The sequence below is a fragment of the Granulosicoccus sp. 3-233 genome (assembly GCF_052681095.1).
Genome location: NZ_JBQYLE010000003.1, coordinates 62,754 through 111,527, shown reverse-complemented (window position 1 = coordinate 111,527; position 48,774 = coordinate 62,754). Strand labels below are relative to the sequence as shown.

At 58.0% G+C, this 48,774-nt stretch carries 36 protein-coding genes and 1 pseudogene; 28 read left to right on the top strand and 9 right to left on the bottom strand.

The annotated features are described in order from the left end of the window. Positions 1 to 1,325, top strand: a 1,325-nt coding sequence (locus tag ACUNV4_RS09940) for a hypothetical protein (protein WP_430878385.1), incomplete at its 5' end; no start/stop codon positions are given. Positions 1,326 to 1,426: 101 nt separating this feature from the next. Then, a complete protein-coding gene (locus tag ACUNV4_RS09935) occupies positions 1,427 to 1,867 on the top strand; it encodes a hypothetical protein (RefSeq protein WP_430878384.1) in 441 nt (146 codons plus the stop codon). 97 nt (positions 1,868 to 1,964) lie between these two features. Here ACUNV4_RS09935 and ACUNV4_RS09930 read toward each other — a convergent pair whose 3' ends face one another. Further along, positions 1,965 to 4,073, bottom strand: a complete 2,109-nt coding sequence (locus ACUNV4_RS09930; RefSeq protein ID WP_430878383.1) for a cation:proton antiporter — start codon at positions 4,071 to 4,073, stop codon at positions 1,965 to 1,967. Between the two features lie 96 nt (positions 4,074 to 4,169). Continuing rightward, the gene (eboE, locus tag ACUNV4_RS09925) at positions 4,170 to 5,465 is read right to left on the bottom strand and encodes a metabolite traffic protein EboE (RefSeq protein ID WP_430878382.1); all 1,296 of its coding nucleotides are present in this window, start codon (positions 5,463 to 5,465) and stop codon (positions 4,170 to 4,172) included. A gap of 242 nt (positions 5,466 to 5,707) precedes the next feature. Between eboE and ACUNV4_RS09920 the strand changes: the two genes are divergently transcribed. The 7 genes from ACUNV4_RS09920 (at position 5,708) to ACUNV4_RS09890 (ending at position 12,676) form a co-directional block, all read left to right on the top strand. After that, positions 5,708 to 7,009 (top strand): glycosyltransferase family 4 protein, encoded by a 1,302-nt coding sequence (locus ACUNV4_RS09920; RefSeq protein ID WP_430878381.1) that lies wholly within the window; start codon positions 5,708 to 5,710, stop codon positions 7,007 to 7,009. Continuing rightward, on the top strand, positions 7,006 to 8,193 hold the full coding sequence (locus tag ACUNV4_RS09915) for a glycosyltransferase (protein WP_430878380.1): 1,188 nt from the start codon (positions 7,006 to 7,008) through the stop codon (positions 8,191 to 8,193). Before ACUNV4_RS09920 ends, ACUNV4_RS09915 begins: the two co-directional genes overlap by 4 nt. 79 nt (positions 8,194 to 8,272) lie before the next feature. Beyond that, positions 8,273 to 9,088 (top strand): hypothetical protein, encoded by an 816-nt coding sequence (locus ACUNV4_RS09910; RefSeq protein WP_430878379.1) that lies wholly within the window; start codon positions 8,273 to 8,275, stop codon positions 9,086 to 9,088. Positions 9,089 to 9,187: 99 nt separating this feature from the next. Continuing rightward, entirely contained in the window at positions 9,188 to 9,652 is a 465-nt protein-coding gene (locus ACUNV4_RS09905) for an ATP-dependent zinc protease family protein (protein ID WP_430878775.1), read from the top strand. After that, on the top strand, positions 9,649 to 10,557 hold the full coding sequence (gene rimK, locus ACUNV4_RS09900) for a 30S ribosomal protein S6--L-glutamate ligase (RefSeq protein WP_430878378.1): 909 nt from the start codon (positions 9,649 to 9,651) through the stop codon (positions 10,555 to 10,557). Before ACUNV4_RS09905 ends, rimK begins: the two co-directional genes overlap by 4 nt. A gap of 113 nt (positions 10,558 to 10,670) precedes the next feature. After that, positions 10,671 to 11,684, top strand: coding sequence for a succinylglutamate desuccinylase/aspartoacylase family protein (locus ACUNV4_RS09895; protein ID WP_430878774.1), 1,014 nt, complete (start codon positions 10,671 to 10,673; stop codon positions 11,682 to 11,684). Then, positions 11,684 to 12,676 carry an aldo/keto reductase gene (locus ACUNV4_RS09890; protein WP_430878377.1) on the top strand — a complete coding sequence of 331 codons (993 nt, stop codon included), beginning with the start codon at positions 11,684 to 11,686 and terminating at the stop codon, positions 12,674 to 12,676. The genes ACUNV4_RS09895 and ACUNV4_RS09890 overlap by 1 nt, the downstream gene beginning before the upstream one ends. 173 nt (positions 12,677 to 12,849) lie before the next feature. On the opposite strand, the gene ACUNV4_RS09885 is transcribed toward ACUNV4_RS09890, so the two are convergent. Both ACUNV4_RS09885 and ACUNV4_RS09880 read right to left on the bottom strand, forming a co-directional pair. Next, the gene (locus tag ACUNV4_RS09885) at positions 12,850 to 13,944 is read right to left on the bottom strand and encodes a GDYXXLXY domain-containing protein (protein WP_430878376.1); all 1,095 of its coding nucleotides are present in this window, start codon (positions 13,942 to 13,944) and stop codon (positions 12,850 to 12,852) included. Further along, positions 13,937 to 15,259, bottom strand: a complete 1,323-nt coding sequence (locus ACUNV4_RS09880) for a DUF2157 domain-containing protein (protein ID WP_430878375.1) — start codon at positions 15,257 to 15,259, stop codon at positions 13,937 to 13,939. Before ACUNV4_RS09880 ends, ACUNV4_RS09885 begins: the two co-directional genes overlap by 8 nt. A gap of 720 nt (positions 15,260 to 15,979) precedes the next feature. Between ACUNV4_RS09880 and ACUNV4_RS09875 the strand changes: the two genes are divergently transcribed. Next, positions 15,980 to 18,256, top strand: coding sequence for an adenylate/guanylate cyclase domain-containing protein (locus ACUNV4_RS09875; RefSeq protein WP_430878374.1), 2,277 nt, complete (start codon positions 15,980 to 15,982; stop codon positions 18,254 to 18,256). A 308-nt stretch (positions 18,257 to 18,564) separates the two neighbouring features. Here the strand turns inward: ACUNV4_RS09875 and ACUNV4_RS09870 are convergent, their stop codons facing one another. Continuing rightward, complete coding sequence (locus ACUNV4_RS09870; RefSeq protein WP_430878373.1) at positions 18,565 to 21,876, bottom strand: error-prone DNA polymerase; 3,312 nt, start codon at positions 21,874 to 21,876, stop codon at positions 18,565 to 18,567. 587 nt (positions 21,877 to 22,463) lie between these two features. Between ACUNV4_RS09870 and ACUNV4_RS09865 the strand changes: the two genes are divergently transcribed. Beyond that, on the top strand, positions 22,464 to 23,084 hold the full coding sequence (locus ACUNV4_RS09865) for an HAD family hydrolase (protein WP_430878372.1): 621 nt from the start codon (positions 22,464 to 22,466) through the stop codon (positions 23,082 to 23,084). 130 nt (positions 23,085 to 23,214) lie between these two features. On the opposite strand, the gene ACUNV4_RS09860 is transcribed toward ACUNV4_RS09865, so the two are convergent. After that, positions 23,215 to 24,177, bottom strand: coding sequence for a D-2-hydroxyacid dehydrogenase family protein (locus tag ACUNV4_RS09860; protein ID WP_430878371.1), 963 nt, complete (start codon positions 24,175 to 24,177; stop codon positions 23,215 to 23,217). A 169-nt stretch (positions 24,178 to 24,346) separates the two neighbouring features. Between ACUNV4_RS09860 and ACUNV4_RS09855 the strand changes: the two genes are divergently transcribed. The 10 genes from ACUNV4_RS09855 (at position 24,347) to ACUNV4_RS09810 (ending at position 34,073) form a co-directional block, all read left to right on the top strand. Beyond that, on the top strand, positions 24,347 to 25,039 hold the full coding sequence (locus ACUNV4_RS09855) for an RraA family protein (protein ID WP_430878370.1): 693 nt from the start codon (positions 24,347 to 24,349) through the stop codon (positions 25,037 to 25,039). A gap of 160 nt (positions 25,040 to 25,199) precedes the next feature. Next, positions 25,200 to 25,895, top strand: coding sequence for a DUF599 domain-containing protein (locus ACUNV4_RS09850; protein ID WP_430878369.1), 696 nt, complete (start codon positions 25,200 to 25,202; stop codon positions 25,893 to 25,895). A gap of 45 nt (positions 25,896 to 25,940) precedes the next feature. Continuing rightward, complete coding sequence (locus ACUNV4_RS09845; RefSeq protein WP_430878368.1) at positions 25,941 to 26,327, top strand: MAPEG family protein; 387 nt, start codon at positions 25,941 to 25,943, stop codon at positions 26,325 to 26,327. A 146-nt stretch (positions 26,328 to 26,473) separates the two neighbouring features. Continuing rightward, positions 26,474 to 26,863 (top strand): hypothetical protein, encoded by a 390-nt coding sequence (locus ACUNV4_RS09840; protein ID WP_430878367.1) that lies wholly within the window; start codon positions 26,474 to 26,476, stop codon positions 26,861 to 26,863. A 76-nt stretch (positions 26,864 to 26,939) separates the two neighbouring features. Then, positions 26,940 to 27,872, top strand: a complete 933-nt coding sequence (locus tag ACUNV4_RS09835; protein WP_430878366.1) for a putative selenate ABC transporter substrate-binding protein — start codon at positions 26,940 to 26,942, stop codon at positions 27,870 to 27,872. A gap of 8 nt (positions 27,873 to 27,880) precedes the next feature. Next, entirely contained in the window at positions 27,881 to 28,645 is a 765-nt protein-coding gene (locus ACUNV4_RS09830; RefSeq protein WP_430878365.1) for a phosphonate ABC transporter ATP-binding protein, read from the top strand. After that, positions 28,623 to 30,389: a PhnE/PtxC family ABC transporter permease gene (locus ACUNV4_RS09825; RefSeq protein WP_430878364.1), complete on the top strand. Its 1,767-nt coding sequence runs from the start codon at positions 28,623 to 28,625 to the stop codon at positions 30,387 to 30,389. The genes ACUNV4_RS09830 and ACUNV4_RS09825 overlap by 23 nt, the downstream gene beginning before the upstream one ends. Before the next feature lie 140 nt (positions 30,390 to 30,529). After that, entirely contained in the window at positions 30,530 to 31,111 is a 582-nt protein-coding gene (locus ACUNV4_RS09820; protein WP_430878363.1) for a MarR family winged helix-turn-helix transcriptional regulator, read from the top strand. Further along, positions 31,108 to 32,436: an HlyD family efflux transporter periplasmic adaptor subunit gene (locus ACUNV4_RS09815; protein ID WP_430878362.1), complete on the top strand. Its 1,329-nt coding sequence runs from the start codon at positions 31,108 to 31,110 to the stop codon at positions 32,434 to 32,436. The genes ACUNV4_RS09820 and ACUNV4_RS09815 overlap by 4 nt, the downstream gene beginning before the upstream one ends. Before the next feature lie 74 nt (positions 32,437 to 32,510). Beyond that, entirely contained in the window at positions 32,511 to 34,073 is a 1,563-nt protein-coding gene (locus tag ACUNV4_RS09810) for a DHA2 family efflux MFS transporter permease subunit (RefSeq protein ID WP_430878361.1), read from the top strand. Between the two features lie 41 nt (positions 34,074 to 34,114). Here the strand turns inward: ACUNV4_RS09810 and ACUNV4_RS09805 are convergent, their stop codons facing one another. Further along, positions 34,115 to 34,516: a rhodanese-like domain-containing protein gene (locus ACUNV4_RS09805; RefSeq protein ID WP_430878360.1), complete on the bottom strand. Its 402-nt coding sequence runs from the start codon at positions 34,514 to 34,516 to the stop codon at positions 34,115 to 34,117. A gap of 198 nt (positions 34,517 to 34,714) precedes the next feature. Here ACUNV4_RS09805 and ACUNV4_RS09800 point away from each other — a divergent pair, with 198 nt between their 5' ends. After that, complete coding sequence (locus tag ACUNV4_RS09800) at positions 34,715 to 35,467, top strand: SDR family NAD(P)-dependent oxidoreductase (protein WP_430878359.1); 753 nt, start codon at positions 34,715 to 34,717, stop codon at positions 35,465 to 35,467. A 110-nt stretch (positions 35,468 to 35,577) separates the two neighbouring features. Further along, a complete protein-coding gene (locus ACUNV4_RS09795) occupies positions 35,578 to 37,875 on the top strand; it encodes a molybdopterin-dependent oxidoreductase (protein WP_430878358.1) in 2,298 nt (765 codons plus the stop codon). A 1-nt stretch (position 37,876) separates the two neighbouring features. Here the strand turns inward: ACUNV4_RS09795 and ACUNV4_RS09790 are convergent. Continuing rightward, positions 37,877 to 38,029: pseudogene (locus ACUNV4_RS09790) on the bottom strand (FCD domain-containing protein); the annotation flags it as partial. Positions 38,030 to 38,837: 808 nt separating this feature from the next. On the opposite strand from ACUNV4_RS09790, the gene ltrA reads away from it, so the two are divergent. From ltrA to ACUNV4_RS09770, 4 genes are all read left to right on the top strand, one after another. After that, a complete protein-coding gene (ltrA, locus tag ACUNV4_RS09785; protein ID WP_430878357.1) occupies positions 38,838 to 40,136 on the top strand; it encodes a group II intron reverse transcriptase/maturase in 1,299 nt (432 codons plus the stop codon). A gap of 182 nt (positions 40,137 to 40,318) precedes the next feature. After that, on the top strand, positions 40,319 to 41,761 hold the full coding sequence (gene hydA / locus ACUNV4_RS09780) for a dihydropyrimidinase (protein ID WP_430878356.1): 1,443 nt from the start codon (positions 40,319 to 40,321) through the stop codon (positions 41,759 to 41,761). A gap of 246 nt (positions 41,762 to 42,007) precedes the next feature. Beyond that, entirely contained in the window at positions 42,008 to 45,145 is a 3,138-nt protein-coding gene (locus tag ACUNV4_RS09775; RefSeq protein WP_430878355.1) for an amino acid adenylation domain-containing protein, read from the top strand. Position 45,146: 1 nt separating this feature from the next. Continuing rightward, a complete protein-coding gene (locus ACUNV4_RS09770; protein WP_430878354.1) occupies positions 45,147 to 45,914 on the top strand; it encodes an enoyl-CoA hydratase-related protein in 768 nt (255 codons plus the stop codon). A 79-nt stretch (positions 45,915 to 45,993) separates the two neighbouring features. Here ACUNV4_RS09770 and ACUNV4_RS09765 read toward each other — a convergent pair whose 3' ends face one another. Then, entirely contained in the window at positions 45,994 to 47,604 is a 1,611-nt protein-coding gene (locus tag ACUNV4_RS09765; protein WP_430878353.1) for an ABC-F family ATPase, read from the bottom strand. 352 nt (positions 47,605 to 47,956) lie between these two features. On the opposite strand from ACUNV4_RS09765, the gene ACUNV4_RS09760 reads away from it, so the two are divergent. Then, positions 47,957 to 48,751: a FadR/GntR family transcriptional regulator gene (locus tag ACUNV4_RS09760; RefSeq protein ID WP_430878352.1), complete on the top strand. Its 795-nt coding sequence runs from the start codon at positions 47,957 to 47,959 to the stop codon at positions 48,749 to 48,751. Positions 48,752 to 48,774: the final 23 nt, after the last annotated feature.

The window sequence follows — 48,774 nt, the reverse complement described above, 5'->3', positions numbered from 1 at the left end:
AGCAGGGAAGTCAGCAGGGAAGTCAGCAGGGAAGTCAGCAGGGAAGTCAGCAGGGAAGTCAGCAGGGAAGTCAGCAGGGAAGTCAGCAGGCCGGGGGCGGATCCGGGTCGGATTCGCAGAGTAGTGCCGATGCCAATGATGTACAGAATGCAGAAGGAGGCCAGGGTGAAGGCGACAACTCATCCGCCGCACAAAATGCAAGTCAGGCCTTGCAGGAAGCGCTTGAAGGTCTGGGAGAGCAGCGTTCCCGCGAACTGGCCGAGAGTCTTGAACAGGCCTATGCGTCAGCGGACTCGTTGCTGGAAGAGCAACGCGACGTCGAGGAAATTCTGCGCGAGGCCGTGGATCGCGCCATGCGCTCACGTGAAAGCGGTATCTTCAATCCGGGCCTGACACGCGAGGATATGGAGTCGCTCTCGCAACGCAAGAGGGAATTGCAGACGGAACTGGAAGCGACAAGAGACGTCGTCGAATCACTGGAACAACGCTATGGGGCACAAGCCCCGCGGACGGGGCGTGCGCTGGAACAGGCTCTGCAACGTCTTGATGAAGGCCGTGTTGTCGAGATGCTGGGTATTGCCGGTGATGCCATCGACAACGGTTCTCTGGTCACGGTGTTGCCGGGTGAGAGTCTGGTAACGAACTCCCTGCGAGAATGGCGAGATCGCCTGGGTGAGGCACGTGATGCCGCCGTCAGCGAAGAGCTGCAATCTCGCGATGACAATGATCTGCAGGTGGCTGATGCACTGGATCAACTGCAACAGTTGCGTGAACAGTTGCAGCAAGGACAGCAAGGACAGCAAGGACAGCAAGGACAGCAAGGACAGCAAGGTCAGCAAGGTCAGCAAGGTCAGCAAGGTCAGCAAGGTCAGCAAGGTCAGCAAGGTCAGCAGGGTCAGCAGGGTCAGCAGGGTGCTGGTGGTACGAGCCAGGGTCAGGCTGGTTCCGGCAGTGGCAGTACAGGGGTTGCAAACAGTGGTACTGCCGGTGCGAGCAGGGAGTCGCAACGTCAGCAGACAGCAGCCAGACTGGACGAACTGACGCCCGATCTTGATACCTTGGGTGTCAGCCGGGAAGACATCGAGGCCTTGCAGCAGAGCGCTCAACGGCTGCGTGATGCACAGGGGGCTGTCAATGCGGCGCGAGTCGAAGCCGAGTACCGTCAGATACTGAAACAGCTGGAAAAGCTGGAGATAGAGATCAGTAACAATGCAAGGCCGGTAGTCAGCGGAACCGAAAACCAGTTGCAGGCGAGCGAGACGACCGAGTCTGCGGCGGAGTATTATCGCCGTTTGAGTGAGCAGCCAGTCAGGTTGCAGCGTTAGTCGTAGCCGGCAGCGTATAACCACCCACAAGGCAACCTTGTTGGACGACAGGGTCAGTTTGCTTTAAACTGGTATTTTGGTCGACTACAGGTACTGCCTTTGTGAGTGTTTTCCTGCTTTATCTCAATACGGCACAGAAGGTTGATACCGTTGAGCATGGGATGATCCGTGGTCTGGCGACAGCCAACCCGGCATCATGCGAGACTCGTGCGCTGGCGCGTGACTATCTGACCATCGAAGCCGGAGACGAAGTCATCGGCTGCAATGGCGATGGCATTCGTTGGCAGGCTACCATTGACGAGGTCATCAATGCCACCCTTCAGGACGAAGAAGGCGAGGTCGGTGATCCGGTACGTATTCTCAAGGGTTCCCTGACAGCCAGAGGCGGCCGCTCGGTCGCTGCGGCGTGCAAGCGCATGAAGGACAATGGCATTGCATTGCCCGAAATCATCAACTCCCGTGGCAGTGGCTTCAAGCAGGGCGCCCTGGCCAAGAAACTGACGGACGAGCAGGCGGAAGAACTGGCATCCGGCCTCAGCTGAAGAACCGATCGGTTCGTCGCTGAATCTCTGGCAGCGCGTCTGCTGCCAGAGACCGTTCAGATCCCGGAAACCTGTCCGCCAGCCTTTGCCCGACCCGTCAGTCCTTCGGTGAAAGCACGATCAACTGCCAGCCGGCTTTCAGAGTGATTTTTTCACCAGCGCCGTAGACGTACAGTGTGTCGTCCTTGTCGATGGCAAAGAGCTTCAGGTCGTCTTCGCTGTACAGGGGATCGGTGGGCCTGGCCGTCTCGGGTTCCGAATCTGGCGCTTCCTCTTCTTCCTTGTTGCCTCCTTCGGTCAATCCATCCACTGCGGTTGACATGGCATCATCGACGGAATCGATGATTTTCGTACCGACGTCATCATCGTTGCCGTTGCCGTTGCCGTTGCCGTTGCCGTTGCCGTTGCCGTTGCCGTTGCCGTTCGGATCCGACTCGCCTACCGATGAGCCGTCAGCAGCATCGTCAGGCGATTGATCCGTATTTTCGGGGCTGTCGTCCGTAACCTCCGGATTCGTGTCCTGTGGCTCTGCCTTGTCGCTCACCGCCGGTGTCGTCACATCCTCGGCCTCTTCCGGGATGGTCAGATGGCGTATTTCTCCATTGCGCAGACGCTTGGACAGACCGCTGAAGGACAGGGAAGCGTCGAACAGCGGGTTGGCCCGATTTCTATTGGCTGTATCGAAGCGTTCATAAGCCTCTTCATTGGATGTGCCTTCCAGAGCGAAGACCGCACTGCTGCCAAAGTCCTGCCTGAAGTGCATGCCGGCCAGCGCATTGGTATCCCGGTTGGACGACACCGCAATCATCTTGCCGATACCTTGCAGGTCAAGGTTCTCCATGGCGTGCCCGGAAGTGGCATTGCCGTGGTAGGCCGGAAAACCCGCCTGGCGTGCCTGGCTGACATTACGCCAGGAGCTGTCAGCCAGCATGACCGAGATGGAATGCTCGCGCAGCGCGGTAGCCAGTTGAATGGCGATGTCATTGGCGCCGATGAACAGAACGCCGTTGGGTTCGGGGTTGCTGATGCCGAGTTTGTCGGCAACCAGTTTGGCACTCAGGCTCTGGAAGACCACCGTACCGATGATGACGCTGAAGGTCAGCGGCACCAGCAGCTCGCTCATGGGAATATCGGCTTCCTGCAGTCTCAGGACAAACACCGACGATACGGCGGCGGCGACGATTCCGCGTGGTGAAATCCAGCCGATGAAGGCTCGTTCGCCATGACTCAGCCCGGAGCCGATGGTGCACAACCAGGCATTCAGCGGCCGGATGATCAATTGTATGATCACCAGCAACAACAGTATCTGCCAGCCGTACTGAGGAATGAGACTGATGTCGACGCGCGATGCCAGCAGTATGAACAGGGAAGAGATCAGCAATACACTCAGATCTTCCTTGAAATGCAGGATTCTGTCGATGTGCAGCCCACGGGTATTGGCCAGCCACACCCCCATGATGGTGACTGCAAGCAGCCCGGATTCATGCTGCAGGGTCTCCGACAGGGTAAAGGCACAGACCACCACGACCAGCGTAAGCACATTGACCAGAAAGTCAGGAACCAGATACCGTCGCAGTACCAGTGCCGTCGCCGCCCCGGCTGCCAGACCGATACTGCCACCGATGGCGACCAGCTTGAGCAGCAGAATGGCCATGTAGCCGAAGCCCTTGTCGGGTGCATCCAGCATCACGAAGTTGAAGACGAGCAGGGCAAGAAATACCCCGATAGGGTCGATGAGAATCCCTTCCCAGTGCAGTATATGGCCGACCTTGTCAGAGGGGCGCACCGCCCTGAGCAACGGTTTTACAACCGTGGGTCCACTGACCACCGTGATGGAGCCGAATACGAAGGCCAGTGGCCAGGGCATCTCGAACAGATAATGAACGGCAACTGCTATCAGCAGTCCGGTCAGCAGGACTCCCACGGTGATGAGGCGTCTGACAACGACCCCATGACCGCGAATGTCCTTGAACTTGAGCGTCAACCCCCCTTCGAACAGAATGATGGCGACGAAGATCGAGACAATGGGGAACAGCAATTCGCCGAGCAGATCATCGGGATTGAGCAGTCCGAATATCGGGCCAGCCAGAATGCCGGCTACAAGCAGGAACAGGATGGATGGCAGTTTGAATCGCCATGCCAGCCACTGGCACAATCCGCCCAGCGCCCCTATGGCGGCGATGGCGATCATCGGGTTGTTCATCATGAAAACGTGCTCTGTTGACAGCAATGTCCACTGCTGCCAACGGCAGCCACCGCAATATTACATCGACTGTCGACAGGCAGCAGTGCAATAAAGAACTTACTCGCTGCCCAAGCGTTCGCCAACCCAGCTCAGTTCCCTGGCAATGGCCTGGCTCACGGGTTGTTGTCGATGTTCCTCGGGCAATACATCCCAGGTATAGGTCTCCACTTCCAGGTGGCTGCAGAAACCACTCTGTTTCTGCAACTGCAGTACCTGGGCCAACGAAGACTGCGTGGTCGAGAAGTGTTCCGTCTTGTCCACGAAGACCGGCACATGATAATGCACACGCCACTGCCTATCCGGTTCGCTGATCGGTGCAAACCGGGTTGTCGAGACGGGTGCACGCCCGCCATGAATAGCCATCTGCAGTGTCGGATCCAGAGTGGAGCGAGCTTCCAGGCGATGACGGCAGGCGACGGTTGCGGCGTGTACATCGTTGTATCTCGTGATGCGATCTCCGCACTTCTCGACAACCTGATGCAGGTAGACCGGTTCATCGAACCGTCCCAGGTGGCGAAGTGACGCTTCGTTGACCTGAGGTATTTCCAGCGCAGAGCTCAACTGCACCTTGATGATGGCGATGCCTGCCGACTGCAGACGGGCGATGACATGGGCCGGGTTTTCGAATTCCACCGCGGAATGGCAAACGTCGTAACAGACGCCGATATGCCGATGCATGGCGGCATCGGCAGCTGATCTGGACAGGCCAGTCATGTCGGCCAGCTTGTCGATGGCTTCGGTGCTGAACAGATGCTCCTTGAAGAATGACACCGTCTCGGCAACCGTTTCGAGCATGCAGCAGGGCTCCGGTTCCAGTGCCAGTGCAATGGTCACGCCGGTACGCTGTTCCAGCCCGACGCAATGCGCAACGGCTCGAATCAGGTTGTGGCTGATGCGTTGCTCACTACCCGGCATCATCCAGTCCTTGTAGGTGCCGGGCAGGGTGCTGAGCGAGCCAAGATCATCTGGTGGTGACAGTTCGCACAGCAGCGAAGCCAGGCGACAGGTGTACTCCAGTCGGGACGCTTCGGTCCAGTCCGGCTTGTAGACATCTTCCTTGACACGCTGACCGTGGAAGGCGCCATAGGGGAAGCCGTTCACCGTATAGATGTAGTGATCCTGATCGGCGAGCCAGCTCTTGAATGCCTCCAGCGCATCGGGCTTTTCCAGCGAGTCGAGGCTGTTGCGCGACAGTCGCAGACCGATTCCCATCGGACCGGTTTTTCCCAGACTCTCGCGTACTCGCGGCAGCTGGGTTTGCAGCTGAGGCAAGACATCACTCCAGGCATCGCCGGAATGGATGTTGGTGCAGTAACTCAGGTGCGTGGAGACGCCGGCACAGTCCAGAATCATTGGGCAAGACATTGACGTGGTCAGTAGAGACCTGCCTTCAATGATAGTTTCGTGCCAGATCAGTGCATATCCGGACAGAATCTGGCCGTTTCACGCCGTTGTGGACGAGTTGAGCGGTCTGTTTCGTGAACCTGTAGGCACGCTGCGGTCAAATTAACATGGCTGGCATGCGCAGGATATCGGGCAATAGCTGATAATGTCAGGTTCTCTTCGCAACAGATCGTAGCAGGACGAACACTCTTATGAACCAGCACGCGAGCCAGCCGCGGCCCAGACTGGGTATCATCATTTCGATGTTTCCCGAACTTCACGAGACGTTCATTCTGCGTGAACTGGTGGCGCTGGAACATCGCGGTGTCGAGTTCGATATCTACTCGCTCCAGTACCCGCGTGACCCTGTGACGATCGAAGATGCCATTCGACTTTCCACGGAACGCACTTTCTACTCGCCGTTGCTGAGCCTGGCAGGCGCCAGAGCCTTGCTGCGTGCGGTGGTTCGGCATCCTGCAAGGCTTGCAAAGGCCATCGCTCAGGTCGTGATCAAGGGCCGCGACCGCCCCATGGATGTTGTCAAGAATCTGGCTATTCTGCCGCTGGCTCTGTATATCGGAGAACAGGGAAGGCAGCGCGGCGTGAACCACTGGCACGGACACTGGGCGAATATCCCCACGACGGCCTGTTGGTATCTGCAACAGATCTACGCCGAGCCGTGGTCAGCTGCGATTCATGGTGAAGACATCTTCTCGCCCAACCGGTTTCTGCGACACAAGCTGGATGCCGCCGGGTTTGCCGTGGTCTGCAGCGGATATTTCTGCAACCATCTGAAGAACGAGATGGGGCTGGACAGTCCCGAGAAGATTCACCTGAACTATCATGGACTCGATCCTCGTGTGCTGGAACATGTGCCGGACAAGCCGTTTCGGGACAGAGCACCCGAGGACCCCCTGCGGCTGATCAGTATCGGACGCCTGGTGCCGACCAAGGGCCATGATGTACTGATTCGCGCCTGCGCCGCATTGATCGGGAACGGTCGTGAGTTGCAACTGACCCTCATCGGTTCAGGTCCCATCGAGCAGGAGCTCAAGGCACTGGTCGAAGCCGAGGGTATCGCCGACAGCGTCGATTTTCGTGGTGCTCTGGCATTCGCCGATGTGCTCGAAGCGCTGGACCGGTCCGATGTGTTCTGCCTGGCGCCCCGCCTGATTCCGGGGCACCCACCAGATGGCATTCCCAACGTGATTGCAGAGGCCATGGCCCTGCGTCTGCCAGTGGTGACCACTCGAGTCAGTGCCATTCCCGAACTGGTCAGCGATGGCGAGACCGGACAACTGGTGGAAGTCGATGATGTGCAAGGCTTTGCTGCAGCCATCGAACGGCTGGCAGCCGATCCGCAGCTGGCACGCCGTCTGAGCGAGCAGGCAAACGAACGCGTCGCCAGACTGTTTAATCAGAAACAGAATATCGATGATCTGATGGCGCTGTTTCAGCAACATGTACCCGGTGGCGTACCGCTGGCAGATCAGGCTGTTACAAGCTCTCGATGAACCAGCCAGCGTCAGAGTCCTCGCCGCCCGTATCCACCGGTGGCGCCGTCACAGCCCTCGTCATCGAAGAGCTGTCTATCGGTGGTGCCGAGCAGATGGTGGTGGCCATGGCCAATCAGCTGGTGCAGCTGGGCTGGCAGGTTCATGTCGTGTGTCTGCGTGATGCCGGCGCACTCGCCGCCGAGCTCGATGACAGTATTGTCGTGCATGTTCTGCACAAGAAACCCGGTCTGGATCTGTTCCTGCCGTGGCGCCTGAATCGTTGTCTGCACAGGATCAACCCCCTGGTTGTCAACAGCCATCTGTGGGTCGGCAATACCTGGACGCGCCTGGCCCTGTTGCTCGATCGGCTGCCGGTGGTGGTCACGGAGCATTCGCGCGATGTCTGGAAACCGCGCTACTATCGCTGGATAGACCGCATCCTGGCGTACAGAACCGCGGCGATGATTGCAGTATCCGGGGATACGGCTGCCTTCTATCGCGAAGAGGTAGGCGTGGATCCGGCACTCGTCACGGTGGTCAACAACGGGGTCAATACCCGTAAATATGCGGCGGGAGATGGCCGTTCCCTGCGCGAGGAATGGCTCGGCAACGAGCCGCGATTCCTGGACATGCCGGAGGATCGGCGGGTGCTGATCGGCACTGTCGGACGGCTGGTTCTGGCCAAGAACCATCGACGGCTGATCGATGCGCTTGGTCTTCTGCGACATGACCCCGCGCTGCAGGATCATGACATTCGCCTGATCGTGGTCGGGGATGGCGAGGATCGTGACGAAATCGAAGCCTATGTGCAGAAGACCGGCTTGCTCGATGCGGTGACCTTTACCGGTGCACGTCGGGATATACCCGATGTGCTGGCGGCATTCGACCTGTTCGTTCTCTCCTCTGACCGGGAAGGGCATCCCCTGACAGCCCTGGAAGCGCAGGCCGCAGGGACGCCGGTGGTGTTGACCGATGCCGGTGGCTCAAGCGAGGCGATTGCCCGGGAAGGGGCGTCGTGTGGCGGGGTTCTGGTAGAACGTTCAACCGAGGCACTGGCAGCAGCGCTGCGTGAGATGATCCTGTTTCCCCGGTTGCGAGCCGAGCGAGGCGCTTTCGCGCGACATCACGCACTGCTGCATTTCGACCAAAAGCGCATGATCGAACGCTATATCGAGATATTCAGGGCGGTATCACGCAACTGAGCTTACTGGACGCTGGCAGCTGGCACTGTTGGCAGTCAGACTGTATACCTGTCGCAGACCATCATGAGCGAGTTTTGACATGACGCATACCATTGATTCTGTCGCTGCGCTGGTTCAGCGCATTCACATCATGCTGGCTGAACAGTCGCATGGCCAACGACTGGTCGTGGCAATCGCCGGGGCTCCCGGTGCGGGCAAGTCCACGCTGGCCGAGCAGGTCTGCAGCTTGCTGAATCGTTCGGCAGAGCAGGCTGCAGCGGATGCCGGCAACTCGCCACCAGGGCTGGACTCTGCAGAAGTCTCGGCGGACAGCTCATTGGCTGGCGATAGCGATGCACGACAGCACGGAGCGGAGACCGCTGTCGGCGGCGCTGCTACTGCCGGAGACACCGTGGAGCACGCCGCCGAGATGGCCATCGTGGTGCCGATGGATGGGTTTCATCTGGACAATGCCATCCTGAATGCTCGTGGGCAGATGGCCGTCAAGGGATCGCCACCGACGTTCGATATCAATGGCTTTGTTGCTCTGTTGCACCGTCTGTCCGTACCCGACGGGGCAGATGTCTACATTCCGGTATTCGATCGTGACGCCGACCTGTCCAGAAACGCCGCCCACTGTGTGACCGCAAGGCATTCCGTGATCATCGTGGAAGGCAACTATCTGTTACTGCCACGCAAGGGCTGGAAACGTCTGGCACCCCTGTTTCATTTGAGTGTGATGCTGGATGTGCCACTGCAGACACTGGAGGAGCGCCTTGTCCAGCGCTGGCTGTACCATGGTCTGGAGCCCGAGGCTGCCAGGCAGCGCGCCTTGTCCAATGACATTCCAAACGCACGCATCGTGCAGGAAGAATCAACTGGCGCTCACCTGTACTTCAAGAGCGTGCGACAATAAGGTATCTCCATTGTCGGATACGACATGATCGCCTCCAGTCAACAAGAACAGAATGCAGCGGCCGACGACACCCGGTCCGATAACACGTCCGAAAGCCTGATGATCGGCTGGCGGGAATGGGTTTGCCTGCCGCAGCTCGGATTGCCTGCCGTCAAGGCCAAGGTGGATACCGGCGCCCGAACCTCCGCCATTCATGCACGCGATATTCGCCGCGTCAAACGCGACGGTGGCCAGGACTGGGTGGAATTCACCGTTCAGCCGATACAGCGAGACAGCACCATCGAACGTCGCTGTGAAGCCCAGCTGCTGGACATCCGGCGCGTGACCGATTCCGGTGGTCACGCCTCCGACCGCTTCTTCATCGCCACCGAGTTGCAACTGGGGTCCATCAGCCGGACCATCGAAATGACACTGTCACAACGCGATGACATGCTGTTCAGGATGCTGCTGGGCCGTACTGCCATGGTGCCCGGCATTCAGGTCGATCCATCCTTGTCATTCACTCTCGGACGGGTGTCCGCCCGTCTGCTGTATGCAGAACCTCCTGCAGGAGTTGAAAGTTGAAAATTGCCATTCTTTCGCGGAACCGGCGTCTGTATTCCACTCGACGGCTCATCGAAGCCGCCGAACAGCGCGGCCACGAAGTCCAGGTAATCGATGTGCTGCGCTGTTACATGAACATCGTGTCGCGCAAACCCAGTATCCATCTGGAAGGCAAGGAGCTAGACAGTTTCGATGCGGTCATTCCGCGCATTGGTGCATCCGTGACGGCCTATGGCACCTCGGTTCTGCGGCAGTTCGAAATGATGGGTACCTATACCCTGATAGAGTCTGTTGCGCTGTCGCGCTCGCGTGACAAGTTGCGCTCGCTGCAATTGCTGTCGCGCAAGGGCATTGGCTTGCCGGTCACCGGCTTTGCCAACAAGCCCGGTGACAGCAAGGACATCATCAAGATGGTGGGTGGGGCACCGGTTGTCATCAAGTTGCTGGAGGGCACGCAGGGGATCGGCGTGGTACTGGCCGAGACCAACAAGGCGGCGGAATCGGTCATCGAGGCCTTCATGGGTCTGCAGGCCAATATTCTCGTGCAGGAATTCATCAAGGAAGCCGGCGGTGCGGACATTCGTTGCCTGGTGGTCGGCGGCAAGGTGGTTGCGGCCATGAAACGCCAGGCCGCCGACGGCGAGTTTCGTTCGAACCTGCATCGAGGTGGTTCTGCCAGTCTGGTGAAGATCACGCCTGACGAACGGGCGACAGCGGTCAGTGCGGCCAAGGTGCTGGGGCTGTCCGTGGCTGGTGTCGATCTGCTGCGCTCATCACGGGGTCCACTGGTCATGGAAGTGAATTCCTCTCCGGGGCTGGAAGGTATCGAATCTGCCAGTGGCAAGGATGTGGCAGGCATCATCATCGAGGAGCTGGAAAAGAACGCCAGGCCGGGTAATACCAAGACACGGGGAGCTCGCGGTTGAAGGAGGACGAAACAGACGCAATCAGCAAGACTGCTGGAACTGCCCCCGCGGAGGGGCAGAACAGCAAGACCGGTCGTTCGGGCAGCCGAGCAGCTGCCGTCGCTCGCGACCCCATCGTCATTGGCGATGTCAGCATCGAACCCGGGCAGCGTTGCTATGTGGATTTGCCGTTGCCGCCCCTGTATACCCACACCTCGGTGGCCATGCCGGTGCATGTCATCCATGGCAAGCAGCCGGGTCCGGTGTTGTTTGTCACCGCCGCGATTCATGGCGATGAAATCAATGGTATCGAGATCATTCGTCGCTTGCTGGCAACCAGATCGCTGAGCCGGATTGCCGGTACACTGATTGCGGTGCCCGTGGTCAACGTCTATGGCTTCGTGTCCCAGTCACGCTATCTGCCGGACAGGCGGGATCTGAACCGATCGTTTCCCGGTTCCGAGCAGGGCTCCATGGCGGCGCGTCTGGCCGATACCCTGATGAGCGAAATCGTGGCGAAATGCACGCATGGTATCGATCTGCACACGGCTGCCGAAGGTCGTGCCAATCTGCCCCAGATTCGTGTCGACCTGGATGCACACCCGGACTTGCTGGAGCTGGCTGAAGCCTTCGCGCCGCCGATCCTGCTCGATTCGCACACACGGGACGGTACTCTGCGCAGCGCTGCCGGCAAATTGCCACTGTTGCTGTATGAGGCCGGTGAAGCCCTGCGTTTTGATGAACTGGCCATTCGCGCCGGTCTGAAAGGTGTGTTGCGCGTCATGCGGCACCTGAACATGCTGCCCGCCAGCAAGAGCGACGAAAAGAAAAGCAAACCCTGGCTGGCCAACAACAGCGTCTGGATGCGGGCACCGCAGAGCGGTATCCTGCGTTCGCGCATTCCTCTGGGCGGTATCGTGGAAGAGGGTGTGGTGCTGGGCTATATCTCGGATCCCTTCGGCGAGGCCGAACAGGCTGTTGTCAGTGATGTGTCCGGCGTGCTGATCGGTATCACCAAGCTGCCTCTGGTACATGAAGGCGAAGCCCTGTATCACGTGGCAACAACCGCTTCAACCAAGTCAGCGGCACGTGCCGTTGATGAATTTCGTCTCGAATACGAACAACCTTTGATAAAAAGACTCAAATAATGAAATTCCGTTCTCTGGGAAAACACGGCATGCCGGCCTCCGTGGTGGCCTTCGGTGCCTGGGCAATTGGCGGTTGGCGCTGGGGTGGCGCCGATGCGGAGAGCTCGGTGCAGGCTGTCAGAGCCTCACTGGATGCCGGTGTCAATCTGATCGACACGGCTGCTGTCTATGGTTTCGGCCTGTCCGAGGAAATCGTTGGCAAGGCCATCGAAGGACGCAAGCGCGAAGACATCGTTCTGGCAACCAAATGCGGCCTGCGCTGGGATATCGAAACGCCCAACCTGCATGCCGAGAGTGAGGGCAAGCGCATTTTCCGAACACTGGATGAAGCCTCCATCCGCTGGGAACTGGAGCAGAGTCTGGCGCGTCTGGGAACGGATTATATCGACCTGTACCAGACCCACTGGCCAGACCCGGAGACTGACCTGGAAGCGGTTGTGGCAACACTTGAGAAACTACGTGATGAAGGGCTGATTCGTGCCTGGGGTCTGTGCAATGAATCGGCTGAACGGATTGCCGAAGCGGCCCGACTGGGTACCCTGAGTACCGACCAGGAACGCTACAGTCTGCTGGATCGCGAACAGGACAGTGCCAATCTGCCGGTTTGCGAAGAATTCGATGTGGGTTTTCTGTGCTATTCGCCAATTGCCCAGGGGCTGTTGACGGGCAAGATGGATGGCAAGCGCGAGTTTTCGGACAACGACCTGCGCGCCGGCAATCCACGGTTTGCGCCACCCGTGCTGGAGGCCGTGCAAGCGGTTCTGGCGCCGGTCAAGTCACTGGCCCGTGATCGTGGTGTGAGCACTGAACAGCTGGTACTTGCCTGGACGTTGCAGCAGCCGGGTGTCAGTCATGTACTGGTGGGCACACGCGATATCAACCAGGCGGCCTCCAATGCCGCCGTCGGTTCCATCGAACTGGATAGTGAAGAGTTGGCCATGATCTCTCAGGCCGCCGATGCCTGGCCCGGGTTCGAGGCCTTCGGCAAGTAGTTGCCGATAAGCGTTCCTGCCCGAGCGCATCACCAGATCGGTTGTCGAACGTAGAAGGCGCAACCGCTCAGCGATGACAGATGGGCTCCTGACGCTGCGGTAGTTGCGTCAGGCAGCCTGAGTCGGGAGGCGTCTCTTGCGCCATCCATGGCCGGTGGCTGGCGCCGTTCGGCTCAGTCAAGCTGACCCAGCGCATTGAAGGCCTGACTGACCAGCTCTCCCTGCCAGAAGTCCGTAGCCTTCATGGCTTTTCCCGGGGGGCTGTCTGACTGTACACCGCTTGTATCGAGTGAGCGGTAGACCAGACGGAACCATTCGCCGTTGTTGCGGAACGAGCGAACGTCTGCCGTGACCGTTTCACCATTGAGCAGCAGACTCATCTGCCAGCGCGGTTCTGCCAGATCGACAGGAATCACCAGTGAGTCCCCCGGCGCCAGAGTCAGCGGTTCGGCTGCCAGCCCGCTACACACGCCATCGGGCTCCCGGTAGCCGGACGTGACATGGTTCATCGGCTCCAGATGAAAGCCGCAGTTCTCGCCGGGGTTGTTCAAGGTGACAGTCTGGTCCGATTGATTGACAACGGTCAATGTCAATGGGGCTGAAGCTGCATTACTGTCGCTGTTGTTGTTGTTATCGGGGCCCGTGCCGGTAGCCGGATCGGCGTCGGCAGGAATGTTCCGATTCAAGGCAAAATCGTCAGCTATCTCGATACCGATGGCCAGCGCATTCCAGTCATATCCAGTCAATACGGCTGTTCCATAGGCGTTGACCGAGATGCGAGCGTGCAAGGCAGTCTGCAAGCCGCCGCGTAGCCCCTGACGCTGTTCGATTTCGATACCGTGACCCTGCTCGACAAACAGTTGCTCGATGCCATAACCGACATCCACGCGATTCAGGCCAATACCGGGGCTATCGGTGCGGAGCCGTCCACGCAGAAAGAGGTTGTCTGCTGCAGGATCGGGCTCGACATTGGTGAAGTAGGCAACGTCATGCAGTCCACCGGGGCGTGCTTGTAGTACGGCATAGATCCTGTCTCCCTTGCGTGGCACTGTGTCCGCAGGCGTCCAGCGAACGGGGGCATGATCGAGGGAATTCAGGCCATAGCGAAGACGCACGAAATCACCCCGAAACGGGTCGCGCGGGTCAATCGGGGCGGTGGCAATCGACACGCTTGTGCCATGGGCGATGACGGCTTCCCGCTCATACACCATATAGCCCAACACAAATGCCTGAGCGGCAATGCAGGCGGCAATCAGCGTGCTACGCATTCGATTGCTCCCTGGCCTTGCGCTGCGCATAGCGGTGTCCCACGAGGAACAGCAATGCACCGATGACGAGAAAGGCGGCAGATCGCATCAGCAGGCTCTGGAACAGGTCGTCAAAATGCGCCATGATCAGAACACACAGCGTCAGGCAACCGAGGGTCACCTGTCGCCACTGGAGCGTGTCGGTGCCCCGGATGATCAGCAGAACACAATGCAGGGCCAGAATCGCATTGCTCAAGAGATTCAGGCTTGTGTGCCCTCGTGCCGTGATATCGAGCTGATAGGCCATCAGGACAAGCAGGGAGAACAGCACGGCAATGCGTTGCAGTTCGATGGTTCGATCCGCGGCAGTCGCGTGTTGGCCGGGTCTGGCGAGGATCATCAGGGCCAGCCACACGAGGGCAGTCGAGATCAGCATTCCCCAGATGGTGAGCCGATACCATTCTTCCGATCCGCTGGGCAGATCGGACAGAGATAGCTGATACAGGGAAAACTCACTGACGAAGGTCATGTACAGCAGGCAGGCACCGTAAACAAGGGCCCCCATGGCTCTGAGGACAGAGGCACTGCCCGGAAAGCTCGACCGCCTGCTCCAGTGGCTGATGGCAAGAATCATCAGTGCACTGCAGAAGAGCAGCTTGAATACGATGGCGTAGGTCCAGTGATAGCCGATGGTCAGCAACAGCAGTCCGAAGAGCGCCAGGATCGTCAGACTCAGCAGGGTGCGCGAGCGTTGTACCCAGGCCAGCGGCAGCAGGGTCAGGGCGATGATGCCGATGCTGGCGAGATGAACACGGTTGAAGTCCATCGTCTCGGATAATCCCCAGATCGATATCAATAGCGTAGCCAACAGACCCTGGATGACCGACGGAACGGTCCAGCCAAGCATCAGAGCGCCGATGCCCCAGAGCAGCAGTGCAGTGGGGTAATGTTCGTCCATGTGATAGATCTGCGCAATCAGCCAGATACCGGCGCCGAACATCATGGTGCCCAGCAAATGGAGACCTTCGACGAGGTTGGCATGGTCTGTCGGCTTGCGGCGCAACCACCAGGCAGTGCCGTGGCTCAGCAACAAGCCGGCGAATATCAGTGCCAGTTTGGCCGCCCTGGGAAGTGCAGCCCAGTTGTAGGCAAAGAACAGGATGACACCCAGTCCGAATATCAGGGAGCCGATGCCCGTGAGAATGAACAAACCCCAGGAGCGCTCGTTCGAGACAGGGTAGCGAGCGGCGATGGCTGTGGCGCTGGTCTGGTCGATCAGACCCTCTTTCAGCCAGTCGCCAATTTCCTGTCGTAGCCAGACAGCGTGCTTGCTCATGGGCTTGCTCTGTTGTGCTCTATTCGTCGAAAACCAGTGTGAAGAGGTCACGCGTCATGGTGATCCGGTCTTTTTTTTGGATCAATATACTGGAAGAAGGTGGCGGCAGCCTGCCTGCGTGTCTTGAAAGGGAGTTGGGCAGGCAACGCCATCTCGAGTGGTGAGTGGCGAGTGGTGAGAGGCGAGAGGCGAGAGGCGAGAGGCGAGAGGCGAGAGGCGAGAGGCGAGAGGCGAGAGGCGAGAGGCGAGAGGCAAGAGGCAAGAGGCAAGAGGCAAGAGGCAGTTCCGCTTGTATTTTCAGGATTTCTCGCAAGTGAGCAACTCCCTGTTGTGTTTATCACCACATTTGCAGCATGATGGTGATATCGGAATCAACCATCCGGAGACTTTTCCGGAAAGCCCGAATCGAATTGCTGGTCAGTGAATTCTGTTGCCTATGTGTTGTTACAGAATATTCGCGAGGATTGCACGAATCTGTACAGCCACACGAATCGTGCGCGCGCTGTTGAAAGGTGAATTTTCGCCGAAACCCTCGGCGCCAGTCTTGACTGCCTGCCAATCCGATGGTTCTGCGCATGTGACGCGCTCAGGAGTGACCATCAGTGTCGGGGGTTGTCATCGACTTCAGCGTACGAATAACGACGATCTACCGGGAAGTGGAAGACCAGGAAGAAGTCCTGGTGGTTCTACAAGCCAGTTGATCGAAATCGGGGGTAGCCGGTGGAGCGACGACTGACAACAATCCTGGCAGCTGATATTGCGGGGTTTTCGCGACTCATCGGGCTGGACGAGGAGGGCACGCTGGAAGCCCAGCGTTCTCATCACAAGGAATTCATCGATCCATTGCTGGAGAAACATGGTGGCCGGGTGGCCAATACGGCCGGCGATAGCCTGCTGGTCGAATATCCGAGTGCGGTCGAGGCTGTACGGTGTGCACTGGCACTGCAAACGGGTCTGGCGGAACGCAATGCCGAGATTCCCCGTGACCGACGTATCGAGTATCGCATAGGCATCAATGTCGGTGATGTCGTCAACCAGTCAGGTGATTTGCTGGGCGATGGTGTGAATGTGGCGGCGCGTCTGGAAGCGTTGGCGCCACCAGGTGGCATCATCGTCAGTCGAAGTGTCCGTGATCAGGTCCGTGACCGTCTGGAGTTGGACATGTCGGATCTCGGCGAGATTTCGGTCAAGAATATCACCCGTGCGGTGCGGGCCTTTCAGGTGCTGAAAGAAGGCGATACTGCCATGAAATCGCCGGGGAAATCGACCTACCGTCTGCGGCGTCTGGTCTCGATTGCCTCTCTTGTGCTGCTTGTGTCAGGCGCCGTTATCGTCTGGCAGTCCGGAGGTTTCAGAAACGCTTCAGATGAGCAATCCGTGCTGTCGGATAAACCGTCGATTGCCGTCCTGCCTTTCGACAACTTCACGCCAGACGAGAGTCAGCGCTATTTCGCGGATGGCATGACGGAAGACATCATCACGGATCTCTCGAAAGTTTCCGGTCTGTTTGTCATTGCGCGCAACTCGTCTTTTGCATATCGGGGAAAGAGTGTTGATATCAGAACGGTTGGCCAGGAACTGGGAGTCAGCCATGTGCTGGAAGGTTCGGTGCGGCGAGTCGGTGATCAGCTGCGAGTCAATGTGCAGTTGATCGAAGTCGCTACGGGAGGTCACCTCTGGGCCGACCGGATCGATGGCGAAACGGCAGACGTATTCAAGCTGCAGGACCAGATGACGCAACATATTGTCAATGCACTGAAGGTCCGGATGACCAGTGCCGAGCAGCGACGACGGGAAAACGGCACGCGTGTCGATCCTCAGGCCTACGATCTTTACCTGCAGGCGAGAAAGCTGCATTCAACCTTCAAGTTGACCGACCGACCTGAGATGCTGCGACTCTATGGCCATGCCATCAAGCTGGATCCGGGTTTTGCACAGGCGCATGCCCATCTGGCCAATGTCGCCTTCGATGTGGCACGCCTGGATCACTTCTGGATCATGCCGCAGCAAGAGGCCTACGCTCTGGTCGAGCGTCACACGGCAAAAGCACTGGAGCTTGAACCGGATAATGCAATGGCCCTGTCGACGCTGGCGGATCAGGCATTGAGAGCTGGCGAGGCGGAAAAGGCCATTGCCATGATCGACCAGGCCGTCACGGCCGCACCTAGTGACATCGACACGGTGGGGCGCCAGGCCTACATCCTGTCACGCAGCGGACACCACAGTGACGCTGTGGCTACGGTTGAGTTGCTGCTACGTCTGGAACCCAATCCGACGGCTGTGCAACTTGCGGTCATATCCCACAGCTATTTTCACGCAAAGCGATACGAAGAGGCCATCAAGTACGGCGAACTGGCGTTGACGATGGAGGTCAATCCGTCCTGGGCACTGGAGATTCTGGCACCGGCCTATGCCCGACTCGACAGGCAGGAAAATCTGGCTCTGACCATGAAGGCGCTGTTCAAGGTCTGGCCCGAGATCAGCCTCCGTCACTATCGCTATTATCTTCACTATGTTCGCCCCGCGTCCAACCTCGAACATTTGCTGGAAAGTCTTCGCCTGGCAGGTGTGCCGGAAAATCCTCTGGGTGTGGTGGCGATGCCCGAGAACATGCTGACTGAAGCGGAGCTGGCCGATGTCATGCATCCGGATGTTCAGCGAATCGGTTTCGATAACAACGGCTGGCGATTTCGTACCGTGAACTCGGCGGACGGTGATTACCATTCGACCTGGCAGTCACCGAATGGGCATCAGTTCGAGTTTACCGGCGAGGGCACGAGGCTGATTCTGGATGAAGACCAGCAGCTGGTGCTGGAGGCCTGCTCGATAGACCCGGAGCACAATGGGGGGCGCGAATACTGTGCCCTGTTCCTTCGCAATCCGGGCGGCAGCAAGGCGAGCCGGGATGAGTATCTATCGGTTACCGAGCGAAATGTATCCCGGTTCGCTGTCTTTCCGCGCGAGGCCGACATCGATTGGACCCGGGCGCCTCGATAAGCCCTGTCTGCGGCCTGACCCACACCCGACGGCATCGGTCCACGGCCTCACCAGACATGAAGCCTGTGCCTGGCGCTTTGCGGGCGGATTCCGTCCGCGGTCCTGATAGAGCGGGACTACAAGGGTAGGGCGCTGAGTGGGAGAAAAGGGCAATTCGTGTGTTTTCGGTCCGAGATGGTGTCAGAGGGCGGGAGACGGTGGTTGATCCGGACCAATGAGTGGTTTTTGATGGGAGAAGATGGGTCTTTTTCAGTCAAGGTGGTGTCAGGTGGGTCTGGAGTGGCAATTCGAGTCGTTCTACGGAGTTTTCAGTGAAAATCCCGCGAGGAAACAGTGAGTTCGCCGAGCATCCACGATAGATCCTCGATCTTGCGCGCCACCAGATGAGACACCCCCTGTTCGCGCTGGGTCTGGCCATAGACCGACACAAGCTGAGCGCCGAGCACCTCCTTGCGGAACGTTTCTGCTACCTGGCTCCAGACAATGATGTTCATCGGACCGCCTTCATCCTCGATGGTCAGGAACACCACGCCGCTGGCCGTGCCGGGCCGTTGCCGGACCTTGACCAGACCCGCCACCCGGGCCATGCGCCCATCCGGAATCGCAGCCCAGCTGATCGAGTCCAGAATGCGACGCTTCGTCAATTGCTGGCGAAGCAGTGACAGAGGGTGGCGGTTGAGCGTCAAACCGGTGCTCATGTAATCCGCAGCCGTGTTCTGCCCCTCGGTTGGTGCAGGCAGGGTCTGTAGTGGTTCGACGGCAGAAGCATCGGCCAGCAGCTCGGGCAGCGCCTCCACGCCCAGCAGATCCCATTGTGCCTGATGACGATTGCCACTGATGTTCTCCAGGGCGCCGGCAATGGCCAGCGCTTGCTGATCGCTCTGATTGATTCCCGAGCGACGCACCAGATCGGCAGCACTGCTGAAGGGGCCATTGCCCCGTGCTGCCAGCAGGCGGTCGGCCCCACTGCCGGAGAGCCTTGATACCAGTCGCAAGCCGAGTCGCACGGCTGCCTGGGGCAAGGGGGTTGCTGTGTTCTCGATGGCAGGCCCCTGAGTTGGCGTCGTTGTGCAGGACTGAATCGCCGGTGACGCCGAATGACTGTCACATGAGCTTGATGTGCACGGGGGAGTCGTCGGGTGCGTGTCCGACGGCATCTCCATTTCCACCAGCGTGTGATCCCAGTCACTCTCGTTGACATCCACCGGCAGCACGGTGACGCCATGACGTCGGGCATCCTGCGTCAGGTCGGACGGATCGTAGAAGCCCAGTGGCTGGCTGTTCAGCATGGCGCACAGAAAGACTGCCGGCTCATGGCATTTCAGCCAGCAGGACACATAGACCAGCAGGGCAAAACTGGCAGCATGGGATTCGGGGAATCCGTATTCACCAAAGCCTTCTATCTGGCGGAAGATGGATTCGGCAAATTCAGGCTCGTAGCCGTTCTTCAGCATGCCGCCGACGACTCGATCATGAAACTGCGCGACCTGTCCACCGCGTCGCCAGGCGGCCATGGAACGACGCAGTTCATCTGCCTGACCGGCCGAGAAGCCGGCCGCCACCATGGCGATTTCCATGACCTGCTCCTGAAACACCGGGACCCCCAGGGTGCGCTCCAGCACGCGTTCCAGCTCTACGCTGGGGTAGGCCACCGGTTCGAGCCCCTGACGCCGCTTCAGGTAGGGGTTGACCATCCCCCCCTGAATGGGACCAGGCCGGACGATGGAGACTTCGATGACCAGATCATAGTAGTTGCGGGGTCTGAGTCTTGGCAGCATCGACATCTGCGCTCGTGACTCGATCTGGAATACACCGATGGTGTCAGCCCTGCAGATCATGTCATAGGTGGCAGTGTCGTCGGCAGGAATCTGCGCCATGGTATGAGTGATTCCACGATAGGCTTCGATCAGTCTGAAGCATTTGGCAATGGCGGTGAGCATGCCCAGCGCCAGTACATCCACTTTCAGCAGTCCCAGTTCTTCCAGGTCATCCTTGTCCCATTGAATGATGGTGCGATCGGGCATGGCGGCGTTCTCCACCGGTACCAGTGTGGACAGGTCCCTGTCGGATATGACAAAGCCGCCCACATGCTGAGACAGGTGGCGCGGGAAACCCAGTAACTGCTGCAGCAACCAGGTAAAGCGTTTGATGAGTGGACTGTCAGGGTCGAAGCCCATGGCTTCGAGGCGCTCACCGACCACTTCACTGCCATCCCACCAGGCCATGGATTTCGACAGGGCTTCTATCTGGTCTTCAAGCAGACCGATGGCCTTGCCCAGGTCGCGGATGGCGCTGCGTTTTCGATAGGTGATGACCGTCGCGGCCAGGGCAGCCCGGTGCCTGCCATACTTGGCATATATATACTGGATGACCTCTTCACGTCGCTCATGTTCGAAGTCGATATCGATATCGGGTGGTTCATCGCGTTCGCGGGAGATGAAACGCTCGAACAGCATGCGCGTGCGTGACGGGTCGACCTCGGTTACCCCGAGGCAGTAGCAGACCGCCGAATTGGCGGCCGAGCCACGCCCCTGACACAGGATGTTCTGGTCGCGGGCAAACTTCACGATGTCATGCACGGTCAGGAAATAGGACTCGTACTGCATGTCACGGATCAGTGTCAGCTCATGCTCCAGCTGCGCCTGGACATCCGCGCTGTAGCCATAAGGCCAGCGCCAGGACGCCCCTTCGTACGTCAGTTTGCGCAGGTATTGTGCGGCGCTGAGCTCTGCAGGTACGACTTCACGTGGATACCGATAATCCAGATCGCCCAGATCGAAGTGACACAGGTCCGCCACATCCGTGGTGTTCTTCAGCGTCTGTTCCGGATAGATGGAATAGAGCGCCCGGATATCGCGCAGATAGCGCTCGCCATTCTGAAACAGCCGCCGCCCGGCATGGTCCAGGGTGCAGTTGTGGCGGATGCAGGTCACGATATCCTGCAAGGCACGTCGTTTACGCTCGTGCATGTGAACATCACCGCTGGCCACGACAGCCAGCTCGTGTCGTGCGGCAACCTCGAACAACCAGTGACTGTGTTTCTGGTCATAGCTGCCATAATGCAGTTCCAGCGCGATGAAGGTGTGAGGTCCCAGGGCCCGTAGCCAGCTGAACCAGTGATCCATGCCCTGGCGACCATTGGGCAGGTACGGCGGTACCAGCAACAGGCAGCAGCCTTCAAGGCCTGCATTTTCGATCATGTTCAGGGTGACCCGGTAACTGCCCTTGTCAGCTGCGCGCCGCGCCGCCGTGATCAGCTGACACAATCTGGCGTAGCTGGCAAGGTCTCGTACCAGTGCCACCAGTCTGAAGCCGTCATCCAGTGCGAATTCACTGCCGACGATCAGCTTGAAGTCACTCTGCGTCATGACCCGGGTTGCCGATTTTCCCGGCGCCACATCGGTGCGAGTGCGATTGCACAGTTCCTTCATTCGCCCATAGGCCCTGACCACGCCGGCCATGGAGCATTCATCGGTGATGGCCAGAGCGGAGTAGCCGAGTGCAACCGCCGTGTCCACCAGTTCTTCCGGGCGGGATGCCCCTCTCAGAAAGCTGAAGTTGGAGACACAGTGAAGCTCGGCATACGGGCCCGGATAATCCTTGGATAGCTGTATGTTCATACACTGTTTATTAATACAGTTATCATGCCGAAGGTCAAGTCATCGAGGGATACATGAGAGGCTCAGGTGTCGGGAATGAGGTCTGTGTGGCAGTGTGGATGATTGGCGCATGGGTCCAGTTCGGGGGGCGGACAGGTCTGAGGGAGCCCTGGGTAGACTCTGTATGCGCTCTGGGGGAGTTCTGAGGGAGCTCCGAAGGAAGCTCCGAAGGAAGCTCTGAGGAGAGTACTGAGGAGAGTACTGAGGAGAGTACTGAGGAGAGTACTGAGGAGGGTTCTGAGGAGGGTTCTGAGGAGGGTTCTGAGGAGAGTTCTGAGGAGAGTTCTGAGGAGAGTTCTGAGGAGAGTTCTGAAGGAAATCTGGGTGAAAACTGAATACACTCTGGGGGAGGGCCAGGCTGCCCGGACGCGGGCGTGCGCATGACATGCACCGTCCAGCCGTAGCCAGTTGAGTGGGTGAGTTGGTGAGTTGGTGAGTTGGTGATTCTGTGATTCCGTGATTCATCGCTTGCACGATCGCGACACTATCGTCAGCCAGTCACTCGCGGTATGCTTTGGCCCCTTCAATCTGGCAGCTGGAACGGCCCCATGCTCAACAATCTGATTCTCGATATCGGCAATGTCATTTGTGACTGGAACCCGGATGCGCTCGTCGGCGGAGCCTTTGACAGCCCGGTAGAGCAGGAGGAAGCATTGCGGGTCACAGTCGGGCATGCCGATTGGCTGGCACTGGATCAGGGCCTGCTGAGCATGGAGGAAGGTATTGCCAGGGCGCAGACCAGAACAGCGCTGAATCCCGATGGAATTGCCAGCATCTACCAGAACCTGGGCTCTTCCTTGCTGGCGCTACCCGCTACCATGGATGCCATGCAACGTGCCAGCAGCGCCGGCGTACCGATCTACATCCTTTCGAACATGCCAAAGCATGCCTGGGATTACCTGGCAGCCAATCATGATTGCTGGGACGCCTGCGCAGGCATAGTCGTTTCCTGCGAGGCGGGATGCATCAAGCCGGATGCCGCGATATACCGACACCTGTGCGAACGGTTTTCACTGACGCCCGAGAGCTGCGTATTCGTTGATGACATGGAAAAGAACACCACTGCTGCCATCGCATTCGGCATGCAGGCCGAGCAGCTGACCGACAAGCACGCCGGCGGCGATTTGCTCGATCGACTGGTAAGCAGGATTCTTGCAGAAAGACATTGATGGTCTGTTCGCCGACAGGATGTGATCCGACACTGCCATCTGCGCATCCGGATGTGCATCAGGGCAGATCCTTGCCCTGATGAGTCCTGATGAGTCCTGATGAGTTCTGATGAGTCCTGATGAGGTCGAGTCAATCCTTGTCGACTGCATTCAGAACCCGTACCGGATTCCCGTCAAGCCATTGTGCAATGTCCTCCACGGCCTGACCATACACCAGGGGATAGAGCTCCTCGATCGTGTAACCGACATGCCCGGTGAGCACGGTATTGTCGAGTGCTCGGAGCGGGTGATCCGTTGGCAAAGGCTCCACATCAAACACATCCAGAGCAGCACCGGCGATCTGCCTGTTCTGCAACACATCGATCAATGCTCGTTCGTCGACGATGGGGCCACGAGCTGTATTGACCAGATAGGCGCTTCGCTTCATCAGGGATAATTCTCTGGCACCCACCATGCCCCGCGTTCGATCGCTGAGTAGCAGGTGGATGCTGAGCACATCGGACTGGGTAAACAGTTCATCCTTCTCGACGTGGGTGACGCCGGCTTCGGCCGCTCGCTCTGGCGTCAGATTCTGGCTCCAGGCAATGACCCGCATGCCAAAGGCATTACCGATACCGGCAATTTCACTCCCCAGTCTGCCCAGGCCCAGGATGCCCAGCGTCTTGCCCTTCAATCCGATGCCTATTGATTCATGCCAGCCGCCGGCATGCATGGATGCGTTCTCGGCCGGAATCTGCCGGATGATCGCCATGATCAATGCCCAGGTCAGTTCGAACGGGGCGTTGCGCATCATCTGCGTGCCGCAGACGGTCACGCCATTCTGACGGGCAGCTTCCATATCCACTGACAGGTTGCGCATGCCTGCCGTGATCAGCAGTTCAAGCTCGGGCAGACGATCCAGCAGTGTTTTCGGGAACGGGGAGCGTTCGCGCATGATGACGATGATCTGGAAGGGAGCCAAGGCCTCAGCCAGCGCATCCTCGCCGGCAATGTGCTCATTGAATACAGTGACCTCCGTCCGGGCCAGGCTCTCCCAGGCGGCGGACGTTCGCGACGCATTCTTGTAATCATCGAGAATCGCGATTCTCTTCATCTCGTGTGCGCTCCATTGAATTGGCGTGATGGCCTTGGTATACCACAAGTACTCTGTCGAGACTTCAGACAGGAGCTTGTGGAAGATGCCAGGCTGTCGTCAGGACACATCACCGGCTGGACAGTGTAATGTTGGGGCTCGTTACCCATTCCCGAGCTGGAATCGATTCATGATAGAAGAGCCGCCATTACTGATCATTCGAGAGAACCACGCCAGACCGAGCGCTCGGCAGTTGCAGGCACTGGCAGGGACTCCCACCGGTTTTCTGGCAGATGCCATGAAGGGACGCGGGGCATTGCCGGCCGGCATTCGCCATGTCAGTCCCGGTATTCTCCCGGCAAGAATGTGCGGTCCTGCACTGACTTGTCTTTGTGGACCGGCTGATGTCCTGGCGGTGTTTGCAGGTCTGGGCGAGGTTCAACCCGGCGACATCATGGTCGCGTCGACGGGGCAGTGGGACGGCTCGGCTGTCATTGGCGATCGGGTCATGGGGATGCTTCGCAATGCGGGCGGTCAGGGGTTTGTCACCGATGGTCTGGTGCGCGATGTCGCCGGCATCAACAAGGTGGGCCTGCCGGTCATGTGTGCGGGTGTGTCGCCCAATTCTCCCTATGCCAACGGCCCCGGCGAGGTCGGTACGGATGTACAGCTCGGCGATATGCGGATCAGCAGTGGCGACGTGATTGTCAGTGATGAAGATGGTGCGGTGGTGATTGCGCACGATCGACTGGATGACGTCATCACGGCATTGGAGACGGTTCGGGAGCTGGAGGCATCGCTCGATGCTGCCGTCGACAATGGGCTCATCATGCCGGACAGCACGCGGGAATTGTTGAGCAGTTCGCGAGTAAGGCGCATCTGAACCCTGCATTGAATGATCGGGCTTGATGCCTCAGAACATGACCATGGTTCGTCTGGTGGTAACCCGTCTGTTTGCGGCTCACGAGGCAAAGCCGTATATTGTCGCTATCCTCACTGGCAAGCCAGCCATTTCCTCCGGGTCTCATCCGACTGCCTGACACATGCCGAGCTTCTACGGATTTTCAATACTCGATCTCTTTGCTCTGGCACTGTTTTTCGTGACCTGGATAGGGCACTTCTATGTCGTCAATCATTCACGTTACAGCCCCGCGACCATTACCACGGCCATGGTGGAAATGCGGGAACAGTGGATGCGCAACGTCATCAAGCGCGAAGGGTCGCCGTTTGATGCACTGATACAGAACGGTCTGCAGCAGGGGGTGCTGTTCTTCGGTTCTACCTCGGTGCTGCTGATCGGTGGTCTGGTGGCCGGTCTGGGGTCGGGAGACAACGCCGTTGCCGTTTTGCAGGAAATCCCTCTCTCCACCACGAGTTCGCGCTTTCAGTGGGAAATCAAGATTCTTCTGATCGTTTTCATCTTCGTTTTTGCGTTTTTCAAGTTTGCCTGGAGCTACCGGCTCTACAACTATATTCTGATCATGATCGGTGCGGCTCCCGACAAGGATGAAGACGAGCGTGTACTGGACTTCTATGCCAGGAAGCTGTCCTTGCTGCATGCCCTGGCGGCCAAGCACTTCACCACCGGTCTGAACTCCTACTTCTTTGCGCTGGCAGCATTCACCTGGTTCATCAATGCCTGGTTGTTCATGGCGGCGACTCTCTGGGTGGCATTCGTGCTGTACCGTCGAGCATTTCGATCCCGATTTCTGATGATCCTCAGAATGAAGGAACATTGAGGTTACATAGACTGTCTCTCCACTGACCAGAGGTTCGAACCTGCCATGAATTACGTTCACATCATTGCCATACTGGCAGTCTTGCAGTTCTTCTACTTCAGTTTCATGGTGGGGCAGGCCAGGGGGAAATTCGGCATCAAGGCACCCGCGATCAGCGGTAACGAGGAATTCGAACGTGTTTTCCGTGTGCAGATGAACACGCTGGAACAGCTGGTGTGTTTTCTGCCGGCCTTGTTCGTTGCGTCGCTGTACTGGTCACCGCCGTTCATTGCGGTGGTGGGGTTTGTCTACCTGGTGGGACGCACACTCTACAGACGAGCCTATATTGTCGATCCGGGCAAACGATCCGTCGGATTCCTGCTGACGATCATTCCAACGGTCATACTGATGCTGGCCGGATTGATCGGCGCATTGTTCCGAACGGCCAGTTGAGACTACGGTCCGTCGCGATTGTCGTAGACTGACGACAATCCTGTTGGACAGGCGTCGCGGTTGCGGTGCGTTTGTCACAGACTGATACCCTGCTCATGCACACGGGTTGCGGTCGCTGACGAGCGGCATCATGACGCTGCGACCTCATGAATCAGTATGGCAATGCGGAGGCGGTCATGAGTGGTGAAGACAGTGACGCAAAGACTCGCTCTGGCACGGGCGAAGAACAGGGTGCAACTCCGCGGGAGCTGACGGATCCTCTGTCGAGTGACCAGCAGGGCTCTGCGCGTGGACCGATGGAGTCCGAGCCGGAGGACGCGGAGACACAGTTTCGTCAGACCTGCGAGAAGATCCGGGAGATCGAAGAGCGGGCCCGGCACAGTCTGCGCTCGCCCGACCACGAGCATCGCTGTTCCTTCTGCCATCGACCGAGTTCGAAGGCAGGCGCGCTGTGTCAACCGGATCAGCTGGATGTCTGCATCTGTCTGCAATGTGCCGAATCGGCGCTGGAGCTTCTTCGCAAGCAGGCTACTTGAGTCTGTCGTAATTTGCTATAGTCCTGCCGCCTTGGCAAGCCCATTTAATCTTGCCGCAATTGTGGATTATCTCGACATGACTCGATCACGTTTCATGGCAGCGGCTGTTCGCTGCCTGACTGTTTGCCGTTCGTCCGTTTCAGGGCGCACCGGCTCACTTGCCGCCACACTGCTTCTGCTGACAGGTCTGAGCATCGGTTCCTCGACGGTTCAGGCCGATGGTGAGTTCCGCATCAGTGCCATTCCGGATGAAGCGCCTACCGAACTGATCCGCAAGTTCGAACCGCTGGCCGATTATCTGTCCGACGCACTGCAGATGGATGTGTCCTTTGTGCCGGTTACCGATTATGCCGCTACCGTCGAGGCCCTGGTCAGCGATCAGGTCGATATGGCCTGGCTGGGCGGTTTTACCTATGTACAGGCTGCACAGCGTTCCGATGGCAAGGTGGAGCCCATCGTCCAGCGGGCAGAGGATGAGCGCTTCCAGTCCGTATTCATCACGCAGGCGGATTCGCCGATACAGTCTATCGCTGACCTGAAAGGCGTCAACTTCACCTTTGGATCCCCTTCGTCGACTTCCGGACACCTGATGCCTCGGCATTATCTGACGCAGGAAGGCATTGATGTCGATAACGATCTCACCGTTGCTTTCTCCGGTGCCCACGACGCCACGGCTTTTGCTGTTGCTGGTGGCCGCGTTGATGCGGGTGCCCTGAACATCAAGGTCTGGGAAAAGCTTGTCGATGAACAGAAGGTGGATACCAGTGAGCTCCGTGTGTTCTACACCACTCCCGAGTACCACGACTACAACTGGACCATACGATCCGGGCTGTCACCAGAACTCAGACAGACGTTGATCGATGCCTTCTTGTCGCTGGACATGGCGGATCCCGAGCAGAAGGACATTCTGGATCTGCAGCGTGCCACGCGATTCATACCCAGCCAGGCCAGCTTCTATGATGGAATCAAGCAGGCTGCATTCGAGGCAGAGTTGCTCGCCAAGCCCTGAGCCTGGCATTGAAGCTTCTGACCAGCGGTGTCAGCGTCAGCTATGATGGCGCGGCACCGGCATTGCACGATATCTGTCTGAGTATCGGTGAGCAGGAACAAGTCGCGCTGATCGGACCCAGTGGATCCGGTAAGAGCACCTTGCTGCGGGTATTGAGTATGGCTCTGGCGCCATCCACGGGCAATCTGCTGGTGGATGAGGTAGACCCCTGGCAATTGAAAACGGCGAACCTGCAGCGACTGCGCAGCCGTATCCATCTGTGTCCACAGGCTGCTTCATTGCCCGCCAGACAGCGAGTGGCGCTTGCCGTACTGTCGGGTCTGTTGCCCACTCGTTCCATGCTGTTTGCCCTGCGCTCGCTGATCTCGCCGTCACGATCCGACATCGCTCTGGCCCACGGACTGTTGGCCAGACTGGACGTGGACCAGCACCTGTGGCGACCGGTGGAGACCCTGTCGGGCGGTCAAAGACAACGGGTGGCCATTGCCCGTGCCATGGCAGCGGATGTCTCCATGTTGTTTGCCGATGAGCCCTTGTCTGCGCTGGATCCGTCGAACGCAGCGTCATGCCTGGCAACTCTGTGTCAGCACTCGGCTGCGCGCCGACAGGCACTGGTGTGCTCTCTGCACCAGGTCGAGTTGGCCCGAGAGCAACTGCAACGGGTGATCGGCCTGCGACAAGGTGCAATAGTGTTCGACTGCCCGGCGGCCGAGCTCAGCGACAGCATGGTGGATGAGTTGTACCGTGGTCATGAAGCCGAACTCGGAGGCTGACACCTTGCCAGCGAGCCTGCAGCACCGAGACCCGGAGCGTGCTGGCCGTCTGTGGGTCGGTTCCGGTGTTCTGTTGATTCTGTTGGCCTCTCTGGCGGGCTCGCAGTTCAATCCGGCCTTGCTGCTCGATCACGATTCCCTGCGCACGGCAGCCGATTTCTTCGACACGTTCTGGCCACCGCGAGCAGACGCCGACTTTCTGCAGCGCCTGTTCGATGCCTCGGTGGTGACCGTGTCGATTGCCACGGTGGCCACTGTTCTTGCCATGCTGGTGGCGACCCCGCTGGCCGTTGTCATTACCAGCCGGCTGTCGCTATCGGCTCGCGGCCGACGCATGAAGAGGCCGGGGCGTCTGCTGCGACGCAGTCTGCGCGGACTGTTGCTGTTCTTGCGCAGTGTGCCGGAGCTGATCTGGGCGCTGTTGTTTGTCGGTGTGACCGGACTGGGTGCCACTGCCGGAATCATGGGATTGCTGATTACCAATATCGGCATTCTTGCCAAGAACTATGCGGAGATCATCGAATCCGGAGAGGCCGCGGTAACAGGGCATCTGTTGGACAACGGCAATGGTCGGTGCAAGACTCTGTTGCATGCCACCTTGCCGGAATGTCTGCCTGAACTGCTGTCCTATTCCATCTACCGATGGGAATGTACCTTGCGAACATCGGTGGTACTGGGGTTCGTGGGCGCAGGCGGATTGGGGCAGGAGCTGCTGATATCGATTCGCCAACTGGCCTCCCCGGAGGTCTTCAGCATCATCCTTGTCTTCATAGGTCTGGTGTCGGTGGCAGATGCCATCAGCAAATCCCTGCGTCGTCAGTTGAGCCGGGTAGCCCGCTCGAACACCGTCCGACATCCCGACAGTCTGATGGAACAGGCCGATTCGGGTGTCGACAACAGAAGTGTCGGTGATCGGTCTTGTTCGTCCGCTCGGGATGAAGGCAGTCGACCTGCATCACCGCTGCGTCGATGGGGACAAACCTGTCTTGTTGCTCTGGCTGTGATTGCCTGCTTCCATGCAGTTGACTGGCAGCTCGAGCAATGGTTGCGCCCCAGCAGTTTCGCCCGGACGCAGGAATTCATCCAGGGCTTCTTTCCCCCGGACCTCTCTGCCGGTCTGTGGCAAAGGCTGTGGGGGGATGCACTGGAGACGCTCAGCATGGCATTCGCCGGTACGGCGCTGGCCAGTATCGTCGCCATTGTCGTGAGCTATCTGTTGTTCACGGTCAATCTGCGGGGCGCCGGTCCGGTAGTGCGCCTGTTGAGTGCTGCCTTGCACCTGCTGCAGATCGTGATGCGATCGGTTCCGGAACTGGTCTGGGCCATGCTGTTGATCATTGTCGCGGGTATTGGTCCCTTCACCGGTACGCTGGCTCTGTTTCTTGCCAGCGTCGGGGTGCTGTCCAGACTCTATAGCGAATGTCTGGACAATCAGGATGAGAGTGCGCTGGACAATCTGGTGGTCAACGGCAGCCCTCTGGCTCTGGCTCCCTTGTGGAGCACGCTGATGCAGGCCCGCAGTCAGCTGATCAGTTATTCCCTGTACCGCTGGGAGCACAATCTGCGAGCGGCAACACTCATGGGCATCGTGGGTGCCGGTGGTGTCGGGCAGGAGCTGTATCTGCGCCTGAGCGTGTTCCAGTTCGACAAGGTGGCAGCCTGCGTGCTGGTGATCGTGGTGCTGGTGGCGCTGGCCGACAGTATCAGTCATTTCCTGAGGCATCGTTACGCACCCACCGTGTAACGACAGTCGGATTTGCGACTCATGATTCACGTGCACCAGTCAATGAACTGAACGGCATCGAAACCGGCTTTTTGCTGTCTTGACAATAACTGCCTGGGCAATCATATTGTCGGCAGTCGTTGCCACCCGGGCGTCATGCCATGTCGAAGCAGAGCAGTGAAAAAAACGATGGGAATTCGTCTCCGTTGTTCGTGCCCGAGCAATTCGATTCCGAGCAATCCATCGGGTATCTGATGCGCCTGGTCCTCAACTCCATGAAATCGCAGATCGATCAGGCCATGGAGCCACATGATCTGACGGCAATGCAGTGGCAGCCGCTCTACATCATTGCCAATGGTCTGGCCACGACCTCCGCCGAGGTTGCCAGACGCATGCAGGTGGATACCGGGGCAGTGACCCGCATGGTGGATCGCATGGAACAGAAAGGACTCGTCGAACGGGTTCGCTGCCAGCAGGATCGTCGTGTCGTGAATCTGCAGGTCACCGGCCTGGGCAGGCAGTCGGCGTCGGTAGTACCCGAGGCCTTGTGCAAGGTGTTGAATGATCATCTGCAGGGCTTTTCGGCAGAGGAGGCCGACACCCTGAAAGGCTTCCTGCTGCGCATGCTCGAAAACGGGTCCGCGGCAGGGTTTGCCAGTCTGCCCGCCAGACACGGCGGACATTCCACATCCACACCTGTTTCCACTTCCAGCAGCAGCAACAAGACCGGGAAGCGTTCATGAATCAGACAGATACCACAGCAGCCATGCCGCAGGACAATGATGGCGCCCGAGCGTCACGAGAGGATCTCAAGCGCAAGCGGCGGCGTGGTCTGGGAACCCTCGCGGTAGCTGTACTGCTCAGTGGCACCGGCTACCTGGTCTGGGAAACCATCGGGGCACCGTCCTCGCAGACCACCGACAATGCCTATGTACAGGGGCCGATAGTCCAGGTGACTCCCCAGTTGCCGGGTACAGTTGTCGAAATTGCCGCGCAGGACACCGATTACGTACAGGCCGGTCAGGTGCTGATTCGTCTGGACCCGGTGGATGCGCAACTGGCTCTGGATCAGGCAGAAGCCGATCTTGCCCAGACCGTCCGAGAAGTCACGACACTGTACGGTGACAATGCCACTTTGAGTGCTCAGATTCGGTCTCGAGAAGCAGATCTTGCTCGAGCACGTGCTCAGGCCGAACAGTATCGCGGAGATCTGGCCCGACGGGTGCAACTGGCGTCATCCGGGGCCATCTCCAATGAGGAGCTCAAGCATAATCAGGCACAACTGGACGTGGCGGAAAGCACCACGCGAGCGGCCGAGGCGGCCTTGTCGGCCGCGCGTGAGCAGTTGACCACCAGCCTGTTGCTGACTGCCAATACCGAACCGGATCAGCATCCTCGGGTACAACGCGCCGCGGCGCAGATGCGCAATGCCATGCTGGCACTGGAGCGCACCGAAATAAGGGCTCCAGTGGATGGTCATGTGGCCCAGCGTCATGTGCAACTCGGTCAGAGAGTGCAGACGGGAAGCTCTCTCATGTCCGTGATTCCTCTGCTGGATGTCTGGGTTGATGCCAACTTCAAGGAAAGCCAGCTGGCGAACATGCGAATCGGTCAGCAGGTCGAGCTGGAAGCGGACATCTACGGTGAAGACGTGCATTACACCGGAACCGTGCAGGGACTGGGTGCCGGTACCGGAGCTGCATTTGCCCTGCTGCCGGCACAGAACGCCACCGGGAACTGGATCAAGGTGGTGCAGCGGGTACCGGTCAGAATCCGTCTGGACAAGGCGGAGCTGGCGCAGCATCCCTTGCGTATCGGACTGTCGATGACGGCCCGCGTCGATACCGACGACACCAGTGGTGCAAGAGTGTCGGACACGGTCGGTGTGACCGAGCCGGAGACACTGATCACCCCACAGACTGCATTGCAAGCCAGTCGTGGCGCCGAGGAAGCGATACAGAGGATCATCCATCGCAACATGACGGGTTCCGTGTCGGAGACGACGAGCTCTGACGGCACCATCAAGGATGCATTGAATGATCTATCGGTGAGCGGCGTCACCAATTGATGAAGGATGAGTCGTAGAGCCTGATTCATGATGCACGCTCGCATTCTGTCTGGCACCTCTGTCGGTAACTGATCATGGCAACCACTCAAGAACGCCCACAGCCTCTGACGGGGCCGAAACTGGTCGTCGGTACCATTGTGCTGTCTCTGGCGACGTTCATGAACGTCCTCGATACCTCGATAGCCAATGTATCGATTCCCGCCATCGCCGGCGACCTGGGGGTCAGTTCGACTCAGGGTACCTGGGTGATCACCTCCTTTGCCGTGGCCAATGCCATCTCGGTACCACTGACCGGTTGGTTGACCCAGCGATTCGGGCAGGTTCGCTTGTTCGTGTGCAGCATATTGTTGTTCACCCTGGCATCGCTGTTGTGCGGCATGGCATCGAGTATCGAAATGCTGATCGCCTTTCGCATTCTGCAAGGTGCGGTGGCCGGGCCTATGATTCCGCTTTCCCAGACTCTGTTGCTGTCCAGCTATCCGGTAGCCAGGGCCGGACTTGCGTTGGCCATGTGGAGTATCACCACGCTGGTTGCGCCGGTTTGCGGTCCGCTTCTGGGTGGCTGGATTACCGACAACATGTCCTGGCCCTGGATCTTCTATATCAATGTGCCCATCGGCTTGCTGGCAGCGGCCATCACCTGGGCCATCTACCGCACGCGGGAAACGCCCACCAGACGACTGCCGATCGATACGATCGGTCTGGCATTGCTGGTCATCTGGGTCGGTGCCATGCAGATCATGCTCGACCTGGGCAAGGAGCTGGACTGGTTCGCATCTTCACAGATCGTGATGCTCGCTCTGGTGGCTGTGATCGGTTTCATCGCTTTCGTGATCTGGGAGTTGACCGATGAGCATCCCGTCGTGGATCTGCGCCTGTTTGCCGGGCGCAACTTCTGGGTAGGCACACTGCTGATATCGCTGGGCTATGGGGCATTCTTCGGCTCCATCGTATTACTACCACTGTGGCTCCAGCAATGGATGGGGTATACAGCCACCTGGGCCGGACTGGTGACAGCGCCGGTGGGTATTCTGGCCATCATCGTCTCACCGATCGTGGGTGCCAATATCGCGCGACTGGATGCCCGAAAGATCGTCACCTTTTCCTTCACGGTCTTTGCGCTGGTGATGTGGATGCGTTCGCAGTTCAGTACCGACTCGACGCCGCAGGCCGTACTGCTGCCGATCTTCATTCAGGGGCTTGCCCTGGCGACCTTCTTCATCCCGTTGGTCACGATCACGCTCTCCGGCCTGCCGCCGGAGAAATTGCCGGCAGCCTCGGGTCTGTCGAATTTTGCCCGGATTACCGCTGGGGCGATCGGGACCTCGGTCAGTACCACCGCCTGGGAGCATCGCGCGGCCTTGCATCACGCGGAGCTGTCCGAGCACTTGACTGGTGGCAATGAGGTATTCAACCAGGCCATGAGTTCCCTGTCAGAACGTGGATTGAGTCAGATGCAAAGCCTGTCGCTGGTGGATCGGCTGGTCAGTCAACAGGCGTTCACCATGAGCGCCGATGACATCTTTCTGGCATCGGCAATCCTGTTTCTGGCGATGATTCCGCTGGTGTGGCTGGTTCGCCAGGTTGGACCCGGGAAGGGAAGTGGTGGCAGTGCGGCTGCCGGTGGGGCGCATTGATTCGCTGAATGACACTGCGGCCATGGTGCCGCAGCGTCCGGTCAGGAAGACTCTTCCATGCGCTCGACCGGTCCTCCCTGTTTTTCCCAGGTGGAAAATCCTTCTTTCAGGTGAGCCGCCTCGAATCCCATATCCTGCAGGGTGGCGACCGTCAGGGCAGAGCGCCAGCCGGATGCGCAGTGAAACACGAACTTCTTGTCCTGCGCGAAAATGTCCTTGAAATACGGGCTGTCCGGATCGATCCAGAACTCGATCATGCCGCGGGGGGCGTGGAAGCTGCCGGGGATGAATCCACCGCGCTGACGTTCCCGAATATCCCGGATATCCACGATCACGACGTTCGGGTCATCCACCATTCGAATCAGATCGCTGGTCTCGACTTCCTCGATACGTTGCCGCGCCTCGGCAACCATCTGCCGAGTGTTGATCTTGAGCGTTTGCATGAGTCTGTTCCGGTACTGGAATTCGCTGTCATCCATAGTGACACTGATGAATTGCCGGTGCAAGCCATGCCCTGTCGTGCATACCGCCTGTATTCAGGTGCGGATACCGACCCGTGAAACCTGTCGCGAACTGTACAAGCGCCTGTCGTTCAAGCAAGATTGGGGCTCTTGGCGAAGCAAAGACAAAGGGTTGAAATCATGACGGCTAAATCACTGGCATTGATCACCGGTGCGGCTCAGGGCATCGGCTACGCCTGTGCCGAGGCGCTGGCGGAGAATGGCTATCGCGTCATCCTCAGTGACATCAACGCGGAAGGGGTGGCAAAGGCCGCCGAGACACTCGGTGGTGACGCCGTGTCGATGGTCTGCGACATGGCCGATACCGATGCCATCAGTGCCATGTTCGACACGGTGGAAAGCGACTACGGGCCCGTCAGTGCCCTGGTCAACAATGCCGGTATAGCGGCACCTGGCGACTTTCTGGATACAACTCTGGAGCAATTTCGCAAGGTCATCGACATCAATCTGGTGGGCACCTTCGCAGCCTTGCAGCGCGCAGCTCGTACCATGGTGGAAAACAAGATTCAGGGATCGATTGTCAACATGTCGTCCATCAATGCCGTGGTGGCCATTCCCTCCATTGCAGCTTATTGTTCGTCCAAGGGCGGCGTCATGCAGTTGACCAAGGCCTCTGCACTGGCACTGGCTCCTCACAACATCCGCGTCAATGCAGTCGGACCGGGCTCCATCGATACCGCGATGATGGCAGGTGTCAACGCCAATCCGGAGGCGATGAAGATGGTCATGTCCAGAACCCCGTTGAAACGGGTGGGCAAGGCGCAGGAAATAGCCAACGTCGTGGCCTTTCTGACCAGTGACAAGGCCAGCTATGTGACCGGAGAAACCATTTATGTCGATGGGGGACGCCTGGGGATGAATTACACCTGCTGAGGAAGAATGATGCTGTCGGCAGTATTCCGATGAGAGCCTCACGATGTCCTTGTCAGCTTTGCTGACGATCCACCCGGATCACAAGGTCACCTGTTGTTGATGGAGAACACATGACAAATACCGGTATCACGGTCAACCATTGGGGTCTGGGACGAGCACGGGTCAGGGATGGCAGACTGCTGGCCGTCGATGCACATCCATCGGATCCGGAGCCTTCGCCGATCAACGGCAATGTCGCCAGCAGTCTCAACGGCAATGCGCGTGTTCGACGTCCCGCGGTTCGTCAGAGCTGGCTCGAACAGGGACCACTGGCCAGGGCCGGTGAACGTGGTCGTGAACCGTTTGTCGAGGTCAGCTGGGACAAGGCACTGGAATTGCTGGCAGCAGAGCTCGACCGGGTACGCCAGCAGCATGGCAATGAGTCCATCTACGCCGGTTCCTATGGCTGGTCCAGTGCCGGACGCTTTCATCATGCACAGAGCCAGCTGAAGCGCTTCCTGAACGTGTGCGGTGGCTTCGTACGCTCGGAAGGCAATTACAGCTATAACGCTGCGTTGGGACTGATGCCGCATGTGATCAAGAACTACCGGGAAATGGTGGTCGAGGCCACGCGCTGGAAGGTCATTGCCAGACAGGTGGATCTGGTGGTCATGTTCGGTGGTATCCCGGCACGCAGTACGCAGGTGTCAGACGGCGGTATCGGTCGGCATCGTGCATCGTCGGACATGCGTGCCTGCGCCGAGGCGGGTGTCAGATTCGTCAATCTGAGCCCCTTGCGAACCGATGCTGCCGATGAACTGCATGCCGAGTGGATGCCGCCACGACCGGGCTCCGATACCGCCGTGATGATGGGCATGGCGCATCTGCTGATATCGGAAGGTCTGCACGACCAGGCCTTTCTCGATCGCTACACCGTTGGCCATGAGCAGGTGCGGGAATATCTGTTTGGCGAAACCGATGGGGTTGTCAAGGACATTGCCTGGGCAGCCAGACTCTCGGGACTGGATGCAACGCGATTGGCTGAACTGACCCGGGAAATGGCCGCGAATCGCACCTTGATCACGACGACGGCCGGCATACAACGAGCCGACTTCGGTGAGCAGCCCTTGTGGATGACGGTCACGCTGGCCGCCTTGCTGGGACAGATCGGAACAGCGGGTGGATTCGGGATAGGCTATGCCGTCAATGGCAGTTTCGGTTCTGCCGGCAGACCTTACCGCGCAGGATCATTCTCTCAAGGGCACAACCCGGTGGAGAATTTCGTGCCGGTTGCCATGGTGGCAGATGCATTGCTGCGCCCGCATGAATCTTATGACTATGCTGGAGAGCGAATGCGTTTTCCGGACATACGCATGGTGTGGTGGGCCGGTGGCAATCCTTTCCATCATGCTCAGGATCTGAATCGCCTGCGGCAGGCCTTTCAACGCCCGGAGACCGTCATTGTCAATGAAATGAACTGGACCAGTACGGCGCGGCACGCGGATATCGTGCTGCCGGTGGCGGCCCCGGAGGAGCGCATGGACTTCGCCGCCGGCAAGTACGATCCTGCATTGCTACCCATGCCTGCGCTAGCCCACCCGCCGGGCGAGGCCATGACCGAGTTCGACATCTTCTGCGCGCTCGAGCAGAGAATGACGGACGATACCCGCTTCAGCGAAGGACTCAGTGGTGATCAGTGGGTGGAGCGTCTGTGGGAAGAAACACGCACGGAGGCGCGCAAACACGGCGATGAATTGCCGACGTGGTCGGAGTTCATTGCCGGTGACATCATCGAGTTGCAGGATCCTGAACCGGAGAGGGTGTTCCTGTCTGACTTTCGAGCGAATCCGCAGGCGTCGCCGTTGCCCACTCCCAGTGGACTGATCGAACTGTACTCGCAGACCATTGCCGGATTCCACTACGACGATTGCCCGGGTCAGGCCAGCTGGCTTCCACCGCGAGGCATCAGCAATGGCGATTGCAAGCGCTTCCCGCTACAGATGATATCGGGGCAACCGGCCACGCGATTGCACAGTCAACTGGATAACGGTGACTACAGCAAGAGCCGCAAGATTCAGGGGCGAGAGCCTGTGCTGATCCATCCCGATGATGCACGCCAACGTGGCATTCAGGATGGCGATGTGGTGGAGTTGTTCAACGACAGAGGCCGTTGCCTGGCCGGCGCCCGTATCACGGATGATGTCATGTCAGGGGTTGTATTTCTCTGGACGGGGGCCTGGTATGACCCTGATTTCGCCGCACCTCAGCAGCGCGACCGACATGGCAATCCCAATGTGCTGACGCACGATCTGCGTACATCGAGGCTGTCTCAGGGGCCCGCCGCACATTCCGCTTTCGTCGAGCTGTGCCGCTTCGACGGTGAAGTGCCGGAGATCCGAGTGCACTCCCAACCGGAATTCAGGGGCTGAATCAGCAGAGCTGAACGCCTGCACACACGGCCGTGTTGCCGATATGATTGCGCATGGCCTGGCAGGCCTGATCCGAATCGCCTTGTCTGAGCGCTTCCAGTATCAGTCGCTGTTCGCTGTTCGCTGTGCGATTGCGCCATGCGTTCCGGCTCGGTGTGCGGAATGCGCTGGCGCTTCGGCGACTTTACCTTCCCGGCGTCTGCTTGAAAATCTCGGGGAGCCGGGCAACAACGGCTGTGTACGGGTGTCGATGGTTCATTACAATACGATGGTCGTGTCCAGCTAAATCCCGAATCTTGGGAAGGAGGTAGAAGTCCTGAAATTGATTGATGTTACCCAGCGGGTGTAAATCCCGCCACGCCAAAGCTTAGCCAGCAGGCAAGTAGTGAACCCGAGGGCGATCATCAACAGGTGGTGTCTGAAGCAGGGTGTAGCGAGTTCGCAGGCCGTGTATTGAGTCCCGAAATATGTAAATGGTGGCCCACAAGGATAAGCCTGAGCATTCAGGTGAAAGCCGACGATGTTCATTGGTCGGAAGGCAGCAGTTCAGCAAGCGCGATGGCAAGCATGTTGGACACCACCGGGATCTGAGACCAGGGCATGTGAATAGAGGGGTAACCGGGGAACTGGAGAGATCCGATCGTATCCTGTTGCGAGGAACCGGATGGGTGACACCGGAATAGAAAACACCTGGCGTCAACGAGTCATGTATCGGATGAGTTGACGAGCCTACGGGAACCACTAAACGAAGCGATACGGGCAGGCAGGTATTGGGGAACAAGCGAATAGCGGAGGACCTCAAGAAATGCGATTGGAAGTCTTAGCGGATCATAGTACCGAGGGTTAGTGTGCAGGTTGACGCTGATCGGGAAGGTGGCGAACGACTAAAGCCCTAAGGAGCCACTGTAGGGAAGGTGAAGCCGGGTATGACGTATTGGTGAATAGACCGACAGGAGGTACACATGAGACCAGAAACTGTCTCAACAAAACTTCATCGATTAGCAGAGCAAGCAAAACGACACCCGGAACGGGTGTTCACAACGCTGCATCACCTGATTGATGTGGAGTTCCTGCAAGAGGCATTTTTGCGTTTACGCAAGGAGGCGGCGGCAGGGATCGACAACATGACAGCAGCAGAGTATTCAGAAGGTCTGGTGCAACGACTGACAGAACTTCACCTTCGGGTTCATACTCATCGCTATCGGGCACAACCGGTACGACGAGTGTGGATAGGCAAAGAGGACGGTAAGCGGAGGCCATTGGGTATTCCGTCACTGGAGGACAAGATTCTCCAGCGAGCGGTGCAAATGATTCTGCAGCCCATCTATGAGGGAGAGTTTCATGATCACTCATACGGGTTCCGTCCGAGGCGTAGCGCGCACCAAGCGCTAAGCCGGCTCAGGGAGGGTTGCTTTGACTGCGAGGTGAGCAGTATCTATGATGCAGATGTGAGCCACTATTTTGATGATATCGATCACCAGCAGTTGAACCACTTTCTGGATAGGAAGGTGAAAGACGGCGTGGTGCGGGGTTTGATAAACAAGTGGCTAAGGGCAGGCGTGGTTGATGGAGATAGCTTGTATTATCCTCCTGATGGTTCGCCACAGGGTGGTGTGATAAGCCCTTTATTGTCCAACATCTATCTGCATTATGTGCTGGATGAATGGTTTGTCCACGAAGTACAGCCGAGACTGCATGGCCGAGCGTTTCTAGTGAGGTTTGCCGATGATTTTGTCATCGGTTGCGAGCTGGCAAGCGATACGGATCGTCTCGGTGTGGTCATACCGAAACGATTTGCCAGGTATGGGCTACAGATTCATCCAGAGAAAACTCGACAGGTGCCATTCTGGCGCCCATCGAAACGTATGACACACAGGAGTGGGCTTGGTACATTCGACTTTCTCGGGTTTACCCACTACTGGGGCAAGGCAAGAAGTGGTCACTGGGTGGTCAAGCGCAAGACGGCTTCAAATCGGTTGCGCCGAAGTCTGAGGGCGTTGTGGACATGGTGTCGCAATAACCGTCATATACGGGTTCATGAGCAACACCAAACCTTGAGCAGAAAGCTGCAAGGGCACTATGGTTACTATGGTATCCGCAGCAACTACAAGATGCTTGAGGTTGTCTATGAACAGACGCTGAGAACCTGGCGTCGCTGGTTAGGTAAACGATCCAGCAAGGGCTACCTGAAGATAAAGGCGTTTGCAAAGTTTCTGGAGCGCTATCCACTTCCCCTGCCACGCGTAGTTCATGCGATTTAACGAGCTTGCTGGGATGATAGTCATACATCAGTATGCCAAGGTACTGATTGCCGAGGAACCGTATGACCGAATGGGTCACGTACGGATCTGTGGGGGGCGCGGCTGGAGACAGCCGCTCCTACCCGGAAACAGGTGGATCGACTCACTGAAGCCCTGGTTAATATCGTTACGGAGTAGTGCACATGAGCAAGACTTATGACCTGGCTGTACGCGGTGGCACAATCGTCACCGCTGCAGATCGTTATCGAGCCGATATCGGTATTCGTGATGGTCGCATTGTAGCCATTGCCGATGAAATCACCGGGGCCACCGAGGAGATCGATGCCAGCGGCCTGCTGGTGTTGCCTGGCGGTATCGATGCGCATGTACATCTGGCTCAGCCGACGTCCGACGGCACCGTCATGGCCGATGATTTCGAAAGCGGTACAAGGTCGGCTGCGGCTGGCGGCAATACAACGGTGCTGCCTTTTGCGCTGCAGATCAAGGGCACATCGTTGCGAGCCTGTGTCGACGAATATCACGCAAAGGCGCAGGACAAGTGCTACACCGATGTCTCCTTTCACCTGATCATCTCCGACCCGACACCGCAGGTGCTGGGTCAGGAACTGGTGGCGCTCGTGCGTGACGGCTACACCTCATTCAAGGTCTTCATGACCTACGACGATCTGGTTCTGAACGATGCCGAGCTGCTACAGGTATTCGAAGTGGCCCGTCGGGAGCAGGCCCTGGTGATGGTGCATGCCGAGGGACACGATGCCATCAAGCACATGACCCGTACGCTGGAGGATGAAGGCAAGACAGCACCCTACTACCATGCCGAAGCACATGCGCAGATCGCCGAACGTGAAGCTACACACAGGGCCATCAGTCACGCGCAACTGACCGATGTGCCGGTCATGATCGTACATGTATCCGGCCGCGATCCGATGGAACAGATCCAGTGGGCGCGCAAGCGCGGCATGAAGGTCTACGCCGAGACCTGTCCGCAGTACATCGTGCTCACCAGGGATGATCTCAAGGGTCTGAACATGGATTTTGAGGGTGCCAAGTATGTCTGCTCGCCACCACCGCGTGATGAGGATAGTCAGAAGGCCATCTGGGAAGGACTGCGTGATGGTACCTTCGATGTGTTCTCGTCCGATCATTGCCCGTTCTTCTTCGAAGCAGAAGGCGAGATCGGCAAGAACAACAAGAAGGCGAGAACCTCCTTCAAATGGGTACCCAATGGCATCCCGGGTGTCGAGACTCGTCTGCCACTGCTGTTCTCCGAAGGCGTCTCAAAGGGGCGCATTTCACTGGAGAGGTTCGTGGCGCTGACATCGACCAACCCTGCAAGGCTCTATGGACTCTACCCGCAGAAAGGCACGCTGGCGGTGGGCTCCGATGCCGATATCACGCTGTGGGATGCCGGGCGTATCGATACCATCCGTCAGGAGAATCTGAATCACGGCGCCGACTACACGCCCTACGAGAGCATCGAGATTACCGGCTGGCCGGTGCGCACCATCCTGCGTGGCGAGACCATCGCCGTGGAGGGCAAGGTGGTGGCGACAGCCGGGACGGGTCGTTATCAGCATCGCCAAGTCAGCGAGGTCTACGATGGTATTGCCAGAGAGGTGGGTTGAGCAAGGTAGCCAGGTGCTGGTACAGGAAACGGTTCATTGCCGTTTCCTGTCAGCCGGTCAGGCAAGCGGAAGTCGTCGATGAGTATCTCGAGGCATCAACTTCTGACCCGTCATGAAATCGTATTGATTTTGTTATATTTCTGTTAAAGCTTTATCTGCACTCCCGTTGTCCGACGGTTTGAACTTTTCAGTCTCTTCAAGCTGAAGACCTGATACCTCAAACAAAGGAGACAATGGAGTGCAGAAATGGCAAAGAATGTTGTAACAGCCTCATACCCGGAAGTCGCAGGTGCCATCGAGCAGCACACGCGGTTCGAGATCAGATCGGCTCGTCCCGCGTCAGAACGCGCAGAGTCGGTCGGCAATGAAGATCAAAGTGGATTTTCAGGCTCCCTGGCTCACCTGCCATGGGAGCAAAGGCGGTTGTTCTGGTTATACGGCCTGGGACAACCGGAGCAGGTGTCGTACTCAGCCGTTCACCATGCCTTCGAGCATCAGGCTCGGCAGACTCCAGATGCCATCGCGGTGTCACACCTCACGGAGTCCATTACCTATCGGCAGCTGGATGAACAGGCCAATCGCCTTGCAGGCTTGCTGATCGGGCTTGGTGTCGTCCCAGGTGATTGTGTTCCCTTGTTTCTGGAACGGTCCATCGAAATGGTGGTGGGGATCATGGCCATTCTGAAAACGGGTGCCTCATACGCTCCACAGGATGCCGGTGTCGCGCCGGCAACGCAGCTGGATTACATCGTCAGGACGACTGGGGCAAAGTTCGTGTTGACGCTTGGCAAATTCATGGACAAGATGCCGAAGATTCCCTCGGTGCTGTGTCTGGCAGTGGATGATCTGCAGAAATACAGCGGTGATCTGACATGCAAGTGGGCAGAGCAGCCCAGGCCGACGTATGACTCGCGATCCAGTGCGGTGTGTATTGTCCTGTTCACGTCAGGAACCACGGGCAAGCCCAATGGCGTGCAAGTGACTCACAAGAATCTTTGCAATATCCTGTTGACGAGTCCCGGTAATCTGGGAATCCGATCGGGTGACAGGGTTGCGCAATTGCTCAGCATTTCATTCGATATGGCAGCCTGGGAGATACTTGGCTGTCTTGTCAATGGCGGTTCGCTTCTCATCAGAGGCTCGAGTATTTCTGAAACTGCGCAGAATGCCACGGTGCTGATTGCCACTCCCTCCATCCTGAGCCTGGTGGATCCTGTTGAAAGCAGGGATGTCCGAAAAGTGGCTGTGGCCGGCGAACCCTGTCCAAGGCACCTGGCCGACACCTGGGCTGAACAGGCTACCTTCTTCAATGCCTGTGGACCAACCGAGACGACCATCGTCAATACCATGTATCCGCATGACAAGACTGCGTCTGTCATGACGATCGGAAAACCTACACCCAACAACACCGTCTACATTCTTGATGAGTCTGGTGAGGCTTGTCCAATAGGCGAAGTGGGGGAAATGTGGGCAGGGGGCGATTGTGTCACTGCCGGCTATCTGAACAATCCAACTCTGACACGAGAGCGCTACCGGCCCGATGCCTTTCTCGGAGGAGGGCGTGTCATGTTCAATACCAGAGATCTTGCACGGTGGACCGAGGATGGTTTACTGGAGCATCTGGGGCGTACGGATGATCAAGTCAAGGTCAGGGGGTTTCGTGTCGAGCTGGATTCCGTTTCTGCAATACTCGAGTCGGTTGAAGGTTGCCAACGTGCGGCTGCACTGAAATATGACAGCCGTCACCTTGTGGCATTTGTAGCGCCTGAAACAGTGGATACAGACAAGGCACGGCGGCGCATTGCGGAAGCTCTGCCTTATTACTGCGTCCCGGCATTCATCGAGGCACTGCCCGAGCTGCCCCTGACCGAGAGGGGGAAGATCGACAAGAGAGCTCTGGCCAGGCAGGCCAGAGCATCGGCAGCCGGCATGGAGATGGTTGAACCTGTCAGCAAGGATCGGCAAAAGGCGACTAACCGCCAGTCAGACCAGCGAAACACGATGGTGAGCAGGGATGCGACTGGTGTAGATGACGCCGCAAGAGCTGACGCTTATCTCGCAACACCGCTGCCTGCGCCGGGAAATCGTCTTGTTGCAAGGTTGGCGCACCATACCTTATATCACTACTGGCGACTCGCCGCTGTCATGCTGGTCGCCAACATCATGGTGCTGATTCATGGCCTGACGGCGGGGCATTGGTGGTCCACTGGTGCCGTCAGCCTGTCACCCCTCATGCATATGGTTGTGGCCAATCTCACCATTGCCGTCGTGTTCCGACAGCAATACGTGATCAATCTGTTGTTCAAGGCGGCCACCAGTACTCCATTATGGATGCCGCTGCGCTTTCGACAGTTGATGGGCAAGGTGTATCATTTTGGTGGTTTGCATCTGGGTGGCGCCATTGCCGCGACAGCATGGATGCTGTTGGCTACCGCGACCCTGATCTGGCAGTTTCTGGCAGGCGGACAAGCAACATCAGCGTCGGTTGCCACGTTGGTATTGAGTGTGCAGATCACGCTAGTGTTGCTTCTCATGCTGATCATGGCACGACCCTCCTTTCGTGCGCGATTTCATAACGGCTTCGAGATGATGCATCGCTTTGGCGGCTGGACGGCACTGCTGCTTTTCTGGGCCCTGACATTCTCGTTCATCCATGATTTTCGGGGCAATCAGAACATGCTCAGCGCATTGTCCGATTCAGTGATCTTCTGGTGTCTGGTGCTCGTGACTTGCAGTATCGTGTTGCCCTGGTTGCGTCTGAAGAAAGTGCCGGTGCAAATCGATCGGCCGTCAAATCACGTGGCGATCGTTCGCTTCGATTATGGCGTCAAACCCTTTGCCGGTTCATCCACCACCATCAGCAGGAGTCCCCTGACGGAGTGGCATTCCTTCGCGAATGTGCCGTCGCCACGGGAAAGTGGATTTCGGCTGACCATATCGCGAGCTGGTGACTGGACCGGGAAGCTCATTGACGACATGCCATCGCATGTGTGGGTAAAGGGTATTCCAACCGCCGGTGTGGGCAACGTGGATAAACTGTTCCGTCGTGTCGTCTGGGTGGCGACTGGCAGTGGTATTGGTCCCGCCTTGCCGCATTTGCTGGCGCAGGAAGTACCGGCACACCTGATCTGGTCTACTCGAAACGCCAGAACGACCTATGGGGATGCACTGGTCGATGAGATTCTCGATGTCGAGCCCGATGCATTGATCTGGGATACCGACTCTCGCGGGCGGCCGGACCTGGTTCATCTGGCTTACTCGGCCGTGCAGAGCTTCGATGCCGAAGCGGTCATCGTCATCGCCAACGAAAAGGTCACCAGATTGGTTGTCCACGGCATGGAATCGCGAGGCATACCTGCCTACGGCGCAATATGGGATTCTTGAAATGAGCTATCTGAAGATCGAGAAGATGGGTAGAGTCGTGGTGGTGGTCATTGATCGCCCCGAAGTGCTCAATGCCCTCGACAGCGATGTGATGCGTGAGCTGATCGATACCTTGACACCGCTGGACAGTCTCCAGGACACAGGGTGCTTCGTTATCACCGGTTCCAACAAGGCTTTCGCCGCTGGTGCCGATATCGGTGAGCTGGCATCGAATGATTATTCCTCCATGCTGACGGGCGATGTGTTATCGGGCTGGCAGGCATTCAGTCAACTGCGAACACCGAAGATTGCAGCGGTGGCCGGTTATGCATTGGGAGGTGGTTGTGAGTTGGCATTGATGTGCGACATGATCCTTGCTGCGGAAAATGCAAGATTCGGTCAGCCCGAAATCAAGCTTGGCCTCATACCTGGCATGGGCGGTTCGCAGCGGCTGACCCGGTTGATCGGACGGGCCCGGGCGATGGACATGATACTGACCGGTCGCTTCATCGATGCCGATGAGGCCCTGCAATGCGGACTGGTATCGCGAGTCTATCCTGTCGACACGCTGTTGTCAGAGGCTGTCAAGGTGGCGGAAGAAATCTCCGGATTCGGCAAGATCGCCACCATGGTTGCCAGAGATGCTGTCAACAGGGCCGAGGAGACCGGCCTGCACGATGGACTCGTTTTCGAGCGTCGCACCTATCATGCCTTGTGGGCCACGAAGGATGCTCGAGAAGGAATGCAGGCCTTTCTGGAGAAACGCAAGCCGTCCTTCAATTCCGGGTAATGGCAATCGGGCAACATCTGAAGTGCGACCGGCAGGCTCGATTGCCTGCCAGCCCAGGTCGCAGATGTTGCCCGGTCAATCAGTAGTTTGCAGCCTTCTTCGTCTGGTTCTGACTGGCCAGGTACTCGTCGTAGGTACCGGCGAAGTTCACCAGCTTCCTGTCCTTGATCTCGATGATCTGCGTGGCCAGTGAGGAGACGAATTCACGGTCATGACTGACGAAGATGATCGTGCCTTCATAATGCACCAGTGCCAGGTTCAGCGCTTCGATCGCTTCCATGTCCATGTGGTTGGTGGGTTCATCCAGCACCATGACATTAGGGGAGCTCATCATCAACTTGCCGAACAACAGACGATTCTTCTCACCACCGGAGCAGACCTGTACTGGTTTTTCGAAGTCGTCGGACGAGAACAGCAGCTGGCCCAGTGTCGCCCGTACGATCTGATCGTTGTGCGAGGGTTTGCGCCACTGGCTCATCCAGTCGAACAGGCTCAGGTTGTTGCTGAAATCCCGTGTGTTGTCCTGCGGGCAATACCCGATGGAAGCATTCTCGGACATCTGGATCTTGCCGGTGTCAGGCTTGATGTCCTCCAGCAGGCAGCGCAGCAGGGTGGTCTTGCCCACGCCGTTCTCACCGATGATGGCAAGACGCGAACCGGCTTCGAGCATCAGATCGCCTTTTTCGAACAGGGGGCCTTCATCGAAGCCCTTGCTCAGGTTCTCGAAGGTCAACGCCTGACGAAACAGTTTCTTGTCCTGCGAGAAGTGGATATACGGACTGACGCGGCTGGAGCGCTTGATGTCGGCCAGCTGAATCTTGTCGATCTGCTTGGCACGTGACGTGGCCTGCTTGGCCTTGGAGGCATTGGCCGAGAAGCGGCTGACGAATTGCTGCAAGTCGGCAATCTGCGCCTTCTTCTTGGCATTTTCGTTCTGCAGCAGCTCACGCGCAGCCGTGGAGGCGATCATGAAGTCGTCGTAGTTGCCGGGGTAGACACGCAGCTCGCCATAATCGATATCGGCAATATGGGTGCAGACGGTGTTCAGGAAATGCCTGTCGTGCGAAATGATGATGATGGTGCTTTTCTGACTGCTCAGGACACCTTCCAGCCAGCGGATGGCATTGATGTCCAGGTTGTTGGTGGGTTCGTCCAGCAGCAGGATATCGGGTGAGGCAAACAGTGCCTGCGCCAGCAATACCCGCAGTTTCCAGCCCGGTGCTACATCGCTCATGGGCCCGAAATGCAGGGATTCCTCGATGCCGGCACCACTGAGAAACTCTCCGGCACGACTCTCGGCGGTGTAGCCGTCCATTTCCGCGAACTCCACTTCCAGTTCGGCAACACGCATGCCCTCGGCCTCCGTCATCTCCGGCAGGGAGTAGATGCGGTCGCGCTCCTGCTTGACCTTCCACAGTTCGGCATGACCCATGATGACGGTATCGATGACGGTGAACTCCTCGAACGCGAACTGATCCTGATGCAGTTTGCCGATACGCTCGTTGGGTGTCAGCGAGACATTGCCGGCAGTCGGCTCAAGCGCGCCGGAGAGGATGTTCATGAAGGTGGACTTGCCACAGCCATTGGCCCCGATGAGGCCATAGCGATTACCGTCACCGAATTTGACGGAAATATTCTCGAACAGCGGCTTCGAGCCGAACTGGATGGTGACGTTGGCGGCAGAAATCACGACAAATACCTGCGGTTGGGTACGCAGGCGCACCGATGAGAAAAGTAGCCGGGTATTCTATCACTGGATAGCCCGCTGACCCCTGTCATACAGTCACGGCTGCTGTGAGTCGTGTGTTGGCGCACAGTCCGCATCAGTCTGGTGCCGCTGATGCGATTCTCCGGCTGCGCCAGTCTCCTGTTCGAATGGCGACAAGGCTCGGCTAGCAGGCAATGGATCAGGATGATCGATTGGTCGGCAAGTCTCCGCGAGGTGATGGTCCCGAGAAGATGCGACTCGCGTCCCTGTACGAGATCGGGTATTCTCCGACAATGTATGATAATAAGATAATGTCAAGACACTCATCCGGCTCATGAGCAGACACAAGTCACCCGTGTTCGCTGGTTCATTCGAAGGCGTCATCGAAGTCCGGGGCATCCTGGGCTCGGCCGTCAATATACTGGGCACCCGTATCGTCAGAGGGGATTGGCCAGTAGGCGGCGTGGTGGCGCGAGAGGCAGACCTGGTCGAGGAACTGCAGGTCAGCCGATCGGTGATTCGAGAGGCATTTCGCATATTGGGCGCCAAGGGCATGATTCGCAGCCGTACCTCCGACGGTACCCGGGTGCAGCCTCGCAGCGAATGGCGTCTGCTCGACCCGGATGTCATGGACTGGCGCATCAAGGCCGGAGAGACGGAAAGTCTGCTGCGCGATCTGTTGCGTGTCAGGCTTATCCTGGAGCCGGGAGTCGCCTATCATGCAACGGTGCATGCGGATGACGCAGGCAAGCAGGCAGTGCATGACGCCTGGGCGGCCAAGGTCGAGATCTTCGATGCGCCGGGGCTCAGCCATGAAGAACGTCGCAATGAATTCATCAGAGCCGATCTGCAGTTTCATCGCGCCTTTCTTTCCATCGCTGGATCGGAGTTGCTGGACCAGCTGTATGCGGTCATCGAAGCCGCCTTGAGTCTGTTGCTGGATCTGCAGATGCAGGCGCGGGGCTATACCACGGAATTGATTGGCATGGATGAAGGACATGCGCTGCATGAAGAGGTATACAACGCCTTTGCCGCGGGGGATGCGCCATTGGCCGAGCGCGCCATGCGAGAGCTGATCAAGCGAGCCATTGATGATGCCAATCAAGGTTTTCTGTTGCTCGAGCGCTAGGCGTACTGCCTGATATCGATACT

Bases quoted from the DNA above. Each gene is read 5' to 3' on its own strand.
- eboE (WP_430878382.1), bottom strand. From the start codon at position 5,465: ATGATTCTGGACTGTGCCGGCGTCTCCACGCACCTGAGTTACTGCACC.
- ACUNV4_RS09905 (WP_430878775.1), top strand. From the start codon at position 9,188: ATGATCGGCTGGCGGGAATGGGTTTGCCTGCCGCAGCTCGGATTGCCT.
- ACUNV4_RS09840 (WP_430878367.1), top strand. From the start codon at position 26,474: ATGAATCAGTATGGCAATGCGGAGGCGGTCATGAGTGGTGAAGACAGT.
- ACUNV4_RS09870 (WP_430878373.1), bottom strand. From the start codon at position 21,876: ATGAACATACAGCTATCCAAGGATTATCCGGGCCCGTATGCCGAGCTT.
- ACUNV4_RS09890 (WP_430878377.1), top strand. From the start codon at position 11,684: ATGAAATTCCGTTCTCTGGGAAAACACGGCATGCCGGCCTCCGTGGTG.
- ACUNV4_RS09810 (WP_430878361.1), top strand. From the start codon at position 32,511: ATGGCAACCACTCAAGAACGCCCACAGCCTCTGACGGGGCCGAAACTG.
- ACUNV4_RS09920 (WP_430878381.1), top strand. From the start codon at position 5,708: ATGAACCAGCACGCGAGCCAGCCGCGGCCCAGACTGGGTATCATCATT.
- ACUNV4_RS09820 (WP_430878363.1), top strand. From the start codon at position 30,530: ATGTCGAAGCAGAGCAGTGAAAAAAACGATGGGAATTCGTCTCCGTTG.
- ACUNV4_RS09815 (WP_430878362.1), top strand. From the start codon at position 31,108: ATGAATCAGACAGATACCACAGCAGCCATGCCGCAGGACAATGATGGC.
- ltrA (WP_430878357.1), top strand. From the start codon at position 38,838: ATGAGACCAGAAACTGTCTCAACAAAACTTCATCGATTAGCAGAGCAA.
- ACUNV4_RS09855 (WP_430878370.1), top strand. From the start codon at position 24,347: ATGATAGAAGAGCCGCCATTACTGATCATTCGAGAGAACCACGCCAGA.
- ACUNV4_RS09915 (WP_430878380.1), top strand. From the start codon at position 7,006: ATGAACCAGCCAGCGTCAGAGTCCTCGCCGCCCGTATCCACCGGTGGC.
- ACUNV4_RS09880 (WP_430878375.1), bottom strand. From the start codon at position 15,259: ATGAGCAAGCACGCTGTCTGGCTACGACAGGAAATTGGCGACTGGCTG.
- ACUNV4_RS09850 (WP_430878369.1), top strand. From the start codon at position 25,200: ATGCCGAGCTTCTACGGATTTTCAATACTCGATCTCTTTGCTCTGGCA.
- ACUNV4_RS09860 (WP_430878371.1), bottom strand. From the start codon at position 24,177: ATGAAGAGAATCGCGATTCTCGATGATTACAAGAATGCGTCGCGAACG.
- ACUNV4_RS09805 (WP_430878360.1), bottom strand. From the start codon at position 34,516: ATGCAAACGCTCAAGATCAACACTCGGCAGATGGTTGCCGAGGCGCGG.
- ACUNV4_RS09760 (WP_430878352.1), top strand. From the start codon at position 47,957: ATGAGCAGACACAAGTCACCCGTGTTCGCTGGTTCATTCGAAGGCGTC.
- ACUNV4_RS09800 (WP_430878359.1), top strand. From the start codon at position 34,715: ATGACGGCTAAATCACTGGCATTGATCACCGGTGCGGCTCAGGGCATC.
- ACUNV4_RS09910 (WP_430878379.1), top strand. From the start codon at position 8,273: ATGACGCATACCATTGATTCTGTCGCTGCGCTGGTTCAGCGCATTCAC.
- ACUNV4_RS09835 (WP_430878366.1), top strand. From the start codon at position 26,940: ATGACTCGATCACGTTTCATGGCAGCGGCTGTTCGCTGCCTGACTGTT.
- ACUNV4_RS09825 (WP_430878364.1), top strand. From the start codon at position 28,623: ATGAAGCCGAACTCGGAGGCTGACACCTTGCCAGCGAGCCTGCAGCAC.
- ACUNV4_RS09775 (WP_430878355.1), top strand. From the start codon at position 42,008: ATGGCAAAGAATGTTGTAACAGCCTCATACCCGGAAGTCGCAGGTGCC.
- ACUNV4_RS09885 (WP_430878376.1), bottom strand. From the start codon at position 13,944: ATGCGTAGCACGCTGATTGCCGCCTGCATTGCCGCTCAGGCATTTGTG.
- hydA (WP_430878356.1), top strand. From the start codon at position 40,319: ATGAGCAAGACTTATGACCTGGCTGTACGCGGTGGCACAATCGTCACC.
- ACUNV4_RS09845 (WP_430878368.1), top strand. From the start codon at position 25,941: ATGAATTACGTTCACATCATTGCCATACTGGCAGTCTTGCAGTTCTTC.
- ACUNV4_RS09795 (WP_430878358.1), top strand. From the start codon at position 35,578: ATGACAAATACCGGTATCACGGTCAACCATTGGGGTCTGGGACGAGCA.
- ACUNV4_RS09930 (WP_430878383.1), bottom strand. From the start codon at position 4,073: ATGATGAACAACCCGATGATCGCCATCGCCGCCATAGGGGCGCTGGGC.
- ACUNV4_RS09770 (WP_430878354.1), top strand. From the start codon at position 45,147: ATGAGCTATCTGAAGATCGAGAAGATGGGTAGAGTCGTGGTGGTGGTC.
- ACUNV4_RS09865 (WP_430878372.1), top strand. From the start codon at position 22,464: ATGCTCAACAATCTGATTCTCGATATCGGCAATGTCATTTGTGACTGG.